Raw genomic sequence first — 57,671 nt, 5'->3', positions numbered from 1 at the left:
ATACGGCGGTACGACTCCGGCTCCTGCTTGGGGCCGGCGTTCTCGGTGTCGTAGAGACCGGAGACCAGCGGCAGGAGGTCGCCCTCCGGGCTCGACGTGAACCACGCGCGCTGCGCGGCGACCGAGCCGGACGAGTAGACGTACAGCCGCAGGCCCGACGCGTGCCAGGCGCGCAGGGCCGGTACGACGTCGTCGTAGAAGTGCGAGACGAGGTCGCCGCGGGCGAAGCCCTCGGACCAGATGATGCCCTGGAGGGTCTTGAGCGGGGTGGCCTTGCGGTCCTCGTCGAGCCAGGCATTGAGCGTCTTCTCGATCTGTACGGCGTCGGCGTCCGGGTCGCCCGTCAGCTCGCGGACCTGTGCGATCGCCCGGGCCACGGCCGGATTGCCGGCCCGCTCGGAGAGCAGCGCGGCGAAGCGCGAGCGGGAGTACGGGTAGAGGACGTCGACGACGAATCCCGTGGCGCTCGTGGTGCCCTCGATGTCGAGCACGACGGCGTCCACGGCGAACCGCGAGGTCACGCGGCGGCCTTGTCCCGCTGGTAGCCCGCGTCGATCGTGTCGTAGTCGGGGAAGCGCGAGGCGATGGTCGAGCCGGTGAAGTTGCCGACCCAGCCGTCCTCCTCGTGGAAGAAGCGGATCGCGGTGAAGGCGGGCCTGGTGCCCATGTCGAACCAGTGGGTGGTGCCGCGCGGCACGCCCAGCAGGTCGCCCTTCTCGCAGTAGACGGCGTGCACTTCGCCGTTCACGTGCAGGTAGAAGATGCCGGAGCCGGAGACGAAGAAGCGGACCTCGTCATCGTCGTCGTGCGTGTGCTCCTGGAGGAACTTCGCGCGGGCGCCGGCCGCCTTCGCCGGGTACTCGGGGTCGTCGCTGGGGTGCAGGCCGAGCACGTCGACGGTGGTGAAGCCCTCTTCGGCGTTGAGCTTGTCGATCTCCGGGCCGTACGCGGCGAACACGGTGTCGCTGTCGGCGTCGGCCGGGACGTCCTCACGGATCGGCCACTGCTCGTAGCGCACGCCGATCGGGGCGAGCGCGGCGGCGATCTCGACGGGGTCGGCGGTACGGCGCACGAGGGTCTCGGGGCCGGACTCGGACCAGGTGGTGAGCAGCGTCATGAGAACTCCGAAAACTGGGCGGGATGTCCGGATGCTGGGACGAGCGCCCGGACCGGTGAGGGAGGCGCAGGGGCACAGCGGGACCCGTCGTACCGGGTCGGGCCGGTTATGTGATGGTAACCGCCGTCGGTCGAGGGGTCGGATGTGACGTAGTCGTTGTCTCACGTGGTGAGAAACCGCTTCCATTCCTTTGACCAATGGCCGAAATCGTTCTCATGATCTCCCTATGAAGACGCTGCTGCTCGTGCGGCGGCTGTACGTGGACTTGCTCCGGTCGACCACAGCCAGCTGTCGCTGACCACCTCCGGAGCCATCGGCACGCCCCGCATCGCGGGCCGTCCGCCGCCCGTCCCACCGTCCCGCGCGGTGGCGCACCCCTCGTGCGACGGCGCGTTTTCGCCCCCGGCTCCGGGTGAGCACTCCGTCCTTCTCCCCGCTCGCTCTCATCTCGGCAGTACCCCGCACCAGGAGCCCCTCATGTCCCGTACCCGCGTCCCCCTCGCCGCGCTCTCGCTGGCCTCCGTCTCCGCCCTTCTGCTGGCGGGCTGCTCGCAGTCCACGGACGCCTCGAAGAGCGGCGACACCACCGCGGCCTCGGCCTCGGCGGCCACGGGCAAGAAGCCGGCCCCCTTCAGCAAGGGCACCGTCAAGGTGGCGCTGGTGCGGCAGAGCGGCGCGGGCGACTACTTCGAGCAGTGGGGCAACGGCGCGAAGGCACAGGCCAAGGCCCTCGGTATCGACCTGACGGTGTACGACGCGCAGGCCGACAACGCCAAGCAGGCCACCGACCTGTCCTCGGCGATCAACTCCGGCGCACAGGCGATCATCGTCGACCACGGCTTCCCCTCGACGATCCAGCCCGAGATCGACCAGGCCGTGAAGAAGGGCATCAAGGTCGTCGTCTACGACGTCGACCAGACCAACAAGTCCGTGGTCAGCACCGAGCAGGACGACGCCAGCATGGCGAAGGCCGTCCTCGACGTGATGGCCGGGACCGTCGGCAAGAACGCCAACGTCGGCTACGTCAACGTGGCCGGCTACGCGGCCCTAGACAAGCGCAACTCCGTCTGGAAGACCGCGGTCGACGCCAACGGCTGGAAGCAGCAGTTCAAGGTCGGCAAGGTCACCGACTCCACGGCCACCGACAACGTGCCGCTGGTCTCCGCCGCCCTCACCCAGCACTCCGACGTGGTGGGCGTGTTCGCCCCCTACGACGAGCTGGCCAAGGGCACCGTCCTCGCCGTGCAGAACAAGAAGTTGCAGAGCAAGGTGAAGGTCTTCGGGGCTGACGTCTCCAACGCCGACATCCAGAACATGACCGCGAAGGACAGCCCATGGGTCGCCACCGCGGGCACCGACCCCTCGGCGGTCGGCGCCGCGGTCGTCCGCACGACCGCCCTTGAGCTGGCGGGCAGCCTGAACAAGACCTCGGTCGACTTCCCGGCCGTCGCCATCACCCAGGACTTCCTGCGCAAGAACAAGATCGAGAACATGGACCAGCTGCGCGCGGCCCTGCCCGCCCTGAACCTCTCCAAGGTGAGCACCGCGGACTGGATCCCCAATGTCGCCCACTGACAAGGCGGTTGACGTCACGGCCGCCGACGCCGCGGTCTCACTCCGCGACGTCAGCATGGCCTTCGGCGGCAAGACGGTACTGGCCTCCGTCTCCCTCGACATCGCACCGGGCAGCGTGGTCGCGCTGCTCGGCGCGAACGGCGCGGGCAAGTCCACACTGATCAAGATCCTGTCGGGCGTGCACACCGGCCACGGCGGGGAGGTGCGGGTCGCCGGGGAGCCCGCAGCGCTCCAGTCGCCGCTCGCCGCCCGGCAGTTGGGCATCCAGACCGTCCACCAGCGGATCGGCGAGGGCATCGTGCCCGGCCTCACCGTCGCCGAGAACCTGGTCTTCGAGGAGCTGGCCCAGCGCCGCGGCAACCCGTTCCTCAACGGCCGCCGCATGCTGGCCCGCGCCCGCGAGATCCAGGCCGCGCTCGGACTCGGCTGGAGCGACGCCGTGTTGCGCCGGGACGTCACCGAACTGGGCATCTCCGACCGCCAGTTGCTCATCCTGGCCCGCGCGCTCGCCACCCGCCCCCGGCTGCTCATCCTCGACGAACCCACCTCGGCACTCTCCGCCGCCGAGGCCGAGCGGCTCTTCGCCCTCGTCGAGAGGATGCGCGACGAGGGCATCGCCGTCCTCTACGTCTCCCACCGCCTCGGCGAGATCGACGCGCTCGCCGACCGGCTGGTCGTCCTGCGGGACGGCGGTCTCACCGACGACCAGGTCAAGCCCTTCGACTGGGACAGCGCCCTGCGCGCGATGCTCGCCCAGGCCCACGAGGCGACCAGCGCCCGCCCGCAGCGCGGCGCCGACCATGGAGACGTCGTCCTCGGCCTGCGCGGCGTCCACCTCTTCGACGGCCGCGCGCCCCTCGACCTGGACCTGCGCGCCGGTGACGTCACGGGCGTCGTGGGCCTGTTGGGCGCGGGCAAGACCGAACTGGCCCGCGGTCTCTTCGGTGCCGAGCCCTTCACCAGCGGCACGGTCGAACTCGACGGCGAGCGGTACGCGCCCCGCCGTCCGTCCGACGCGATCCGCGCCGGTGTCCACCTCGTCCCCGAGGACCGGCACACCGACGCGCTCGTCCCCGGCTGGTCGGTGGCGCAGAACATCTCGCTGCCGTTCCTCAGGTCGCTGTCCCGGGCCGGGCTCGTGAACACCGGGCGGGAGGACGCACTCGGCCGCGAGACCATCGACGCGCTCGGGGTCGTCGCCCGCGACGAGCACAGCACGGTCGAGGAACTCTCCGGCGGCAACCAGCAGAAGGTGGTCGTCGGCCGCTGGCTCGCCGAGACCCCACGTGTCCTCATCCTGGACGAGCCGTTCCGTGGCGTGGACATCGGCGCGCGGCGCGACATCGGGCGCCGGGCGCGTGCGCTGGCCGCCGAGGGCGCCGCCGTCCTCGTGCTCTCCGCCGACGTGGACGAGGTCCTGGAGATCGCCGACCGGGTCGTCGTGCTGGCGGCCGGCGAGATCCACCTCGACGCGTACGGCGAGGACGCGGAACGCGACCGCGTGATCCAGACCATCTCGGCGTCCGTGTGATGCCCGCCCCGCACGAAGCCGCACACGAAGCCACGGCAGGAAGTACGCCATGACCACCACCCAGAGCACCGAGGTCCCCACGAAGCCGGTGACCGGCCCCGCGGACGGCCTCGGCCCGCGCGTCCAGAACGCCGTCATCAAGTACGGCTTCATCTTCGTCACGGTCGCGCTCTTCCTGTACTTCGCGCTGAGCGAGGGCTCCTTCCGGGAATCGGCGACGATGCTCGACACCCTGCGGTACGTCTCCGTCGCCGCGATCCTCGGCCTCGGCGTCACCCTCACCATGGCCGTCGGCGGCATGGACATGTCCGTCGGCGCGGTCGCCGGGCTCGGGGTCACCGTCGCCGCGAAGACGATGGTGACGTACAACCAGGTCGGCACGGTCGCGATCCTCGCCGTGATCGCCGCCGGCGCCCTGGTCGGACTGCTGAACGCGGTGCTCATCGTGGTGCTGAAGATCCCGGACATGCTCGCCACCCTGGGCATGCTGTTCGTCGTCCAGGGCACCAAACTCGTCCTCGTCGACGGCCAGTCCATCTCCGCCGGCATGACCGAGTCCGACGGCTCCACAGCCCCCGGCAAGTTCACCGACGGCTTCCTGCGCATCGACCGCGGCACGCTCCTCGGCATCCCCATCTCCGTGCTGATCTTCGGCGCGCTGACGGTGATCGCCTGGGTCTTCCTGGCCCGCACCCGCTGGGGCCGCGTCCTGTACGCCATCGGCGCCAACCCCGAGGCCTCCCGCCTCGCGGGCATCCGCGTCGGCGCGTACCGGGCCCTCGCCTACGTCCTCTCCGGCGTCCTCGCCTCCATCGGCGGCCTGATCCTGGCGTCCCGGATCGGCCAGGGCGACGTGTCCGCCGGTACGTCCCAGCTGCTGGAGGCGGTGGCCGTGGCCCTCGTCGGCACCTCGGTGCTCGGCCGGGGCCGCCCCAACGTCTGGGGCACGGCCCTCGGCGCGGTGCTGATCGGCATCATCACCACCGGCCTGACCATCAAGGGCCTGCCGTACTACACCCAGGACGTCGTCGAGGGCGCGGTCCTCATCCTCGCCCTGGTCTTCAGCTTCACCCTGTCCAAGCGCCGCACCGCATAAGGAAGTTCGAGGAGTTCGTACGATGGGCTACCGCATCCTGGAGACCGACGACATCCCCGGCTACCTGCACGAGCGCGGCCACTGGGCGGACGTGACCGACATCCACGTCCGCGAGGTGTCGGACGGCAACATGAACCGGGTCTTCCTCGCCTCCTCCGCCGACGGCACCCGCAGCCTCGCCGTCAAGCAGGCGCTGCCCTGGGTACGGGTCGCCGGACCCTCCTGGCCGATGAGCCCCGAGCGCGCCGACGCGGAGGCCCGGGCGTACGAGCAGGTCGCACGGGTCGCCCCCGACAAGATCCCGGCGATCCTCGGCTACGACAGCGACAACTACGCCCTCGTCATGGAGGACATGTCCGACCTGGAGGTCCTGCGCACGGTCCTCAACGAGGGCGCGCCCTACGGCCCGGACACCTCGGCGCGGATCGGCGAGTTCGTCGCCCAACTCGCCTTCGCGACCAGCGACTTCGGCATGCCGTCGGCCGAGCGCAAGGTGCTGATCGCGACCTCGGTGAGTCCCGAGCTGTGCAAGATCACCGAGGACGTGGTGCTGTCCGAGCCGTACATCGAGCACGAACACAACCACTGGCTCCCGGAGTTGACGGACCTGGCCGCCGCCTTCCGTGCCGACGCCCGCCTGCGCACGGAGGTCGCGGACCTCCGGTACACGTTCATGACCAGCGCGCAGGCCCTCCTCCACGGCGACCTGCACACCGGCAGCGTCATGGTCGGCGAACGCGAAGGCGCCCCGGTGGTACGGGTCTTCGACCCCGAGTTCTCCTTCGTCGGCCCGATCGGCTACGACCTCGGCCTGTACTGGGCCAACGTCCTCGTGTCGGAGCAACGGGCCCGCGAACTGGGCACGCTGTCCGACCACGCCGACCAACTCGCCCTCTCCTGGCAGGCGTTCGAGACCGAGTTCCGCCGCCTCTGGCCGACCCGCGTCGACACCTTCTTCGACGACGCCTACCTCGACCGCTTCCTCACCCACGTCTGGACCGACTCCGTCGGCTACGCCGGCACGGAGACCGTCCGCCGCATCATCGGCTTCGCCCACCTGACCGACCTGACGACGCTGCCGGACCCGGTACCGGCCTCCCGGCGCACGCTGCTCCTGGGGCGCGAACTGATCGTGCGGCGGCGGGAGTTGGCGTCGCCGAAGGACATCGGGGCGCTGGTGGCCGACGGGCTGCGTGGCTGAGCTGCGGGAGACCCACCCGCGACCGCGCATCCAACCGCCGGGGAAGAACCCCCGGCCGGATACGCCAAGGGGCGGCCCCCTCAGCGGGGAGCCGCCCCTTGCCACACCGTGGCGAGAGCCGTCGTGGCGACCGTCGTCGTAGGCGTACCGGCTACTTCTTGTCGAGCAGGTCCTGGACCTTCGCCCGGACCTCGTCCGTGGCCAGGCCGCGGATGGTCAGGGTGGTGCGGCGGCGCAGGACGTCGTCCTGGGTCTCGGCCCACTCGTGGTCGCGGGCGTAGACGACCTGGGCCCAGATCTCGGGGGCGTCGGGGTGGACGCGCCGGCCCAACTCCGGGTTCTCGTTGGCGAGTCGGGCGATGTCGAAGGCCAGGGAGCCGTAATGCGTGGCCAGGTGCTTCGCCGTGTCGGCGGCCATGCGCGGGCCCGGCGCCGGGTTGTCGACCAGGAGGCGGTGGGCGACCGCGCGCGGGTTGGCGACGCCCGGCAGCGGGAGCTTCTTCGGGAGGGAGGAGATCGGCTCGAAGTCCTCGCCGAGCGGACGGCCCGGAAGGGCTTCCAGCTTCTGCATGACCGTACGGCCGATGTGCCGGAACGTCGTCCACTTGCCGCCCGCGACGGACAGCATGCCGCCCTTGCCCTCGGTCACCACCGTCTCCCGCTTCGCCTTCGCGGTGTCGCCGGGACCGCCCGGCAGCACGCGGAGGCCGGCGAAGGAGTACGTGATCAGGTCACGGGAGAGCTGCTGGTCGCGGACCGAGAACGCGGCCTCGTCCAGGATCTGGGATATGTCCTTCTCGGTGACCGAGACGTCCGCGGGGTCGCCCTCGAACTCCTCGTCGGTCGTGCCGAGCAGCAGCATGTCCTCCCAGGGGAGGGCGAAGGTGATGCGGTACTTGTCGATGGGGGTGGCGAGAGCGGCCTTCCACGGGGAGGTGCGCTTCAGGACCAGGTGCGCGCCCTTCGACAGGCGGATGGACGGCGCCGCGTTCGGGTCCTCCATCCTGCGCAGGTGGTCGACCCACGGACCGGTCGCGTTGAGCACCAGACGGGCGCTCACGCCGAACTCGTCGCCGGAGATGGTGTCGCGCAGCTCCGCGCCGGTCACCCGGCCCTGGGTGAAGCGCAGGCCGGTGACCTCGGCGTGGTTGAGGACGGCCGCGCCCGCCTCGACGGCCGCGCGGACCGTCATCAGCGCCATGCGGGCGTCGTTCATCTGGTCGTCGCCGTAGACGGCCACGGCCTTGAGGTTCTGGGTGCGCAGCTCGGGCACGTCCTGCGCCGCCTTCGCGGGGGACAGGAGGTGACCGACGCCGTCGCCGAACGCGGAGAGCGCGGAGTAGGCGAACACGCCCGCCCCGAGCTTCGCCGCACCGTGCGGACCGCCCTTGTACACGGGCAGGTAGAACGTCAGCGGGTTCGCCAGGTGGGGAGCCACCTGGCGGGAGACCGCGCGGCGTTCGAAGTGGTTCTCCGCCACCAGCTTCACCGCGCCGGTTTGAAGATAGCGCAGACCGCCGTGGAGCAGCTTGGAGGAGGCGGAAGAGGTGGCACCGGCGAAGTCGCCGGCGTCGACCAGGGCCACCCGCAGCCCGGACTGCGCGGCGTGCCAGGCGGTGGAGATGCCCAGGATGCCGCCGCCGATGACGAGGAGGTCGTACGTCGCCTTGGAGAGCTGCTCCCGGGTCTCGGCCCGGCTCGGGTTCGAGCCGGAGGCCGGGTGCGTACCGAGGGCAGGTACGGACTGCAGGGTGGACTGACTGGTCATGTGGGGTTCTTACTCCTCGTCCTCGAGCCAGCCCATGGTCCGCTCGACGGCCTTGAGCCAGCTCTTGTACTCACGGTCGCGCTTCGCCGCGTCCATGTTGGGGGTCCACTCGGCGGCCCGGCGCCAGTTGGCGCGCAGGTCGTCGGTGTTGGTCCAGAAGCCGACGGCGAGGCCGGCGGCGTAGGCGGCACCGAGGCAGGTGGTCTCGGCGACCATCGGGCGCACCACGGGGGCGTCCAGGAAGTCGGCAAGGGTCTGCATCAGCAGGTTGTTGGAGGTCATGCCGCCGTCGACCTTCAGCGCGGTCAGCTCGACGCCGGAGTCCTTCGTCATGGCGTCCGTGATCTCACGGGTCTGCCAGGCGGTGGCCTCCAGGACGGCACGCGCGAGGTGCGCCTTGGTGACGTACCGGGTCAGACCGGCGATCACACCGCGGGCGTCGGAGCGCCAGTACGGGGCGAACAGTCCGGAGAAGGCCGGCACGAAGTAGGCGCCGCCGTTGTCCTCGACCGAGAGCGCGAGGGTCTCGATCTCGGCGGCGGTGGAGATCAGGCCCATCTGGTCGCGCATCCACTGCACCAGCGAACCGGTGACGGCGATCGAGCCCTCCAGGGCGTAGACCGGCGCTTCGTCGCCGATCCGGTAGCCGACCGTGGTCAGCAGGCCCGAGTAGGAGTTGATGATCTTCTCGCCGGTGTTCATCAGCATGAAGGTGCCGGTGCCGTACGTGGACTTGGCCTCGCCCTCGGCGAAACAGGTCTGGCCGAACAGGGCCGCCTGCTGGTCGCCGAGCGCGGAGGCGACCGGGATGCCGCCGAGCAGGTCGCCGAGGCGCCCGCCGGTGACCTCGCCGTAGACCTCGGCGGAGGAGCGGATCTCCGGGAGCATGTTCATCGGGACGCCGATGGACTCGGCGATCTTCTCGTCCCACGCCAGGGTGTGCAGGTTCATCAGCATGGTGCGGGAGGCGTTGGTGACGTCGGTGTAGTGCTTGCCGCCGTTCACACCGCCCGTCAGGTTCCAGATGACCCAGCTGTCCATGGTGCCGAAGAGGATGTCGCCCGCCTCGGCGCGCTCGCGCAGGCCGTCGACGTTGTCGAGCAGCCAGCGGGCCTTGGGTCCGGCGAAGTACGAGGCGAGGGGGAGGCCCGTCTCGCGGCGGAAGCGGTCCTGGCCGACGTTGCGCCCCAGCTCCTTGCAGAGCGCGTCGGTGCGGGTGTCCTGCCAGACGATGGCGTTGTGGACGGGCTCACCGGTGTTCTTGTCCCACAGCAGCGTGGTCTCACGCTGGTTGGTGATGCCGATGGCCTTGATGTCGTCGCGGGTGATGCCCGCCTTCTCGATGGCGGAGGCGACGACTTCCTGGACGTTGGTCCAGATCTCGGTGGCGTTGTGCTCGACCCAGCCCGGCTTCGGGAAGATCTGCTCGTGCTCCTTCTGGTCGACGGAGACGATACGGCCGTCCCGGTCGAAGACGATGCAACGGCTGGAGGTCGTGCCCTGGTCGATGGCCGCGATGAACGGTCCGGCGGTGTGCGCGTCGGTCACTGTGTGCTCCTGAGGGGTTCCGTGATCATGAGGACTGGTTCTACAGCTGCTTCAGTGCTCGGATTACCGGTTCTCGTCCGGTTCTAAGCAAAGGCGACGTGGTAGATGCCCGCAGCGATCGCGCCGCCGATCAGCGGACCGACGACCGGGATCCAGGCGTAGCTCCAGTCGGAGCCTCCCTTGTTGGGCAGGGGGAGCAGGGCGTGCACGATGCGCGGTCCGAGGTCACGGGCCGGGTTGATCGCGTAGCCGGTCGGACCACCGAGGGAGAGACCGATCGCGACCACGACGAAGGCCGTGATCAGGCCGCCGAGGACGCCGAGGCCGTTGCCCTTGTCGTTGAGGCCCTGGGTGAGGACGGCGAGGAGCAGCACGATGGTGCCGATGATCTCCGTGGCGAGGTTCTGCCAGACGTTCCGGATCTCCGGGCCCGTGGAGAAGATGCCCAGGACCGGGCCCGCGCCCTTCTCCTCTGCCTCGACGGCCTTGGCCGTCGGCTCGCCGACGATCTCCTTGTCGGTGAGGTGGGCCTGGAACTGTCCGTAGTAGGCCACCCAGACGAGCGTCGCGCCGATCATGGCGCCGAGCAGCTGCCCGGCCCAATAGATCGGGACGTTCTTCCAACCGCCGTTCTCGATCGCCAGGGCGAGGGTCACGGCCGGGTTGAGGTGGGCTCCGGAGAGCGGACCCGAGATGTAGACGGCCGTCATGACGGCGAAACCCCACCCGAAGGCGATGGCGAGCCAGCCGGCGGCACGGGCCTTGGAGGCCTTCAGCGTGACGGCGGCGCAGACGCCACCGCCCAGCAGGATGAGTATGGCGGTACCTATGGTCTCGCCGATGAAGATGTCGGAGCTGGACACCCGCGACTCCTTTGTCCTTCGTCCAGGGAAGCCGAACCCCGGGTCCCGCCGGGGGTTCGTGCGCCCTCGGGGGTGAGAGCGATGCCGGCCTTTGGCGTTGCCACACTCTAGCGCGTATTGCCGGTAGGTGTTCGACAATGCCGACCGATGGACGGGAGTCTTGCCCCGGGGTTACAGGCGCGTCAAGAGTGCTGTTATCGAAAACACGATCGTTATTGATTGCTGTGGGCTATCGATCTCACGGTCGACGCGGACGGCGATCAAGTGGACACCGTGTGTGGTGATTTGGCGTTTTGGCCGACTTTGTCTTTCAGAGTACGACTGATACCGGAACGTCCGCATGACGTCCCGGTGAGATCCCGCTGTGAATCCGCTGAGCTCAGAACCGTCCGGCGCCGAGATCCCGCGACACGGCGCGGGCGCAGTCCCGTACCGCGGCGATCAGATCGGGGCGCAGCTCGCCCTCCCGGCACAGCCGCTCGACGGCGCCGGTGATCCCGACCGCGCCGACCGGCATGCGCCGCCGGTCGTGGATGGGCGCGGCGATGGACGCGACGCCCTCCCAGGTCTCCTCGACGTCGGCCGCGTACCCACGCGCGCGGGTCACGTCGAGGATGTGCTCGAAGTCGGCCAGGGCGGACACCGTACGGTCGGTGAAGGGCTTGCGGTCGGCCTCCAGGGCCTCGCTGTGCGCGACCGGGTCGTAGGCCGACAGGACCTTGCCCAGGGCCGTGGAGTGCAGCGGCTGCATGGCGCCGATCTCCAGGACCTGCCGGCTGTCGTCGGGCCGGAAGACGTGGTGCACGATCAGGACGCCCTGCTGGTGCAGCACTCCCAGGTGCACGCTCTCGCCGCTGGAGCGGGCCAGGTCGTCCGTCCACACCAGGGCGCGGGCCCGCAGTTCGTGGACGTCGAGATAGGTGGTGCCCAGGCGCAGCAGTTCGGCGCCGAGCTGGTAGCGCCCGGAGGCGTCGTCCTGCTCGACGAAGCCCTCCTGCTGGAGGGTGCGCAGGATGCCGTGGGCCGTGCCCTTGGCGAGACCGAGCGACGAGGCGATGTCCGAGAGGCCGAGCCGTCGCTCGCCGCCCGCGAGCAGGCGCAGCATCGCGGCCGCCCGTTCGAGCGACTGGATGTTCCGTGCCATCGCCGTACTGCCTCCGTCCCGTTCGACCGTCGACGCGCGACGTCGCTGCCGCCGTTCGGCAATGTCGAACACTACCGGTCGTTGCCGACCTCCCGCTAACGGTCGGTCGATTCCTGTTACGTCACTCGACGCGAGAACCTAGACGGGGTTGATCCGCCCGTCACCCCGGTCGGCGTCCCCGCCACTCCGGTCCGTCTCATGGACGCCTCGAGCATCCTCCCGCCCGGCCCCGTTACCCTGGCGACGTGCACGCTCCCCGGGGAGTTCCGTGAGAGGTTCCCTGGGAAGCCGCAAAGCCGACAGCCGTCGCACTCCAGGGAGCCCCTTCATGGCCTCGTCGCCACCGACCCCTTCTGCCGACAGCCGGACCCGTGTGTCCGCGCTCCGAGAGGCACTCGCCACCCGCGTGGTGGTCGCCGACGGAGCCATGGGCACCATGCTCCAGGCGCAGGACCCCACGCTCGACGACTTCGAGAACCTCGAAGGCTGCAACGAGATCCTCAACGTCACCCGCCCCGACATCGTGCGCTCGGTCCACGAGGAGTACTTCGGCGCCGGCGTCGACTGCGTCGAGACGAACACCTTCGGCGCGAACCACTCCGCGATGGCCGAGTACGACATCCCCGAGCGCGTCCACGAACTCTCCGAGGCCGGCGCCCGCATCGCCCGCGAGACCGCCGACGACTTCACCGCCCGCGACGGCCGCCAGCGCTGGGTCCTCGGCTCCATCGGCCCCGGCACCAAGCTGCCCACCCTCGGCCACATCGGCTACGGCACGCTCCGCGACGGCTTCCAGGCCAACGCCGAGGGCCTGCTCGCCGGCGGCGCCGACGCCCTGATCGTGGAGACCACCCAGGACCTCCTCCAGACCAAGTCGTCGATCCTGGGCGCCCGCCGCGCCATGGAGGCGACCGGCGTCGACGTACCCCTGCTGGTCTCCATGGCCTTCGAGACCACCGGCACCATGCTGCTCGGCTCCGAGATCGGCGCCGCGCTCACCGCGCTGGAACCCCTCGGCATCGACATGATCGGCCTGAACTGCTCGACGGGCCCCGCCGAGATGAGCGAGCACCTGCGCTATCTCGCCCGCCACTCCCGCACCCCGCTGCTCTGCATGCCGAACGCGGGCCTGCCCATCCTCACCAAGGACGGCGCCCACTTCCCGCTCGACCCCGAGGGCCTGGCCGACGCGCAGGAACACTTCGTCCACGACTACGGCCTCAACCTCGTCGGCGGCTGCTGCGGCACCACCCCCGAGCACCTGCGCAAGCTCGTCGAGCGGGTCCGCGAGGCCACGCCCACCGAGCGCCACCCGCAGCCCGAGCCGGGCGCCGCCTCCCTCTACCAGACGGTCCCGTTCCGCCAGGACACCGCCTACCTGGCGATCGGCGAGCGCACGAACGCCAACGGCTCGAAGAAGTTCCGCGAGGCCATGCTCGATGGCCGCTGGGACGACTGCGTGGAGATGGCCCGCGACCAGATCCGCGAGGGCGCCCACATGCTGGACCTCTGCGTGGACTACGTCGGCCGCGACGGCGTCGCCGACATGGAGGAACTCGCCGGCCGCTTCGCCACCGCCTCCACCCTCCCGATCGTCCTGGACTCCACCGAAGTCCCGGTCATCCGGGCCGGGTTGGAGAAGCTCGGCGGTCGCGCGGTCATCAACTCCGTCAACTACGAGGACGGCGACGGCCCCGAGTCCCGCTTCGCGAAGGTCACCAGGCTGGCGCAGGAGCACGGCGCCGCCCTCATCGCGCTGACCATCGACGAGCAGGGCCAGGCCCGTACGCCCGAGCACAAGGTCGCCATCGCCGAGCGGCTGATCGAGGACCTGACGACGAACTGGGGCATCCAGGAGTCGGACATCCTCATCGACACCCTGACCTTCACCATCTGCACCGGCCAGGAGGAGTCCCGCGGCGACGGCATCGCCACCATCGAGGCGATCCGCCGCCTCAAGAGCAGCCACCCGGACGTGCAGACCACGCTGGGCCTCTCGAACATCTCCTTCGGCCTCAACCCGGCCGCCCGCGTCCTGCTCAACTCCGTCTTCCTCGACGAGTGCGTCAAGGCGGGCCTCGACTCCGCGATCGTGCACGCCTCGAAGATCCTCCCGATCGCCCGCTTCGACGAGGAGCAGGTCACCACCGCCCTCGACCTCATCTACGACCGCCGCGCCGAGGGCTACGACCCCCTCCAGAAGCTGATGGCCCTCTTCGAGGGCGCCACCACCAAGTCCCTGAAGGCGGGCAGGGCCGAGGAGCTGGCCGCCCTCCCGCTGGACGAGCGGCTCAAGCGGCGCATCATCGACGGCGAGAAGAACGGCCTGGAGGCCGACCTCGCCGAGGCGTTGCAGTCCCGCCCCGCCCTGGACATCGTCAACGAGACGCTCCTGGACGGCATGAAGGTCGTCGGCGAGCTCTTCGGCTCCGGCCAGATGCAGCTGCCGTTCGTGCTCCAGTCCGCCGAGGTCATGAAGACCGCGGTCGCCTATCTGGAGCCGCACATGGAGAAGTCGGACGCCGAGGGCAAGGGCACCATCGTCCTCGCCACGGTGCGCGGCGACGTCCACGACATCGGCAAGAACCTCGTCGACATCATCCTGTCCAACAACGGCTACAACGTCGTCAACCTCGGCATCAAGCAGCCCGTCTCCGCGATCCTGGAAGCCGCCGAGGAGCACCGCGCCGACGTCATCGGCATGTCGGGCCTCCTGGTCAAGTCCACGGTGATCATGAAGGAGAACCTCCAGGAGCTCAACCAGCGCAAGATGGCCGCCGACTACCCGGTCATCCTGGGCGGCGCCGCGCTGACCCGCGCCTATGTGGAGCAGGACCTGCACGAGATCTACGAGGGCGAGGTCCGCTACGCCCGCGACGCGTTCGAGGGCCTGCGCCTGATGGACGCCCTGATCGGCGTCAAGCGGGGCGTGCCCGGCGCGAAGCTGCCCGAGCTGAAGCAGCGCCGGGTGCGGGCGAGCGCGGCCGTGGAGGTCGAGGAGCGCCCCGAGGAGGGCCACGTCCGCTCGGACGTCGCCGTCGACAACCCGATCCCCGAGGCGCCCTTCCGCGGCACCCGGGTCATCAAGGGCATCCAGCTCAAGGAGTACGCGTCCTGGCTCGACGAGGGCGCCCTCTTCAAGGGCCAGTGGGGCCTCAAGCAGGCCCGCACCGGCGACGGCCCGACCTACGAGGACCTCGTCGAGACCGAGGGCCGCCCCCGCCTGCGCGGCCTCCTGGACAAGCTCCAGACGGACAACCTCCTCGAAGCGGCCGTCGTCTACGGCTACTTCCCCTGCGTGTCCAAGGACGACGACCTGATCATCCTGGACGACGAGGGCAACGAACGCACCCGGTTCACGTTCCCGCGCCAGCGCCGCGGCCGCCGGCTCTGCCTGGCCGACTTCTTCCGCCCGGAGGAGTCCGGCGAGACCGACGTCGTCGGCTTCCAGATCGTGACCGTGGGCAACCGCATCGGCGAGGAGACCGCCAAGCTCTTCGAATCGAACTCCTACCGCGACTACCTCGAACTGCACGGCCTCTCCGTCCAGTTGGCCGAAGCGCTCGCCGAGTACTGGCACGCGCGCGTGCGCTCCGAACTCGGCTTCGCCGGCGAGGACCCCACCGACGTCGAGGACATGTTCGCCCTCAAGTACCGCGGCGCCCGCTTCTCCCTCGGCTACGGTGCCTGCCCCGACCTGGAGGACCGCGCGAAGATCGCCGCCCTGCTGGAGCCGGAGCGCATCGGAGTCCACCTCTCGGAGGAGTTCCAGCTGCACCCGGAGCAGTCCACGGACGCGATCGTCATCCACCACCCGGAGGCGAAGTACTTCAACGCCCGCTGATCCGCACAGGCCCGCCGACCCGACCAGCGCGCCGCACCTAGGGGCGCGCTGGAACGGACGAGCACATTGATCGGATAAGTCGTACACTGGTCGGTCCACCGCAGGCCGGTCGCCTCTCTGTGAAAAAGAGGCGGCCGGCCTGATCGTCCCTCAAGGAGGTGCGCCAGGATGACCAGCACGGTCCCCGCGCTCGGAACCCGTACGGCCGAAGGCTCCGCTCTCCAGGCCGTACTCCTCGACATGGACGGCACCCTGGTGGACACCGAGGGCTTCTGGTGGGACGTCGAGGTCGAGGTCTTCGCCGCCCTCGGGCACACCCTCGACGACTCCTGGCGCCATGTCGTGGTCGGCGGCCCCATGACCCGCAGCGCCGGCTTCCTGATCGAGGCCACCGGCGCGGACATCACCCTCGCCGAGCTGTCCGTCCTGCTCAACTCCGGCTTCGAGGACCGCATCGGGCGCACCCTGCCGCTGATGCCGGGCGCCGCGAGACTCCTGGCCGAGCTGGCCGAGTACGAGATCCCCACGGCCCTCGTCTCCGCCTCGCACCGGCGCATCATCGACCGCGTGCTGACCCTCCTCGGCCCGCAGCACTTCACGCTGACGATCGCCGGCGACGAGGTCACCCGCACCAAGCCGTACCCCGACCCGTATCTCCTCGCCGCCGCCGGACTGGGCGTCGACCCGGCCCGCTGTGCCGTCGTGGAGGACACCGCGACCGGTGTCGCGGCGGCCGAGGCGGCGGGGTGCCTGGTGGTGGCCGTGCCGTCCGTGGCGCCCATCGCGCCGGCCGACCGGCGCACCGTCGTGTCCTCGCTGGAAGTCGTCGACCTGGCATTTCTGCGCGGACTGATGGCCGACTGATGACGGAAATGCGTCAACCGTTCACCGAGCGTGCAAAGTCCAATGGGATCAATGGGAATGGAATTCGGCCGTGATCGACCGGTCGAATTCCGTTGCACTCCAACCGAGTTGACGGGTGTGAGGTTCACCACGCGCAGGGGGGTCGACATCGTCGCCCCCCTGTGCTGTTCACCCCATTTCTGAGGCCGATCGCGCACCCTTGTGTCCCGATTGGTGAAACCCTGCACTAATCCTTCCCTCGGTGGGTTTTCGGTCTGTCCACAGCCGGTTCCGCAGCGTGATGGGGACTCAACTACGGTGGCCGCGAACCCCGGTGCGGGTCCGGACTAATCTCAACGCGAGAACATCGCCCTAATCCCCGTGATCGGCATCTCCACCCCATGCATGCCGGGTACACGGACTCGAACAGCTCTGGAGAAACTCGAGCATGAACCGCAAGACTTTGGTGCTGCCGGCCGTCGTCGGCCTGCTCGCGCCGGTGCTCGCCGCCTGTGGCGGCTCCGGCAGCGGGAGTTCAAGCGGCGATGCGATCATCGTCGGCACCACGGACCGGTTCGAGGCGACGAAGGACGCTCCGGCGCCGCTCGACCCCGCCTACGCCTACGACGTGGGCACCTGGAACATCCTGCGCCAGACCGTGCAGACCCTGATGATCCAGCCCAAGGGCGAGGGCGACCCGGTGCCCGAGGCCGCCGAGAAGTGCGGCTTCACCGACACCGGCAACGAGCGCTACGCCTGCACCCTGCGCGACGGTCTCAAGTTCCCCAACGGCAACAAGATCACCGCGGAGGACGTCAAGTACTCCATCGACCGTGCGATGCGCCTCAAGGCCGACAGCGGTGTGTTCGCCCTGCTGTCCACCGTCGACACCGTCGAGACCCAGGGCGACCGCGAGGTCATCTTCCATCTGAAGACGGCCGACGCCACGTTCCCGTACAAGCTGTCCACTCCCGTCGCCGGCATCGTGAACCCGGACGACTACCAGAAGGACAAGCTGCGCGACGGGTTCGCCGTCGACGGCTCGGGCCCGTACACCCTCTCGGTCGCCGAGAAGGACGGTGCGATCACCACGGCCACGTTCACCAAGAACCCCAATTACAAGGGTGCCTTGAAGGTGAACAACAACAAGGTCGAGATGCGCACCTTCGCCGACGCCGACGCCATGGGCAGCGCGATCAACAAGGGCGACATCGACGTGATGACGCGCTCCATGACGCCGGAACAGATCCAGAAGCTCAGCGACCAGACGGACGGCAACGTCGACCTCGTCGAGATGCCCGGCCTCGAGATCCGCTACCTCGGCTTCAACACCAGCGCCGAGACCGTGAAGTCGAAGGCCGTACGCGAGGCGATGGCCCAGATCATCGACCGCGGCGAACTCGTCTCCAAGGTCTACGGCACCGAGGCCGAGCCGCTCTACTCGATGGTCCCGGCGACCATCACCGGTCACTCGAACTCGTTCTTCAACAAGTACGGCGACCCGAGCGTCACCAAGGCCAAGAAGATGATGGAGCTGGCCAACATCACCACCCCGGTGAAGCTGACCATGCACTACACGACCGACCACTACGGCTCGGCCACCAAGGAAGAGTTCCAGCAGCTCCAGAAGCAGCTCAACGCCAGCGGCCTGTTCGACGTCAGCATCCAGGGCACCGCCTGGTCGACGTTCCGTCCGTCCGAGCAGAAGGGCAAGTACGACGTCTACGGGATGGGCTGGTTCCCCGACTTCCCCGACGCCGACAACTACCTCGCGCCGTTCCTGGACAAGGACAACACCCTCGGCTCGCCGTACGCCAACCCCAAGATCATGAACACCCTGATCCCGGAGTCCCGCCGCGAGGCCGACCGGCTCGCCGCGTCCAAGAGCCTCACGGCCATCCAGGACATCGTCGCCACCGACGTCCCGCTGATCCCGCTGTGGCAGGGCAAGCAGTACGTCGCCGCCCGCGACGACGTGACGGGCACCGCGTACGTCCTCAACTCCTCCTCGACGCTCCAGCTCTGGGAGCTGGGCCGGGGCGTGGGGAACTGACGGAGCCGACCGCCGGGGTCCGCACGTGACGATCCGACGGCACGCGCGCTGAACCGAACCGGCTCGACCCGACCAGTGGCCAGTCCCGCCGAACACGGCGAGGCTGGCCACCGGCCTGTCGGCAAGGGCCGTGCTCCATGCGCGGCCCGCACACACGAAGAGGGCGCCCCTGTCAGGAAGGGGCGCCCTCTTCGTACGTACCGCTGTCCACCCGGTGCCGTGTCGTGCCTACTGCGCGCCGGGGCGCACCAACCCGCTCTCGTACGCGTACACCGCCGCCTGCACCCGGTCACGCAGGCCCAGCTTGGTGAGGACGTGCCCCACATGCGTCTTCACGGTGGTCTCGCTGACGAACAGGTCGGCGGCGATCTCCGCGTTCGACAGCCCGCGCGCCACCAGCTTCAGCACCTCGACCTCACGGTCCGTCAACGTATGCAGGGTGTCCGGCACCGGCTCGTCACCGGACGGGAGATGACCGGCGTACTTGTCGAGCAGCCGCCGCGTGATGCTCGGCGCGAGCATGGCCTCGCCGGCGGCCACCACACGGATCGCCTGCACGAGTTCGTTGGCGGGCGCGTCCTTGAGCAGGAAGCCGCTGGCACCGGCCCGCAACGCCTCCACCACGTACTCGTCGAGATCGAAGGTGGTCAGCACCAGCACCTTCGCCGGTCCGTCCCGCCCGGGACCGGTGATCTGCCGGGTCGCCTCGACTCCGTCCATCCGCGGCATACGGATGTCCATCAGCACCACATCGGGCTGTAGCGCCCGCACCTGGTCGAGCGCCTGCAAACCGTCTCCGGCCTCGCCGACGACCGCGAGATCCTGCTCCGCCTCCAGAATCATCCGGAACCCGGTTCGCAGCAGCGGCTGGTCATCGACCAGTAGGACGCGGATGGCCACGTGAATCTCCTTCGCTAGCCCGGCCCCATTCTGCCCTGCCCAACGCTCCGCGACTCGACCGGGCTTGTGGGGGTTGGTGGAGTGGGGGTGCGGGGGGTTTGGGCTCGCGAGGGGCGTGCTTTGGGTGGGGATGGAGGGGGGCTGGGCGAGGGGTTCAGGTTTGTGCGGAGGGGGCTGGGCGGGGGGTTCAGGTGGGTGCGGAGGTTTGCAGGCGGGCCTTGGCCTGGGTGTGGAGGTTTGTTGGGTGGGGGCGTCGCTGGGTGCGGCGGCTTGGTTGGGCGGGCTTGGCTGGGTACGGCGGCCTGTGGGGGAGCGTGGGGCTGGCTGGGTGTGGCTGATTTCTGGGTGTGGGTTTGCTGGGCGGGACTTGGCTGGGTGTGGCGGTCTCTGGGGGCGGGTCTGTTGGGTCGGGCTTGGCTGGGTGTGGCGGTCTCTGGAGGCGGGTTTGCTGGGTCGGGCTTGGCTGGGTGTGACGGCTTGTTGGGGGTGGGGCCTGGCTGAGTGCGCGGGTTGGGGTGTCCGGGGTTCGGACGGGGTGCGGGTTGCTGGGCGGGTGTTCCGGGCTCCTGGCAGGTACGTCGTTCGCCGAGCCGGGCCCCTGGCGAGACATCGCCCGCCGAGCCCGCGCGCCCGGCAGCAACGCCCGCTGCTGACCCCGGACTCCGGACAGCAACGCCCGCTGCCGACCCCGGGCGCCGGACAGGAGCGCCGTCTGCTGAGCCCAGCCCCCCGGGCGGGAACCCTGCCCGGCCAGCCCCCCTCGGAACTCGCGGCGGGACTCCCCACGCCGCGCCCGCCGCGCCCTGGCCGGAACCAGCGCCTGTCGCCTCCGCTCACCAACGGAGGCAGCCCCCACGGCCTCGCCGGTGCCTGCCCCGGCTACTTCCGCCACCCGCCGGAGGCAGCGCCCATCACCTCGCCGGTACCTGCTCAGGCCACTTCCGCCCCCTCACCGGAGACAGTCCCATCACCTCGCGGGCACCTGCTCAGACCACTTCCGCCCCCTCCCAGGAGGCAGCCCCATCACCTCGCCGGTACCCGCTCAGGCCACCTCCGCCCCCTCACCGGAACCGGCGCCCGCCACAGCCGCCTCCCCGGAAGCACCACCCGGCACCTCCACCCGCTCACCGGAACCAGCGCTCGCCTCGTCACCGGAACCAGCACCCGATCCCGCCCCTTCCTCAGAAGCTGCCGCGGGCACCCCGCCCCCCTCATCAACCCTCCGCACCGGCAACGGATAGGGCGGGGGAGTCCCCCCGAACTCCGGGCACACCGACTGGTGGTCGCACCAGCCGCACAGCTTTGTCGGGCGGGGGCGCCAGTCGCCGGTCTCCGTGGCGAGCCGGATCGCCTCCCACAGGGCCAGCAGCTTGCGCTCGACCCGCTCCAGGTCGGCGACGACGGGGTCGTACGTCACCACGTCCCCGCTGCCCAGATACACCAGCTGAAGCCGCCGCGGCACGACCTGCTTCAGCCGCCAGACCACCAGCGCGTAGAACTTCATCTGGAACAGCGCGCCCTCGGCGTACTCGGGCCGGGGCGCCTTGCCCGTCTTGTAGTCGACGATCCGCACATCGCCGGTGGGCGCCACATCGACCCGGTCGATGATCCCGCGCAGCTTCAGCCCCGAATCCAGCTCGGTCTCGATGAACATCTCCCGCTCGGCGGGCTCCAGCCGCGTCGGGTCCTCCAGCGAGAACCACCGCTCGACCAGCCGCTCCGCCTCCCCGAGCCAGCGCGCCAGCCGCTCACCCTCGGGATCGTCGGCGAACAGCTCCACGACCTCGGGCCGCGACTCCCGCAACCGGTCCCACTGCCCGGGGATCAGCGACTTGGCCCGCGGCGCCGTACGCTCGGCGGCCGGCGCGTCGAAGAGCCGCTCGAGCACCGAGTGCACCAGCGTCCCCCTGGTCGCCGCCTCGCTCGGCTTCTCCGGCAGCCGGTCGATCACCCGGAACCGGTACAGCAACGGGCACTGCATGAAGTCGCTCGCACGCGAGGGCGACAACGACGCCGGCGCTATGGCGACGCGCTCGACCACGCCCACCCTCCCCGGCTCCACCGTCACCGCCGCGGCCCGCTCCGCCGCCGCGCCCTCGTCGCCCGCTGTCCCCGCGAGGCCCTCCGCACTGGTCTCCATGCCCACAGACCTTACGGCCCGCCACTGACAGTGACCCGATCCCGGCCGACGCGCTCGCGACAGCCGGGGAAACGCGGGGGGTGCCGGGGCGGAACGCGCCACGACCGCCGCATACCATCGACCCGAGACCTCTCCGCCCGGCTGGCGCGGAGGATGCTTCGAAAGAGGGGACACCGTGGACGAGAGCGGCGGGAGCGGGCAGCCGCGGTCCGGCATCAACGAGCCGACCGAGCACGCCACGGGTGCCACCACCCCGGCCGCCGACCCCGGCACCCCCGAAACCGAACCGGACGACACCGCGGCGGGGACGACACCTCCGCACCACGAGGACACCTCCCAGCCCGAGGCCCACGGCGACGCGAGCACATCACCGGAGCCCGCCGCGGAGGACCGTACGGAAGCGGAGGACTGTACGGAAACGGAATCCCCGTCCCGGCCGGCCACGGACGAAACCGCAGCGCCCGAGGCCACCTCGATCGACCCCGGCACCCGGGACCACACGGACCCCGGCACCTCGTCCGCCCCCGCCCCCACGCACGCCCACCTCAACGGTGAGCCGAAGCCCGACGGCACCCCCGCGAGCCACGACCACACCGACGGCCACGACCTCGCACCCCACCACGCCTACGCCCACACTGAACACCCCGGAACCGACACCACCCCCGGCCCCGGCACCCGCATCGCCAAGGGACGCCCCCCGCAGCGCCCCAAGGAGCCCGGCGGCGGCCTGCTCATGGGACGGCCCTTCGGCGTGCCCGTCTACGTGGCGCCCAGCTGGTTCCTCGTCGCCGCGCTCATCACCTGGGTGTTCGGCGGCCAGCTCGACCGCGTCCTGCCCGAACTCGGCGCCGCCCGCTACCTCGTGGCCCTCTTCTTCGCGGTCGCCTTCTACGGCTCGGTCCTGGTCCACGAACTCGCGCACACCGTCGCCGCGCTCCGCTTCAAACTCCCGGTCCGCCGCATCCAGCTCCAGTTCTTCGGCGGTGTCTCCGAGATCGAGAAGGAGGCCGAGACCCCGGGCAGGGAGTTCGTGCTGGCCTTCGTCGGCCCGCTGCTCTCGCTGATCCTCTCGGGCATCTTCTATCTGGCCATGCTGCCCGTGGAGCCCGGCACCGTCCCCGGCGTCCTGCTCGCCGGCCTGATGGTCTCCAACCTCATCGTGGCCGCCTTCAACCTCCTGCCCGGCCTGCCCCTCGACGGCGGCCGTATGCTCCGCGCGGTGGTCTGGAAGATCACCGGCAGGCCCATGAGCGGCACCATCGCCGCCGCCTGGGTCGGCCGCGCCCTCGCCGTCTCCGTCCTCATCGGCCTCCCGCTGCTCACCCAGACCGGCGTCCTCGGCACCAACACCGAGGACATCAGCGGCATGGACACGGTCACGGACGCGCTGCTCGCCGCGATCCTCGCCGCGATCATCTGGACCGGCGCCGGCAACAGCCTCCGCATGGCCCGCCTCCGCGAACACCTCCCGGAACTCCGCGCCCGCAACCTCACCCGCCGCGCGGTCCCCGTCGAGACCGACACCCCGCTCTCCGAGGCCCTGCGCCGAGCCAACGCCGCCGGCGCCCGCGCCCTGGTCGTCGTCGACGCGGACGGCCAGCCCCTCTCCCTGGTCCGCGAGGCCGCCATCGTCGGCGTCCCCGAACACCGCCGCCCCTGGGTTGCCGTCAGCGGCCTCGCCCAGGACCTCACCGACGGCATGCGGGTCTCCGCCGAACTCGCCGGAGAGGACCTCCTCGACGCCCTGCGCGCGGCCCCCGCCACCGAGTACCTCGTCATCGAGGAGACCGGCGAGATCTACGGCGTCCTGTCCGCCGCCGACGTCGAGCGCGCCTTCGTGAAGGCCATGGCCCGCCCCAGCTGAGGCACGCGCGCGTGGTCGGCGGCCCCCACAAACGCCGGTAGGCTGGTCACATGTCCGAACCGACCGGTGCCGCCCGCAGGCGCGGGCCCTTCAAGGTCGGGGACCAGGTTCAGCTGACCGACCCCAAGGGCCGCCACTACACGTTCACGCTCGAAGCCGGGAAGAATTTCCACACCCACAAGGGTTCCTTCCCGCACGACGAACTGATCGGCGCACCCGAGGGCAGCGTTGTCCGCACCACCGGAAACGTTGCCTACCTCGCGCTGCGCCCCCTGCTCCCCGACTACGTCCTGTCCATGCCCCGCGGCGCCGCCGTGGTCTACCCCAAGGACGCGGGGCAGATCCTGGCCTTCGCCGACATCTTCCCCGGCGCCCGCGTCGTGGAAGCGGGCGTGGGCTCCGGCTCGCTCAGCAGCTTCCTGCTGCGCGCCATCGGCGACCAGGGCATGCTGCACTCCTACGAGCGCCGCGAGGACTTCGCCGAGATCGCCCAGCAGAACGTGGAGCGCTACTTCGGCGGCCCGCACCCCGCCTGGCAGCTCACCGTCGGCGACCTCCAGGACAACCTGTCCGACACTGACGTCGACCGCGTCATCCTCGACATGCTCGCCCCCTGGGAGTGCCTGGAGGCCGTCTCCAAGGCCCTCGTGCCCGGCGGCATCCTCTGCTGCTACGTCGCGACCACCACCCAGCTCGCGCGCACCGTCGAGTCCATCCGGGAGATCGGCTCCTTCAACGAGCCGACCGCCTGGGAGACGATGCTCCGCAACTGGCACGTCGAGGGCCTGGCCGTCCGCCCCGACCACCGGATGATCGGCCACACCGGCTTCCTCCTCACCGCCCGCCGCCTCGCGGACGGCGTCGAGCCCCCCATGCGCCGCCGCCGCCCCGCCAAGGGCGCCTACGGCGACGACTACGACGGCCCCAACGCCGCCGGTGGCGCAGCAGGCCGCTGAGCCCCACCCCGGCGGCCCTGTGCCGCACTCAACGCACGAACGCCGTGGCCGAGTTCCCGGAAGACCTCCGGAACCCGGCCACGGCGTCTCTCTTCTGACGCATCGCCACCAGCGGCCCGCCCTGTGCGACCGTGCGAACGAACTGTCGACCCCGCCGTTCCCCCGCACTGTGACGTGTGGCACCATGCAGGCCACCCCCACCGGCACAGCCTTCGCAGGAGACACTCCTAGTGCAGCACTCCGCCGTCCCGGAACTGGAACTGGCACACACCACCACCCGGCCCATCCACTGGGTCGCCACCGCCACGGCCCTCGCCGGGGTCGTAGCCCTCTCCTCCGGCCTGCAACCCGACTCCGCGCACGCCGCCCAGGCCTCGGGCCCGCAGACCAAGTCCGCGCGCAGCACCGTCTCCGCGCCCTCGACCACAGGCGTCGCCTTCCCGATCGACTGCGGCCCCGTCAAGGCCGTCGTACAGAAGAAGGCCTCCGGGGACCTCGACGGCGACGGCAGGCCGGAAACGGTCGCCGTGGTCCACTGCGACGCCGGCATGGGCACCCCGCCCGACGGCGTCTACGTCCTCACCCAGGCCGCCGGCGCCGCCTCACCGCGCGTGGTCGCCACCCTCGTCGCCCCGAAGGCCCGCGAGACCGTCACCGACTTCGCCGTACGCGACGGCGCCGTGCTCACCACACTGCTCGGCTACTCGACGGCGGACGTGCCCAGTTGCTGCCCCGACGTGAAAGAGACCGCCAAGTGGCAGTGGCAGAACGGCACGTTCGTCCGCTCCACCCCCGGCAACGCCCAGAACGTCTGACCCCCGCGCGCCCTCAGGCCGCGTCGGGCCCGTACACCTCGACCCGGTCCGCGACCCGGCGCACATGGATGCAGTCACCCGGGCACTCCTTGGCGGAGTCCACGACATCGACCAGCAACGGCAGCGGCACGCGCGTGGTGGCCCCCTTGTCCTGGAGCAACTCGTCCTCCGGGCTCTTCACATACGCCAGGCCGTCGATGTCCAGCTCGAAGACCTCGGGGGCGTACTGGACGCAGATCCCGTCGCCGGTACAGAGGTCCTGGTCGATCCAGACCTCCAGCGCCTCGCCGTCGGCCGCGGCCTCGTCCTGCACGGTGATGTCTCCTGTTTCCGCCGGGTGTTGAACTCAGTCGACCCTACCTCCGGCCGCCCTGAGGACCTTTCTCCGCGATCCCAGGTTTCACGCCACCGCATGACGGACACTGTCCGCATGCGCACTCTCCGTCAGGGACCCGCTGGCCGGTTTCCACCGGGCGTGGAAGCCGCGTCCACGGCAACTCACGTCCACCGTGAAGGGTTTTGACCAACCCGGCGTTGGAACAGTCGGCTTCTGAATCACGTTGAGTGGGTATCCACACGGCGTGAGGGAGAGCGCAGGGTGACCGACGACACACCTTGACAGTCTTTGTGATCTAGGGGTTTCAATCGACACCCACCCAGGTAGGGTCTGGAAGCGTCCAGCTCCCCTTGGAGGAGGTGAGGACCGTGGCAGCCCACGACGACGACATGAACCGCGGCATCCGCCCGGGACGAGGGTCCGACGACCCGTCCGGGCAGATTGCCTACCTTGAGCAGGAGATCGCCGTCCTGCGACGTAAGCTCGCCGACTCTCCGCGACACACGAGGATTCTCGAAGAGCGGATCGTCGAGCTGCAGACCAATCTGGCCGGGGTGTCCGCCCAGAACGAGCGACTCGCCAACACGCTCCGTGAGGCCCGCGACCAGATCGTGGCCCTCAAGGAAGAAGTCGACCGGCTCGCACAGCCGCCGGCCGGCTTCGGTGTCTTCCTCGTGGCCAACGAGGACGGCACCGCGGACATCTTCACCGGCGGCCGCAAACTCAGGGTGAACGTCAGCCCAAGCGTGGATCTCGAAGAGCTCCGCCGCGGCCAGGAAGTAATGCTCAACGAAGCGCTCAACGTGGTCGAGGCCATGGAGTACGAGCGCGTCGGCGACATCGTCACCCTCAAGGAGATCCTCGAGGACGGCGAACGCGCCCTCGTGGTGGGGCACACCGACGAGGAGCGGGTGGTACGGCTCGCCGAGCCACTGCTGGACATCACCATCCGCCCCGGCGACGCCCTGCTGCTGGAACCCCGTTCCGGCTACGTCTACGAGATCGTCCCGAAGAGCGAGGTCGAGGAACTCGTCCTCGAAGAGGTCCCCGACATCGGCTACGAGCAGATCGGCGGTCTGGGCGGCCAGATCGAGATGATCCGCGACGCGGTCGAACTGCCGTACCTCTACCCCGACCTCTTCAAGGAGCACGAACTGCGGCCGCCCAAGGGCGTCCTGCTCTACGGGCCCCCCGGATGCGGTAAGACGCTCATCGCCAAGGCCGTCGCCAACTCGCTGGCCAAAAAGGTCGCCGAGGTCACCGGACAGGCCACCGGCAAGAGCTTCTTCCTCAACATCAAGGGTCCCGAGCTGCTGAACAAGTACGTCGGAGAGACCGAGCGGCAGATCCGCCTCGTCTTCCAGCGTGCTCGTGAGAAGGCCAGCGAGGGCACCCCTGTCATCGTCTTCTTCGACGAGATGGAGTCCCTCTTCCGCACCCGTGGTTCCGGTGTCAGCTCGGACGTGGAGAACACCATCGTCCCCCAGCTGCTCGCCGAGATCGACGGTGTGGAGGGCCTTCAGAACGTGGTCGTGATCGGCGCCTCGAACCGCGAGGACATGATCGACCCCGCCATCCTGCGCCCCGGCCGCCTGGACGTGAAGATCAAGATCGAGCGTCCCGACGCCGAGGCCGCCAAGGACATCTTCGCCAAGTACCTCACCGAACGCCTCCCGCTCCACCCCGAGGACGTCGGCGAGCACAGCGGCGACAAGACCACCACCGTCCAGAGCATGATCCAGACGGCCGTGGAACACATGTACACGGAATCCGAGGAGAACCGCTTCCTGGAGGTCACCTACGCCAACGGTGACAAGGAAGTCCTCTACTTCAAGGACTTCAACTCCGGCGCCATGATCGAGAACATCGTCGGCCGCGCCAAGAAGATGGCCATCAAGGACTTCCTCGACCACAAGCAGAAGGGCATCCGCGTCTCCCACCTCCTCCAGGCCTGCGTGGACGAGTTCAAGGAGAACGAGGACCTCCCCAACACCACCAACCCCGACGACTGGGCCCGGATCTCCGGAAAGAAGGGCGAACGGATCGTCTACATCCGTACGCTCATCACCGGAAAGCAGGGCGCCGACACCGGACGCTCCATCGACACGGTGGCGAACACCGGTCAGTACCTGTAAAAAACAGGGCGGCTGCGGGTGCCCTGAGCGGGTACCCGCAGCCGACTGTTTTTCAGGCCATGACCGAACAAGGGGCGCGCGAGCCAATGACGCAAATGATCTCCCCACCAGCGCAAAGCCGTTCTAGGCTCTTCGGTACCGCCGAGTCGCGCAGTGCGGGGACGGGCACCGCACACGCACCGGAGCGCCAGCGGTACGTGAGCGGCGCCCCCGACCGGGGGCGCTGCCGGGCAAGGAGGGCCGCATGACCGTACGGCGAGTAATGGGCATCGAGACGGAGTACGGGATCTCCGTCCCCGGCCACCCCAACGCCAATGCCATGCTCACCTCGTCCCAGATCGTCAACGCCTACGCGGCGGCGATGCACCGGGCCCGGCGGGCCCGCTGGGACTTCGAGGAGGAGAATCCGCTGCGGGACGCGCGAGGCTTCGACCTCGCCCGGGAGGTCGCCGACTCCAGCCAGCTCACCGACGAGGACATCGGCCTGGCCAATGTCATCCTCACCAACGGCGCACGGCTCTACGTCGACCACGCGCACCCGGAGTACAGCTCCCCCGAAGTCACCAACCCCATGGACGCCGTCCTGTGGGACAAGGCCGGCGAGCGCATCATGGCGGAGGCCGCCGAGCGCGCGGCCCAACTCCCCGGCGCGCAGCCGATCCACCTCTACAAGAACAACACCGACAACAAGGGCGCCTCCTACGGCACGCACGAGAACTACCTGATGAAGCGGGAGACCCCCTTCTCGGACATCGTGCGCCACCTGACGCCCTTCTTCGTCTCCCGGCAGGTCGTCACCGGAGCGGGTCGCGTCGGCATCGGCCAGGACGGGCACGAGCACGGCTTCCAGCTCAGCCAGCGCGCCGACTACTTCGAGGTCGAGGTCGGTCTGGAGACCACCCTCAAGCGCCCGATCATCAACACCCGGGACGAGCCGCACGCGGACGCCGAGAAGTACCGCCGCCTGCACGTGATCATCGGCGACGCGAACCTCTCCGAGATCTCGACCTACCTCAAGCTCGGCACGACCGCCCTCGTCCTCTCCATGATCGAGGACGGCTTCATCGCCGTCGACCTGGCCGTGGACCAGCCCGTCCGCACTCTTCACCAGGTCTCCCACGACCCGACCCTCAAGCGCCTGGTCACCCTGCGCAGCGGCCGGACCCTCACTGCGGTCCAGCTCCAGATGGAGTACTTCGAGCTGGCCCGCAAGTACGTCGAGGAGCGCTACGGCTCCGACGCGGACGACCAGACCAAGGACGTCCTGATCCGCTGGGAGGACACGCTCAACCGCCTGGAGAACGACCCGATGAGCCTCGCCGGCGAACTGGACTGGGTCGCCAAGCGGGAGCTGATGGAGGGCTACCGGCGCCGCGACGACCTCGACTGGGACGCGGCCCGGCTCCAGCTCGTCGACCTCCAGTACGCCGACGTACGGGCCGAGAAGGGCCTCTACAACCGTCTGGTGGCCCGTGGCCGCATCAAGCGCCTGCTGGACGAGGACACGGTCGAGCGGGCGCGTACGACGCCTCCGGAGGACACACGCGCGTACTTCCGAGGCCGCTGCCTTGAGCAGTACGCCGACGACGTCGCCGCCGCCTCCTGGGACTCCGTGATCTTCGACCTCCCGGGCCGGGACTCGCTCCAGCGCGTCCCAACCCTCGAACCGCTTCGCGGAACGCGTAATCACGTCAAGGAGCTCCTCGACCGCTGTCGTACGGCGGAAGACCTGGTCAGGGTCCTGTCGGGCGGCTGACGGGGCCCTCGGGTCCGGGCTGCCGGGCAGGGTGGAATGTCCGGTGGCCGGGAATCATCGAGGTGGCCGCCGTACGTTGTAGGAACTGCGGGGCCGATGTCAGTCCCTGCAAGTAGGGTCTGATCAAGAACGTCGAACCGAGCGGGGTGAGGGTTATGGCGACCAAGGACACCGGCGGCGGACAGCAGAAGGCGACGCGCTCCACGGAGGAGGTCGAACAGCAGGCGGAGGAAGCGCAGGCGACAGACGACCTCAAGGAGCGCCACGAGAAGCTGAGCGACGACGTCGACTCGGTTCTGGACGAGATCGACGATGTCTTGGAGGAGAACGCAGAGGACTTCGTTCGAAGTTTCGTTCAGAAGGGCGGCGAGTAGCCTTCGAATTGAAGGTTGCGGGGGAGATTCGTCGTGACGCTCGAAGGAGATGTGAAGCGCTGTTCGCGGTGTGATCAGTACAAGCCGCGAGCAGCGTTCGCAAACAACAGGTCGATCCGGGACGGCTTGCAGAGTTATTGCCGGGAGTGTGCGGCTGCGTACCACCAACAGCGGCAGCTGGCAAAGGGACGCAAGGTCCGACCCAGGGTGGATACGCCTGAGGGGCACAAGTACTGCCGCACCTGTGGCGAGATCAAGCCGCACAGCGAATGGCCCCGGAACGGGAGCTCCTCGGATGGATTGGGGACACTCTGCAAGGCGTGCAAAGCGTTGAAGGGGCGTGCCCACCATCTGAAGCGCAACTACGGCCTCACCGAAGCCGAACGCGACGCGATGGTCGCCTCTCAGATGGGGCTCTGCGTGATCTGTTTGAAAGCCCCGGCCATTCATGTGGATCACTGCCATGAGACGGGTAGGGTCCGTGGCGTACTGTGCTTCAACTGCAATTCGGCCATCGGCAAGTTGGGAGATGATCCCGACGCTGTTCGTCGGGCTGCCGCCTACTTGGAAGGATCCTCGTGGAAGCCAACACTCGTAGCACCGGGCGTCTACCAGCTGCCTTCCTGACGCCTGGGTCGTCGTCCTTCATGGACTTCCTCTCCGACCATCAGCCGGAGATGCTTCCGGGCAACCGGCAACTGCCGCCCACCCAGGGCGTCATCGAGGCCCCGCACGGCACGACGATCGTCGCTGTCACGTTCCCCGGCGGTGTCGTGCTCGCCGGTGACCGGCGGGCCACCATGGGCAATGTCATCGCGCAGCGGGACATCGAGAAGGTGTTCCCCGCGGACGAGTACTCGGCCGTCGGCATCGCCGGCACCGCCGGACTCGCCGTGGAGATGGTCAAGCTCTTCCAGTTGGAGCTGGAGCACTTCGAGAAGGTCGAAGGCGCCCAACTCTCCCTGGAGGGCAAGGCGAACCGACTGTCCACGATGATCCGTTCCAACCTCGGCATGGCCATGCAGGGCCTCGCCGTGGTCCCCCTCTTCGCCGGTTTCGACGTGGACCGCGGCATCGGCCGCATCTTCTCCTACGACGTCACGGGCGGCCGTTCCCAGGAGCACGGCTACGCGGCCACCGGCTCCGGCTCGGTCTTCGCGCGCGGCGCCATGAAGAAGCTCTTCCGCGACGACCTGACGGAGGCCGAGGCCACGACCCTGGTGGTCCAGGCCCTCTACGACGCGGCCGACGACGACTCGGCGACCGGTGGTCCCGATGTCGCCCGCCGGATCTACCCGATCGTCACCGTGATCACCGAGGACGGCTTCCGCCGGCTCACCGACGACGAGTCCTCCGAGATCGCCCGCTCGATCCTGGAGCGGCGACTGCAGCAGCCCGACGGCCCGCGCGCCGCGCTGCTCTGACCGAGGGCCCGTTCTCATCAAGGTGATCCACTGACTTCGACGGAACTTTAAAGAGAGGGACGGATACCGGTGTCGACGCCGTTCTATGTCTCACCCCAGCAGGCCATGGCCGACCGGGCGGAGTACGCCCGCAAGGGCATCGCCCGTGGCCGCAGCCTGGTCGTGCTGCAGTTCGCCGACGGCATTGTCTTCGTCGGTGAGAACCCGTCCCGCGCGCTGCACAAGTTCAGCGAGATCTACGACCGGATCGGGTTCGCGGCCGCCGGAAAATACAACGAGTACGAGAACCTGCGGATCGGCGGTGTGCGCTACGCCGACATGCGCGGCTACACCTACGACCGTGCGGATGTGACCGCCCGGGGTCTCGCCAACGTCTACGCCCAGACGCTCGGCACGATCTTCTCCAGCGCGGCCGAGAAGCCGTACGAGGTGGAGCTGGTCGTCGCGGAGGTCGGGGACACGCCGGACGGCGACCAGATCTACCGGTTGCCGCACGACGGTTCGATCGTGGACGAGCACGGCTCGGTCGCGGTCGGCGGCAACGCCGAGACGATCAGCAGCTATCTGGACCAGCGGCACCGCGACGGCATGACGCTCGCGGAGGCGCTCAAGCTGGCCGTACAGGCCCTGTCGCGCGACACGAACGGCAGTGAGCGGGAGATCCCCGCGGAACGCCTGGAGGTCGCGGTCCTGGACCGTACGCGTCCGCAGGCCCGCAAGTTCAAGCGGATCGTCGGCCGTCAGCTGTCCCGCCTGCTGGAGGGCGAGAACGCGGACACGTCGTCGGAGGAGACCGACGGCGACGACGAGGAGTAGGCGGCCTCGTCCAGCCTTTTCGCGCGCCCCGGCCGGTCATCGGCCGGGGCGCACGGCGTTGGTGGGCCACAGGGGCGTCAGGGGGCGCCTGGTGGTGCCGTGGAGCCCCGGACGACCAGTTCCACCGGGATGTCCCCCTCGTGCGGTGTGCGGCCGTCCAGGACGGCGAGGAGGGCGCGCATGCCGTGTTCGCCGAAGAGTTCGGCGTCGAGGCGGACGGTGGTGAGTTCGGGGTCGAGGGCGGTGGCGAGGGCCAGGTCGTCGAGACCGGTGATCGAGAGGTCGTCGGGGATGCGCAGGCCGAGGCGCCGGGCGGCCTTGTAGGCGCCGGCGGCGAGTTTGTCGTCGTCGCAGACCAGGGCGGTCGCCCGTGACCCCGGGTCGGCGAGCGCGGCCTCGGCCGCCTTCAGGGCGCCGTCGATCGAGATGGGGGCGCGGGTCGTCCGCACCGAAGTGCCCGTCACCGCGCCGACCCGTGCGGCGAGTTCACGCGCGCGTGCCTCGAAGGTCCAGGACGGGATGTCCGCGGCGAGGTGCAGGAAGTGGCGGTGGCCCAGGGTCAGCAGGTGGTCGGCGACCTGGCGGACGCCGTCGGCGATGTCCAGGTTGACGGTGGCGGCGCCGAGGCTGCCCTTGGGGTCGCTGTCGAGCATGACCAGGGGTAGCTGGTCGCCGCGGATCGCGGTGAGGGCGTCGGCTGCCATGGAGGAGGCGATGACGCCGTCGAGGGCTGCCTGGGCGGAGGCGAAGGGGTCGCGGGCGGGGCCGATGCCTTCGGGGGAGGGGTAGAGGACCACGCCGAAGCCGTGTTCGGCGGCGACGCGGGCGGCGCCGGTGTAGACGCCGGCGAAGAACTCCGTGGTCAGCGCCGGGACGACGAGAAGGACCGTGCGGGTGCTGCCGAGGCGGAGGTTGCGGGCGGCGAGGTTGGGACGGTAGCCGAGCTCGCGGGCGGCCTCGCGGACGCGTTCGGCGGTGGTGGCGGAGACCCGGCCGCGCCATTTGTCGCCGAGGACGAGGGAGACGGCGGCCTGGGAGACGCCGGCGGCCTGCGCGACGTCGCGGCTCGTGGGGCGGGTGCTGCCTGCTGCCACCGTCGGCCTGCTCCTTCGTAGGGACTCCGTATGGACGTGCGAACAGCGCACATGGTACGTATGGCAGTGGACGTTATACGTAAAACCTCATGGGTGACGGTGAGGGGGAGGGCGGTTCGAGGCCGTGGGATATCTGGAGATCCTCAGGGCGAGGCACGCCACCCGGCTGCTCGTGGGCACGCTGGTGGGCCGGTTGCCGAACGCCACCGCCGCGATCGCCATCGTGCTGTTCATCCGCGCGGAGGGCGGCACCTACAGCCTCGCGGGAGCGCTGGCGGCCGTCTACGGCATCGCCAACGCCGTCGGGCAGCCCCTCCTGGGGCGGCTGGTGGACGTCCACGGGCAGCCGCGGGTCCAGCTGCCGGCCGCGGTCCTGTCGGCGCTCGCCATGGCCGTCTTCGCCTTCCGGGGCACCGATCCACTGCCCCTCGCCTACGTCGCCGTCGCCGCCGCCGGGCTCTTCGCGCCGCCCCTGGAGGGCGGTCTGCGGGCGCTGTGGCCGGCCGTGCTGGGCCGGGAGGAGCAGGTGCACACGGCGTACGCGATGGACGCGGTCGCCCAGGAAGTCATGTTCACCGTGGGGCCGTTGCTCGTGACGGTGTTCGTGTCGCTGTGGTCGGCCCCGGTGGCGCTGCTCGTGCTGAACGTCATCGGGGTGCTGGGCGCCCTCTCCGTGGTCGTGTCGCCCCCCTCGCGCGCGTGGCGCTCGGCCCCGCGTGAGGCGCACTGGCTGGGCGCGCTGCGCTCGCCGGGGCTGCTGGCGCTGCTGGGCGCCTTCCTGTTCGTAGGGATGGCGCTCGGGTCGATCACGGTCGCCTCGGTGTCGTACGCGGACGCGCACGGCGGTGACGTGGTCTACGGGTGGCTCATGGCCGCGATCGGCCTGGGGGCGCTTCTCGGAGGCACCGTCTACGGGGCGCGGCAGTGGAGCGGGGTGCCGGAGCGGCGACTGCGGGTCCTGGTGGGGCTGCTGGCGGTGTGTTACCTGCCGTTGACGCTGATGCCGGGGGCGGTCGCCATGGTGCTGCTGACCGTGCTCGCCGGGGTGTTCCTCGCGCCCGCGCTCGCCTGTGCGTTCATCATGGTCGACCGGCATGCCCCGAAGGGCACGGTCACCGAGGCTTTCTCATGGCTTGTGACGACGTTCACCGTGGGCGCGTCGGTCGGAACGGGCGTCGCGGGACCGGTCGTGGAGGCCGGTGGCGCGCTGTGGGGGTTCGCCGTACCGGGGGCCGCGGGGGCGGTGTCGTTGCTGGTCCTGCTGGCGACCGGACGGGTCCTCGCAGCTCCCGCCGGGGGCGGGGTGATTGCGGCTTCATCGGAAAATGATCCAAACCGTGCCGTCGAACCCCGTTTCAGCACAGGGGATCGGGCGTAATGTTCAGTCATGGACCGCCGCATTTTCGGGCTGGAGAACGAGTACGGCGTCACGTGTACGTTCAGGGGACAGCGACGTCTGTCTCCCGACGAAGTGGCTCGGTACCTCTTCCGCCGTGTCGTGTCATGGGGCCGCAGCAGCAACGTCTTTCTGCGAAACGGCGCCCGGCTCTATCTCGACGTGGGCTCACATCCGGAATACGCGACCCCCGAATGTGACAACGTGACCGAACTGGTCACCCACGACAAAGCCGGCGAGCGCATTCTCGAAGGACTCCTGGTGGACGCCGAACGACGCCTGCACGAGGAGGGAATCGCGGGCGACGTCTACCTCTTCAAGAACAACACCGACTCGGCGGGCAACTCGTACGGCTGCCACGAGAACTACCTGGTGGCACGGCACGGCGAGTTCTCCCGGCTCGCGGACATCCTCATCCCGTTCCTGGTCACGCGTCAGCTGCTGTGCGGCGCGGGCAAGGTGTTGCAGACTCCGCGCGGTGCCGTGTACTGCGTCAGTCAGCGCGCGGAGCACATCTGGGAAGGCGTCTCCTCGGCGACGACGCGTTCCCGGCCCATCATCAACACCCGCGACGAACCGCACGCGGACGCCGAGCGCTACCGCCGTCTCCACGTCATCGTGGGCGACTCGAACATGTCCGAGACGACCATGCTGCTCAAGGTCGGTGCCACCGACCTGGTGCTGCGCATGATCGAGGCGGGCACGGTGATGCGCGACCTGACCCTGGAGAACCCGATCCGGGCGATCCGCGAGGTCAGTCACGACATCACGGGCCGGCGCAAGGTGCGTCTGGCCAGCGGCCGCGAGGCCTCCGCGCTGGAGGTGCAGCGCGAGTACTACGAGAAGGCCGTGGACTTCGTCGAGCGCCGCGGCATCCGTACCGGCACCGTCGAGCAGGTCCTCGAACTGTGGGGCCGGGTGCTGGACTCGATCGAGGCCGAGGACCTCGACCGGATCGGCACCGAGATCGACTGGGTCATGAAGTACCAGCTGATCGAGCGGTACCGGGCCAAGCACAACATGACCATGTCCCACCCGCGGGTCGCCCAGATCGACCTCGCCTACCACGACATCCACCGTCGCCGAGGGCTCTACTACCTCCTGGAGAGGAAGGGCCAAGCCGCCCGGATCTGCAACGACTTGAAGATCTTCGAGGGCAAGTCCGTTCCGCCGCAGACCACTCGGGCCAGGCTCCGCGGTGACTTCATCCGCAGGGCCCAGGAACAGCGGCGGGACTTCACCGTCGACTGGGTCCATCTCAAGCTCAACGACCAGGCACAGCGCACGGTGTTGTGCAAGGACCCGTTCCGTTCGGTGGACGACCGGGTGGAGAAACTGATCGCCGGGATGTAGGCAGAAACATCCGGACACCGACGTCCGGATACATATTCGGTACGCCACACGGGCCCCGTACGTTTCACGTACGGGGCCCGTCGCGCACCGTAGAGTTGCGCGCACGCCATCAACAAGATCGACCGATTACGAGGCCCCCACCGTGCGTCGACGCTCTGTTCTTCTCGCTGTTCCCGCAGGACTTGTGACGATCGCGGGGTGCGGTGACAGCGGCTCCTCCTCCAGCAAGGCCAGCGCGTCGCCGTCGCCCTCGCCGTCCTCGTCCGCCTCCGCGGTGCCGCCGCCGAAGCTGGTGGACGGTCCGCTGCCGGCGATCACCGCGGGCACGAAGTTCGACGAGAAGCCCACCGTGGCCAAGGGCAGCGGCGATCCGTCCAAGAACCTCGCGGTGAAGACGGTGATCGCGGGCAGCGGCAAGGCCGTCGCGGAGAACGACTTCGTCCAGGTCAACTACCTCGGCCAGGTGTGGTCGACGGCCAAGGTCTTCGACAACTCCTACGACCGCAAGACCCCGTTGGTGATCCAGCTCGCCCAGGGCGGCATCATCGACGGCTGGCGCTACGGCCTCGCGGGCCGCAAGGTCGGCAGCCGCGTCGAGATGGCCGTACCGCCGACCTGGGGCTACGGCACGACGGGCAACGCGCAGGCGGGCATCAAGGGCACCGACACGCTGGTCTTCGTGATCGACATCCAGGACTCCTTCAACGCCAAGAGCTCCGCCAAGGGGACGACCGTCGCGCAGTCCGACGCCGCTCTGCCCAAGGTCGGCACGAACACCGACGGCAAGGCCCCCTCGGTGACCATCCCGAAGGCCGACCCGCCGAAGAAGCTGGTGTCGAACTACGTCCTGGAGAGCGACGGAGCCGTCGTCAAGGAGACGCAGTCGATCCTGTGCCAGTTCAAGGGCGTGGTCTGGAGCACCGGCAAGGAGTTCGAATCGACGTACACCCAGGGCCGGTTGAGCCAGTTCGCGATCAAGGACATGGAGTCGGTCGTCAAGGGCCTGGCGCAGGGCATCACCGGCAAGAAGGTCGGCAGCCGCATCATGATCGTGGCGCCCGCTGACCTCGCCTACGGCAACAACCCGCCGAGCGGCGGCGCCATCAAGAAGGGCGACACCCTGGTGTTCTCCGTGGACATCCTGGCGGCCATGTGACCCCAGTGGGGTCGGGCCTGGCCGGAGCACGGATTCGGCCGGTCTGCGAGACTGTCGGAGTTGCCTTGTCGTACACAAGCAGGAGCTAGAGACGTGAGCATCGAGAAGCCCGAGATCGACTTCCCGGAGGGCGAAGCCCCGGCCGACCTGGAGATCAAGGATCTCTGGGAGGGCGACGGCGAGGTCGCGGTGGCGGGCCAGAACGTCACCGTCCACTACGTGGGAGTGTCCTTCAGCACCGGCGAGGAGTTCGACGCCAGCTGGAACCGCGGTACCCCGTTCAAGTTCCCGCTCGGTGGCGGCCGCGTCATCAAGGGCTGGGACCAGGGCGTGCAGGGCATGAAGGTCGGCGGCCGTCGCCAGCTGACCATCCCCGCGCACCTCGCCTACGGCGACCAGAGCCCGACCCCGGCGATCAAGCCGGGCGAGACCCTGATCTTCGTGGTCGACCTCATCGCCGTCTGATCACCGGTTCCGACCGGACCCGATCATCTGGGGCCCATGCCTGCTGGGGCATGGGCCCTCGGCTTTTGTCAGGCCCGCGCGGGGCGGTACGGTCATCGTTCGTACGTACATGAGGAAGGCGAAGGGCGTCGATGGCCATTGCCAAGGCCGAGCGGCTGATGAACCTCGCGCTGTGTCTGCTCGGGACACGGCGGCCGCTCAGCAAGCGTGAGCTGCGCGAGTCCATCGAGGCGTACCTCGAAGCGGGCTCCGACGACTCCTTCAACCGGATGTTCGAGCGCGACAAGGACGATCTGCGCGAACTCGGGCTCGTCATCGAGACGGTGGAGAACCTGGACGGCGAGGTCGGCTATCTCGCCCGCCGCGACAGCAACCGCCTGCCGCCCATCACCCTCGACGCCGAGGAGGCCGCCGCGCTCGGTCTCGCCGCCAAGGTGTGGCAGCAGGCCCGGCTCGCCGGTGCCGCGAGCGGCGCCCTACAGAAGCTGCGCGCCGCCGGGATGCCGGAGGACCTCGACCCGTACGAGCCGCACGGCGCCCTGGAGCCGCGGATTCCGGTGCACGAGGCGTCGTTCGAGCCGCTGATGCTGGCCTGCCGCGACCGCCGTCCGGTGGTCTTCGAGTACCGCAAGGCCACCGCCGCCCGCCCCGAACCCCGCAACGTCGAGCCGTGGGCGCTGGAGTGCTGGCGCGGCCACTGGTACCTCGCCGGCTGGGACCGCGACCGGGGCGCCGAGCGCGTCTTCCGGCTGTCCCGGATCACCGGCAAGGTCCGCTCGCGCAACGGACGGTTCACCGCGGACATCCCCGACGTCGTCACCGTACGGGAGACCGTCGCGAGCTGGGCGGGGGAGACCGCCGACCGCTCCGCGCTGATCCGGCTGCGCACGGGCTCCGGTTACCCCTTGCGGGCGAAGGCCACGGCGGTTCGGGAACTCGGCGACGGCTGGGACGAGTTGGAGATTCCGTACGGCCATGGGCTGGACGCCTGGCTGGTGGAGTTCGGCCCCGATGTGGTCGTCCTGGAGCCGGCCGAGCTGCGGGCCGACGTAGTGGACCGGCTGCGTGCCGTGGCCAAGGGCTGAGGGGGAGCGGAAGAGAACTGTGGCAGGCAAACCGGTCAGGCCCGTCAACGCCATCGACCAGACCCGGCGGATGCTCTCCCTGGTGACCTACCTGAAGGAGCGTCCCGGAGCGCGCATCGAGGACGTCGCCCGCGCCTTCGGGATCACCGAGGACGAGCTGGTGTCCGACCTCGATGTGCTGCCCATGTGCGGGACCAGCTTCCGGGGCGGCGACCTGCTCGACATCGACACCGACGGCGACCGCATCTGGTGGCACAACCCGGACGACGTCGCCGAACCGCTGCGGCTCGCCGCCGACGAGGCGACCGCGCTCCTGGTGGCCGCCCGTGCCGTGTCGACCCTCCCGGGCCTGCGCGAGAGCGACCGGCAGGCACTGCTGCGGGCCAACGCCAAGCTGGAGGCGGCGGCCGGTGAGGCGGCCGGGGCCAGCGCGCGGCTCTCGGTGACCTTCGAGTCCGAGGGCGGGGTCTTCGCGGACGTCGACCGGGCGATCTCGGAGCGCCGCCGGCTGTGGATCCGCTACTACTCGCCCGCCCGGGACGAGCTGAGCGAGCGCGAGATCGACCCCATCCGCCTGGTCAGCGTCGGGCACACGTACGTGGAGGCCTGGTGCCGCCGCTCCGAGGCGCGCCGCACCTTCCGCCTGGACCGGGTCGCCGAGATCAAGATCCTCGACGAGCCGTCCGCGCCCCCCGAGATCGAACTGCGGGACCTGTCCGAGGCGTTGGTGCAGCCCGCCGCCGAGGACCCCGAGGTCGTGGTCGAGGTCGGCCCGGGCGGGCGCTGGGTCGCGGAGTACTACCCGCACGACAGTGCCGATGAGCTTCCCGACGGCGGGCTGCGTATTACCTTGCGCACCCCCGACCCGACGTCCCTGAGACGCCTGGCCCTGCGGCTGGGTGGCGACGGCCGGATCGTCTCTCCGAGCGACCTCGCCGACAGCGCCCGCCGGGCCGCGCGCGAGGCACTGGCGGCGTACGACGGGCCGCAGGGTGTGGTCGACGCGGTGCACGGTGTCGACGAGAGGCCGCAGTGAGCCGTAACGGCTGAAGGCGCCCCGAAGGCGAACGACCAAAGGAAAGAGGAGCAGGGGCTGTGAGCGAGTCGACGACGACTGGTGTCCCGGGTGTCTCCGGTGCCGAGGGCGTTTCCGGTGGCCCGGAGATGACGGTGGCCACCGCGTTCGCCGGGATGAAGAGCGTGGTCCCCGTGATGTTCAGAGCGGGCTGCCCGGACTGCCGGGGCAGTTTCGAACTGGCGGCGAGCGCCCTGCGCCTGGCCATCGGCGCCACCAGCCGCACCACCTTCTACTCCTTCACCTGCCCCGACTGCGGTGCCGCGGTCCGCAAGCCCGCGGGCGAGCGGATCGTCGAACTGCTCACCGGCGGCGGGGTCAGGACCCTGCGGCTGACCTCCGTGGGCTGACAAGGTCTAGGCTCGCCCCATGTTCTGGGCGATGTTCGCGGTAGCTGTGGGTTTCCTGGGTCTCGCCGTGCTCGGCGTGCTCGCCGTCCGGGTCTTCCTGGAGGCGCGGCGGCTCGGAGTGCAGGTCACGGAGGCCGCGCAGCGCATCAACAGGGCGGCCGAGGACCTGGAGCGCGCGGCGGTGGCGACGGCCCGTTCCGTCGACGCACTGTGAGTCACGTGTGAGCTGGGTGTGAGTTGCGCGCCTCATGCGCTTCGCGTCACTTTGCCCTGTCACCTTGTCGGTCGGGGCGGGTACGCTGCTGGTCGCGGTCCGGATAACGAGGCCCGGAGCGCGGACCGGGAGTACGCACGGGGATTGCCTCACGTTTACCCCTGAGCGTTACGATCGCTGGTAGCACGGTGGTCGGACGCATGTCCGACCGATCGGACAGCACCCCACCCCAGCCGCCTCGGTGAGAAGGTAAAGACTTATGTTCGGAAGGCTCGGAGCTCCCGAGATCATTCTCATCCTCGTCGTCATCGTGCTCCTGTTCGGCGCGAAGAAGCTTCCGGACATGGCCCGCTCGCTCGGCAAGTCCGCGCGCATCCTCAAGAGCGAAGCCAAGGCGATGAAGGAAGAGGGCAACAGCACGCCCGCCCCCGCCGGCCCGCCGAACACCGACGAGTCCGTGCAGCGCACCATCCAGGCCGCTCCCGGTGACGTGACCAGCTCGCGCCCGGTCACCGAGCCGTCGGACACGACCAAGCGCTGACGCAGGGCCGGGACCCCCTCGGCCTGCCGCACGAGATGAGGACGTGGGTTGCCTAAGTCTGCCCGCAAGAAGGAGAAGGACCCCGAGGGGCGGATGCCCCTCGCGGACCATCTGCGCGAGCTGCGCAACCGGCTCGCGAAGGCGATGCTCGCCATCATCGTGGTGACCTGCGTGGCCGCCTTCTTCTACAACGACATCGTCAACATCATCACCAAGCCGGTGCTGGACTCGGTCGGCTGCGCCTCGACGTTCGAGGAGCTGCAGAAGGCCGGCGACAAGACGCACACGTGCGCGCAGATCACGATCAACGGTCTGCTGACGCCGTTCACGCTGGCGTTGAAGGTGTCCCTGATGGCCGGTGTCGTACTGGCCTCGCCGGTCTGGCTGTATCAGCTCTGGGGCTTCATCGCCCCGGGCCTGCACAAGAACGAGAAGAAGTACGCGCTCTCCTTCGTCGGCACCGGCGTCCCGCTGTTCCTCGGCGGCGCCTACTTCGCCTACAAGGTGCTGCCCACCACGGCGAAGGTCCTGATCGGCTTCACGCCGAAGGACGTCAACAACCTGCTGCCGCTGGACGACCTGCTCGACCTGGTCACGCGCATGGTGCTGGTCTTCGGCCTCTCCTTCGAGCTGCCGCTGCTGCTGATCATGCTCAACCTCACGGGTGCGCTGACCGGCACGCGGATGCTCGGCTGGTGGCGCGCGATGATCCTCGGCATCACGGTCTTCGCGGCCGTGGCCACTCCCAGCACCGACCCGCTGACCATGCTGGCCCTGGCCGGCCCGATCTGGGTGCTGTACTTCGGCGCGGTCGTCTTCTCCCTGCTCAACGACCGGCGCAAGCGCCGTCGCGAGGCGGAGGGACCGGCCGACGACGAGGCCTCGGACCTGGACCTCACCCCCGAGGACATCGGCGAGATCGAGCCCGTCTCGGCCGGCCGGGCAGCCCTGCCCGAGCAGACGAGCGGCACCGGTTCCGACCGGGTCAACGGCTACGACGACGTGACCTGAGCACCGCAGGAGAACTGCCTCCGCACCCCCCGCCACCGGCCCGAGCCGGTCGCGGGGGGTGCGTCGTATCCCGGGTACGGGACCGGTTGTGACGCCCTGAACTGCGGGGATTCCATGATTCACAGGGGTCGATCCGGATAATGATCGTCCTGTTGTCAGTGGCGCCCGGTACGCTCGAAAGCACGATGACAGAGGACCTCTCCCCGGCCGAGCGGTACGCGGCAGCCCGCCTGCGGGCAGCCGAGCAGGCCACCGCGCTCGCGGACTTCCGCGAGATGTACGACTTCGGTCTCGACCCCTTCCAGATCGAGGCCTGCCAGGCGCTCGAAGCGGGGAAGGGCGTGCTGGTCGCGGCGCCCACCGGCTCCGGCAAGACGATCGTCGGCGAGTTCGCCGTCCACCTCGCCCTCCAGCAGGGCAAGAAGTGCTTCTACACGACCCCCATCAAGGCCCTGTCGAACCAGAAGTACGCCGATTTGTGCCGCCGTTACGGCGCGGACAAGGTCGGCCTGCTCACCGGCGACAACAGCGTCAACTCCGAAGCCCCGGTGGTCGTCATGACCACCGAGGTGCTGCGCAACATGCTGTACGCCGGTTCGCAGACCCTCCTCGGCCTCGGCTATGTGGTCATGGACGAGGTGCACTACCTCTCCGACCGCTTCCGGGGTGCCGTCTGGGAAGAGGTGATCATCCACCTCCCCGAGTCGGTGACCCTGGTCTCCCTCTCGGCGACGGTGTCGAACGCGGAAGAGTTCGGCGACTGGCTCGACACCGTCCGCGGCGACACCGAGGTGATCGTCTCCGAGCACCGGCCCGTGCCGCTGTTCCAGCACGTGCTCGCCGGACGCCGGATGTACGACCTCTTCGAGGAGGGCGAGGGCAACAAGAAGGCGGTCAACCCCGATCTCACCCGCCTCGCCCGCATGGAGGCCCAGCGCCCCTCGTACCAGGACCGCAGACGCGGCCGTGCCATGCGCGAGGCCGACCGCGAGCGCGAGCGGCGGCAGCGCTCCCGGGTGTGGACCCCCGGACGCCCCGAGGTCATCGAGCGGCTGGACAACGAAGGCCTGCTGCCCGCCATCACCTTCATCTTCAGCCGCGCCGCCTGCGAGGCCGCCGTACAGCAGTGTCTGTACGCCGGGCTGCGGCTCAACGACGACGAGGCGCGGGAGAAGGTGCGCGCCCTCGTCGAGGAGCGCACCGCGTCCATCCCGTCCGAGGACCTCCATGTCCTCGGGTACTACGAGTGGCTGGAAGGCCTGGAGCGCGGTATCGCGGCCCACCACGCGGGCATGCTGCCGACGTTCAAGGAGGTCGTGGAGGAGCTGTTCCTGCGCGGGCTCGTGAAGGCCGTCTTCGCCACCGAGACCCTGGCGCTCGGCATCAACATGCCCGCGCGGTCGGTGGTGTTGGAGAAGCTCGTCAAGTGGAACGGCGAGCAGCACGCCGACATCACCCCCGGCGAGTACACCCAGCTGACCGGCCGGGCAGGCCGTCGCGGCATCGACATCGAGGGCCACGCCGTCGTGCTGTGGCAGCGCGGGATCAGCCCCGAGCACCTCGCGGGACTGGCCGGCACGCGCACGTACCCGCTCCGCTCCAGCTTCAAGCCGTCGTACAACATGGCGGTCAACCTCGTCGAGCAGTTCGGGCGGCACCGGTCGCGGGAGCTGCTGGAGACGTCCTTCGCGCAGTTCCAGGCGGACCGGTCGGTCGTCGGGATCTCCCGGCAGGTGCAGCGCAACGAGGAGGGCCTGGAGGGCTACAAGGACTCCATGACCTGCCACCTGGGCGACTTCGACGACTACATGCGGCTGCGCCGCGAGCTCAAGGACCGCGAGACCGAGCTGGCCCGGCAGGGCGTGGCACTGCGGCGCGCCGAAGCCGCGGTGGCGCTGGAGAAGCTCAAGCCGGGAGACGTCATCCATGTCCCGACCGGCAAGTACGCGGGTCTGGCACTGGTGCTGGACCCGGGACTGCCCGCCGGGCGGTCCAACGGCCATCGCGGCTTCGAGCAGCACGACGGGCCGCGCCCGCTGGTCCTGACCGCCGAGCGGCAGGTCAAGCGGCTCGCGTCGATCGACTTCCCCGTCCCGGTCGAGGCGTTGGACCGGATGCGCATCCCGAAGTCCTTCAACCCCCGTTCCCCGCAGTCCCGTCGGGACCTCGCGTCCGCGCTGCGCACCAAGGCCGGGCACATCCCGCCGGAGCGGGCCCGCAAGCAGCGCTCGCAGGCCGCGGACGACCGGGAGATCGCGCAGTTGCGTACGGCGATCCGGGCGCATCCGTGTCACGGGTGCAGCGACCGTGAGGACCACGCGCGATGGGCCGAGCGGTACCACCGGCTCCAGCGGGACACCACGCAGCTGGAGCGGCGCATCGAGGGGCGGACCAACACGATCGCCCGCACCTTCGACCGGATCGTCGCGCTGCTCACCGAGCTGGACTATCTGCGCGGCGACGAGGTCACCGAGCACGGCAAGCGGCTGGCCCGGCTGTACGGCGAGCTCGATCTGCTCGCCAGTGAGTGTCTGCGCGAGGGTGTCTGGGAGGGGCTCGCCCCCGCGGAACTGGCCGCCTGTGTCTCGGCGTTGGTGTTCGAGGCGCGGGTCAGCGACGATGCGGCGACCCCCAAGGTGCCGTCGGGCAAGGCCAAGGCCGCACTCGGGGAGATGGTGCGGATCTGGGGGCGGCTCGATGCCCTTGAGGAGGACTTCCGGATCACCCAGACCGAGGGGGTCGGGCAGCGGGAGCCTGATCTCGGATTCGCCTGGGCCGCGTACATGTGGGCCAGCGGGAAGGGGTTGGACGAGGTCCTTCGGGAGGTCGAGATGCCGGCCGGGGACTTTGTGCGGTGGTGCAAGCAGGTGATCGATGTGCTGGGGCAGATTTCGGCCGCGGCGCCGGTTACCGGGGGCGAGGCGTCGTCCACCGTGGCCAAGAACGCGCGCAAGGCTGTGGAGTTGTTGCTGCGCGGGGTTGTGGCCTACTCGTCGGTGGGGTGAGGGTTCGTCGGTGGGGGCGGGGCCGCTGTGGCTGGTCGCGCAGTTCCCCGCGCCCCTAGGGGGTGCTCCCCAGGTCACTCACGAGCGCACGTAGTTTCGCCAGCCGCCGTACCCGGTGATGTCCCCCGCGTCCGCCAGCGCCGCCGGCTCGCAGAGGAAGCCCGGGACGCTGGTGCCGTCCGAGAGGTGCAAGCTGCCCAGGGTCATGGGGCGGGGGAGCGCGGCCAGCAGTCTGCCCAGGCCCTCGGCCGGCAGGCGCCAGATCTCCGCCTCGATCTCCGCCCCTCCCTCGCCGACATGAACCAAACCCGGCTTGGGCGGAGTTGTTGTCAGGGCGTGCAAGCGGTAGACCGGGGCCGTCGTGGTCGTGCGGTCCAGACGGGCGCCCAGGGACAGGAGCTGGGGGTTCAGCGGCTGGCCCGTCAAGTGGGCTCCTACGACTGCGAGTTGCACCGTGGGGTCCAGGTCGCGGGCTATGCGCGCCAGGCGGTCGTCCGTGAACGCCGGGCCGATCAGCATCACGCCGAAGGGCAGCCCGTTAACCTCGCCCGACGGGACGGCCACCGCCGCCAGGTCGAAGAGGTTCGTCGAGTTGGTGAAGCGGCCCAGGCGGGCGTTGGCGCCCAGCGGGTCGGCGGCCACCTCGGCCAGGGTGGGGTGGCCCGGGGTGGTCGGGAGCAACAGGGCGTCCGCGTCCGCCAGTTCGGAGAGGGCGCGGGTGCGGAGCGCGGCCAGGCGTTCCTCGTCCGCGTACAGCTGGTGGGCCGGGATGTCCCGGGCTCCGGTGATGATGCCGGCGACCGTGGGGTCCAGGCCCTCGGTGCCCGAGGCGATCGCCTTGTCGATGAATGCCCCCACCGCTGTGTACCGCTCGGCGACGAACGCTCCCTGGTAGAGCATCGCCGCCGCTTCGGTGAACGGGGTGAGGTCCAGGGTGCGGATCTCCGCCCCTGCCCGGGACAGGCGGGTGACCGCCTCCTCGTAGGCGTCCGCCCAGCCCTCGTCCAGTTCGCCGAGCTGGTCGCGCGGGGGGACCGCTATGCGCCAGGGGCCCGGGGTGCGCTGGGGGAGGGACGGGAGGGCACGGGTCGGCGGGGAGGTCATGAAGGTGAGGGCCTGTTCGGCCTCGGGGAGGGTGTGAGCGAAGACCGTCACGCAGTCGATCGAGGCGCAGGCCGGGACCACACCCGCCGTGGGGACCAGGCCCCGGGTGGGCTTCAGGCCGACGATGCCGTTGAAGGCGGCGGGGACCCGGCCGGAGCCCGCCGTGTCGGTGCCGAGGGCGAAGTCGACGATGCCCAGGGCCACGGCCACCGCCGAACCCGCGCTGGAGCCGCCGCTGATCCGTTCCGGGTCGTGGGCGTTGCGGACCGCGCCGTACGGGGAGCGGGTGCCGACCAGGCCCGTGGCGAACTGGTCGAGGTTCGTGGTGCCGAGCACGATCGCGCCGGCCGCGCGGAGCCGGGCCACCACCGGGGCGTCCGCCTCCGGGGTGTAGGCGTAGGCCGGGCAGCCCGCCGTGGTCGGGAGGCCGTGGACGTCTATGTTGCCCTTGGCCGCGAACAGGCGCCCTGCGAGGGGGAGTTGTTCGCCTGCCGCCAGTCGGTCGTCCAGCGTCCGAGCCTCCTGCTCGACCTCCGCCTGCGGGCGCAGGCCGATCCAGATCTCCGGGCGGTTCACCGCCTCGATGCGGGCGTAGGCGGCACGGACTCGGGACACGGTGGTCGACATCTCTGGTGCTCCTTGCGGTTGGGGTGGCGGCGGGGGCGGTGACCGGGGTGGCTTCCGGGCTCGGTGGCCGGGTTCAGCCGGCGAGGTGGAGGCGAGGGCGAGCAGTGCCGTGGGATTCCGTACGCGGGCTCGGTGGCCCGGCTCAAGACCCGGGGGGTCAGCTCGCCGGTGCCAGGACCAGCAGTGCCGTGCCCGCCTCCACCTGGTCTCCGGGCCTGGCCAGGATCTCCGTCACCACGCCCGCCATCGGGGCATGCACCCTGGACTCCATCTTCATCGCCTCCAGGGCCAGCAGGGGTTGGCCCGCCGTGACCTCGTCGCCGGGCTCCACGTTCAACTGCCAGACGGACGCGGCGAACTCGGCCTCCACCAGTCGGCCCCCGGCGGGTACCGTCACCTGGGCCTGCGGGGGAGCCGGGGCTGCCGCCGCCTCCGCTCGGGTGAACTCGCCCGCCGCTTCCCAGGCGTCACGTTCCGCGCCGAACGCGGTCTGCTGGCGGGACCTGAACTCCGCTATGGAGTCGGCGTGTTCGGTGAGAAAGGCCTCGTATTCGGCGAGCGAGAACGTGCCCTCCTCGATGCGGGGGACGAAGCGGCCTGAGGTGATGTCGGCGCGGAGTTCGAGGAGTTCGTCCGGTTCCACCGGATACCACTTGATGCGGTCGAAGAAGCGCAGCAGCCAGGGCGAGCCGGGTTCGAACCCTCCGCGCTGCTGCCAGCCCGACCAGACCTGGGTCGTCCGGCCCACGAACTGGTAGCCGCCGGGGCCCTCCATGCCGTAGATGCACAGGTACGCGCCGCCGATGCCGACCGAGTTCTCGGCGGTCCATGTGCGGGCCGGGTTGTATTTGGTGGTGACCAGACGGTGGCGGGGGTCCAGCGGGGTTGCCACCGGCGCGCCCAAGTAGACGTCTCCCAGGCCCAGTACGAGGTACTCCGCGTCGAAGACCGTGGCGTAGACGTCCTGGACCGAGTCGAGGCCGTTGACGCGGCGGATGAACTCGATGTTCCAGGGGCACCAGGGGGCGTCGTCGCGGACGCCGGCCATGTAGCGGGCGATGGCCTCGCGGGTGGCGGGGTCGTCCCAGGAGAGGGGGAGGTGGACCGTGCGGGAAGGGACGATCAGTTGATCCGTGGGCGGGAGCGCTGCCGCTATTTTCCGGACGGCGGCGAGGAGTTGGGGCTGCGGGAGGCGGGTCGGGTCCGTCTGGATCTGGAGGGAGCGGATGCCTGGGGTCAGGTCCGTGACGCCCTCGAAGCCGGCCTCCGCCACCGCCTCCATCAACGCGTGGACCCGCATGCGCTGGGCGAGGTCCAGTTGCATGGGGCCGAATTCGACGAGGAGGTTGTCGTCGCCGCTGCGGCGGAAGGTGACGTCTCCGTCCCTCGCCAGGATGCCGCCGTCCACGATGTCGGGGCGGGGCGAGCCGTCGACGTTCACCGGGACGAAGCGCACCGTGTCGCCGGGCCTGAACTGGCCCAGTTTCCAGCGCTCCTGGCTGATGACCGTCGCCGGGCAGACGAAGCCGCCGAGAGACGGGCCGTCGGGGCCGAGGAGGACCGGCATGTCGCCCGTGTAGTCGACGGCGCCGACCGAGTAGGGGGTGTCGTGGATGTTGGACGGGTGCAGGCCCGCCTCGCCGCCGTCGGTGCGGGCCCAGCGGGGCTTCGGGCCGACCAGGCGGACGCCTGTGCGCGCCGAGTTGAAGTGCACCTTCCAGTCGGCCGCGTAGAAGTCGCGGATGTCGTCCTCGGTGAAGAACTCCGGTGCCGCGTGCGGGCCTTCGGCCGCCGCCACGTCCCACACCGCGCCGAACACCGGGCGGTCGGCGGGCGGCACCGGCGTGCCCTCGGCGACCGTGCCGCCGTGCAGGACGTCACCGGTGCGCAGCGCCCGGCCGCCGTGCCCGCCGAACCGGCCCAGCGTGAAGGTGCTCGCGCTGCCGAGGAAGGCGGGCACGTCCAGGCCGCCCGCGACCAGCACGTAGGTGCGCAGGCCGTGTTCGGCGGGGGCGCCGATCTCCAGGACCGATCCGGCGGGCACCGTCACCGGCTCCCACTGAGCAAGGGGCGTGCCGTCCACCGTCACCCGTGCCGGGGCGCCCGTCACGCACACCGTGGTGGCGTGGGTGAACCTCAACGTCGGTCCCTGGAGCGTGCATTCGAGACCGGGAGTGCCTTCCTCGTTGCCGAGCGCGCGGTTGCCGAGGCGGAAGGAGAGGTCGTCCATCGGGCCGCACGGGGGTACGCCGACCTGCCAGTAGCCGGTGCGGCCGGGCCAGTCCTGGACCGTGGTGAGGGTGCCGCCGGAGACGATCTCGATGCGGGGCGTGGGGTCCGTGACGGTGGCCAGGGTCGCCGTGGAGTGGGTGGCCTCCCTGAAGTCCGGTTCCGCCAGGGCCGCTTGGACCAGGCCGAGGTTTGTCTCGATGCCGTCCACGCGGGTGCGGGCCAGTGCCTCGTCGAGCCGTCGGAGCGCTTCGGCGCGGTCCGAGCCGTACGCGATGACCTTCGCGAGCATCGGGTCGTACGACGTCGTCACCTCGGTACCGGTCTCCACCCAGCCGTCGACCCGCACGCCGTCCGGGAACGCGACCCGGGTCAACAGGCCCGCGCTGGGCCGGTGTTCACGGGACGGGTCCTCGGCGTAGACGCGGGCCTCGACGGCGTGGCCGCGCGGGGTGCCGGGGTTGCGGACGACGTCGGACTCGCCCCGGGCCAGCCGCAGCATCCAGGCGACCAGGTCGACGCCGTAGATCTCCTCGGTGACCGGATGTTCCACCTGGAGGCGGGTGTTGACCTCCAGGAAGTACGCCTCCTGGCGGGTGGCGTCGTAGACGAACTCGACGGTTCCGGCCGAGCGGTAGCCGACGGATGCGCACAACTCGCGCGCCGATGTGGCGAGTTGGATGCGGATGCGGTCGGGGAGGTCCGGTGCGGGGGCCTCCTCGAGGACCTTCTGGTTGCGGCGCTGGAGGGAGCAGTCGCGGTCGCCGAAGGTGACGACCCTGCCCTCGCCGTCGCCGAAGACCTGTATCTCGACATGGCGGGCGTGTTCGACGAGACGTTCCAGGAAGACGCCGGCCGAGGAGAAGGAGGCGGCGGCGACGCGCTGCACCCGGTCCCAGGCCTCGGTGAGTTCGGCGGGGGAGTGGCAGGCCGACATGCCGATGCCGCCGCCTCCGCCGGTCGCCTTGAGCATGACGGGGTAGCCGATGAGGGCCGCTTGAGCGAGTGCTTCGTCCAGGTCCGCCAACAAGCCCGTGCCGGGAGCCAGTCGGACACCCGCCGCTTCGGCCGCCGCGCGTGCCGTGTGCTTCGCGCCGAACAGGTCCAGCTGTGCGGGAGTCGGGCCCACGAAGACGATTCCGGCGTCCTCGCAGCGCCGGGCGAAGGCCGCGTCCTCGGAGAGGAAGCCGTAGCCGGGGTGGATCGCGCCCGCGCCGGTGTCCTTGGCCGCCTTGAGGACCAGATCGGCGTCCAGGTACGACTCCTTGGCGGGGGCCGGGCCGAGCCGTACCGCTTCGTCGGCGAGGCGTACATGGGGTGCGGCGCGGTCGGCGTCGGAGTACACGGCGACCGTGCGCAGGCCGAGTTCGCGGGCCGTGCGGATGATGCGGACGGCGATCTCGCCGCGGTTGGCGATCAGCAGCGTGTCGAAGGTCATCCGGCATCCCCCTGGGAGGCGGTCCCGACGATCGTCATGGCGACCGCCGTCGGCTCGAAGCCGTTGCACGGGTTGTTGATCTGGGGGCAGTTGGAGACCAGGACGAGGACGTCGCGTTCGGCGCGCAGGGTCAACTTGAGGCCCGGGGCGGAGAGGCCGTCGACGATGCCGAGGGTGCCGTCCTTCTCGACCGGCACGTTCATGTACCAGTTGATGTTGGAGACCACGTCCCTCTTTCCGAGGCCGTACTTGGCGCCCTCGGCGAGGAAGTTGTCCACGCACGCGTGCTGCGACCACGTGTGATGGCCGTAGCGCAGGGTGTTGGACTCCTTGGAGCAGGCGCCGCCGACGGTGTCGTGCCGGCCGACCTCGTCGGCGGTGACCGTCATCAGCGGGGTGTGCTCGTTGGACATCAGCACGCTGCCGGTGGTCAGGAAGAGGTTGCCCTGCGCCTGGATGGTGTCGGGGGCGCTGTAGCGAACCGATGTGTCGTGGGCGTCGTAGACGAGGAAGTCGACGGCCTGGTTGCCGTGCAGGTCGGTGATCGTGAGGGTCTCGCCGGCGCGGACGACGGCGGACCAGGCGGCCCGGGCGGGAACGACGGTCGTGCTCATGCGAGCCCCCTCGCGGCGAGGAATTCGGCGGTGTTGAGGAAGGCGCGGCGGCCTTCGGGGGTGGCGTCCCACAGCGGGTCGCCCGGCTTGGTCGCCTCGGCGCGCCAAGCCAGCACCTCCAGCGGGGAGTTGACGTAGTCGTCGCGCGGGTCGGCCGGGTGCGGGACGTTCGCGAGCAGCACCGTCACGTCCTGTTCGGCGCGCAGGGTCACACTGCCGCCGGGGCCGGTCGAGCCGGTGAAGTCGAGGGAGCCGTCGTCGCGGATCTCGACGCCCTGGAAGAAGGAGAGCGAGGGCGGCAGGTCCCGTGGTTCCAGGCCGTTCTTGGCGGCGGCGAGCTTGAACAGCTCCCGTCCGGCGGGGGAGTCGGACTGCGGGGTGCCGTCGCCGTAGCGCTCGGTGTTGCGGGCCAGGGTGGAGGTGCCGCACAGCGCGTCGTGGCGGCCGGAGGTGTCGGCGATCAGGGAGGCGAGGACGCGGCCCTGGTCGGAGAGGAGGAGCCGGCCCTCGCCGAGGTAGGCGTTCCACTGGACCTTGACCGTGTCGGCGACGTTGAGGCGCTCCCACGGGCGGTCGGCCGCGTACAGGAGCAGGTGGGCGCAGGCGTCGCCGCGCAGGTCGGTCAGGCGGAGTTCGGTGCCCCGGGCGAGGACGCGGTGGGTGTAGTTGCCGCCCGCGACGGTCTCGGCCCAGACCAGGTGGCCCGCCGCGCAGGGCGGGTCCGGCCAGTCGCCGGCCGGGACGACGGGCATCGCCTCGGCCCGGCTGCCCTGCTGGGCGCGGGCGTGGTCGCGGGCTCCGTAAGTGGTCGCTGTCGCCATCGCGGGGGACCTCCGGCTGGGGGGACGTCTCGGTCGTACGGCATTTCTGTCGCCCGACAGAAATTAGGAGGCGGGCGGGTCGCCGGGGTTGCCCGGGTGTTGCCGCTCGGTTACCGAGCCCTCACGAAGATCACCGGCGGTTCGGCGGGCGTTCGCCGTGCGGGGCCGTGTGCGAGGATCGAACGCATGGGGACACCGGATGCGCAGGGCGGCCGTAGGGTAGGCAGGCCGCGGGCCGACCAGCGGCCGGACAGCGGGCTGACGCCGCGCGCCGAACTCCTCGCCGCCGCGGCCGAGTTGTTCACCACGCGCGGCTACGCGGCCACCACCACCCGGGCCGTCGCCGAGCGTGCGGGCATGCGGCAGGCCTCCATGTACCACTACGTCTCCGGCAAGGAGGAGCTGCTCGCGGACCTCCTGGAGTCCACGGTCACACCCTCGCTGGCCTGCGCGCGCGAACTCCTCGCGGACGACGCCACCCCGGCCGAGGGCAGGCTGTGGGAGCTGTGCCGCACCGACGTCGAGCTGCTGTGCGGTGGTCCGCACAACCTCGGCGGGCTGTATCTGCTGCCCGAAGTGCGCGCCGAGCGGTTCGCCGGCTTTCATGCCGTGCGCGCGGAACTCAAGGACGCCTACCGGCAGTTGCTCGCCGCGACCGCTGCGGGCGGGGTGCTCGCCAAGAGCGAGTTGGAGCTTCGTACGGATCTGGTGTTCGGGCTGATCGAGGGTGTCATCCTCGTCCACCGCTCCGACCCCGAGCGGCCGGTCTCCGCCTTCGCCGAGGCCACGGCCGACGCCGCGCTGCGCATCGCCGGAGTCTGAGCCGGAACGGCGGCTTCACTCGTTACGGTGAGTGATTTTCGTGCCCCTGTTCGCCATCACTCGCTGTGTGCGAATGAAGCCACAGCGTGTAAATGGGGTGAGGGTACTCCCCTTCCGTGTCCCTTTTCAGGTGCTTGCTGAATATGACACAGCGATGATCCGGTCGGACTAAGCTCGCCCGCAGCGCACCGAGTTGGGATGTATTCGTGCGCTTGTTCCCAAACATGCAAAAGATACGGAAGCTCCCCCCAGAGTTCCCCCGATCCCCCAGCCGACCTGTCTTAGAGGGCATACATGGTGAGTGTTCAATCGCCTCCCGGTGGCCGTGAACTTCCCTACGCGCGCGTGCTGTTGCCGCCTGCCATAGTGATGGCCGCGGCGACCGGGGCCGCCGTCGCCCTGGTGGCGGGGCCGGCCCGGATCGCCGTCGGCTGGGTCGGCGCCGTCGCCACCCTCCTGGTGATCGTGACGGCGGCCGAAGCGGTACGACGCGGGCGCAACCTGCGGGACCTGCGTGCCGAACACGCCCGTCACACCGCGTATCTGGAACGGCGGCTCGCCGACCAGACGCACGAGATGGTGCGCCTCGGCAAGGAGATCCTCCCCGCCACGCTCCACCGGCTCAGCAGCGGTGAATCCCCCGGAGAGGTGATTCGCCAAGTCGTCGACACCGATCCCGACTGGCGGCAACTTCCCCAGCCGCAGCGCGACTTGCTGATGACCGTGCTCAAGATCGTGGAGCGCGAGGAGAACATGCGTGACTCCGCGCAGCGCTCCTTCGTCAGCATCGCCCGCCGCGTCCAGGCCATCGTCCACCAACAGGCCAAGGAACTCCGGGAGATGGAGGAGGACCACGGCCGCAACCCCGAGGTCTTCGACGACCTCCTGCGCATCGACCACGGCACCGCGCTGATCGGTCGGCTCGCCGACTCCATCTCGGTGCTCGGCGGTGGCCGCCCCGGCCGCCAGTGGCCCGAACCGGTGCCGCTGTACAGCGTGTTGCGCGGCGCCATGTCCCGCATCCTGGAGTACCGGCGCATCGAGCTGCACTCCATCGCCAAGGTCAACATCCGCGGCATCTCCGTCGAGCCGGTCATCCACGCGGCGGCCGAACTCCTCGACAACGCCACGCGCTACTCGCCCCCGCAGACCAAGGTGCACGTCACCGCCGTGGAGGTGCAGACCGGTGTCGCCATCGAGATCGAGGACGGCGGCGTCAGCCTCAGCGAGGAGTCACGGGCCCGCGCCGAAGGCATGCTGGAGCGCGCCAAGGCCGGCACCGACCTCCAGGACCTGGGCGAGAGCCCGCGCCTGGGCCTCCAGGTCGTCGGCCGGCTCTGCGCGACGTACAACATGCAGATCTCGCTGCGCGCCTCGGCCTACGGCGGCGTCCGCGCCGTCCTCATCGTGCCCAGCGAGATGCTCACACCCGGCACCGCACCCGGACTCGCCCACGGCATCGGCGCCACCGCCATGCCCAAGGCCGAACTCGGCGCGGTCGACGGCCCCAAGCGCACGGTCAAGCGGCGCCGTCCCACCAGCCCGCGCATCCCGGCCTCGGTGAGCATGGAGGACGAGGTTCCCGAGGTCACCGAGTGGACGGCGGGCGGTCTGCCGCAGCGCCGCAGCCGGGTCAAGGTCCCGCTCGCCCAGCGGTACGCCGAACAGGCCGCCGCCGAGCGCGCCGAGGCCGCCGCACGGGAGGCCCGCTCCGCCTGGGGCGTGCCCGAGCCCGAGCCGGAGAAGAAGGACGAACCCGAACCGGGCCTGTGGGTCGAGGCGTTCATGGAAGGCCTCAAGGGTGACCCGGACCCGACCGCTTTCACCCAGAAGACCGAGCCGGCCCGAGTCGAGGCCGACGACGAGGGGGACCTCAAGTGATCCAGCAGCGAGCCAACTTCGACTGGATGCTGAAGGATCTCGCCGACGGCGTGCCCGGCATCCAGCAGATCGTGGTCCTCTCCGCCGACGGGCTGCGCATCGCCCGCTACGGCGGCGACCCGGACGCCGCCGACCGCGTCGCCGCGGCCTGCGCCGGACTACAGAGCCTGGCGGGTGCCGTCGCCTCCGAGATCCCCGGCAGCGACGGCCGGATGAAGATGGTCATCATCGAGATCAACGGCGGCTACTTCTACCTGATGGCCGCGGGCGCCAACGCCTATCTCGCGGTGCTGTCCGACGTGGTCGCCGAACCCGGCCTGATGAGCAACCGCATGCGTGACCTCGTCGTCAGAATCGGCGCCCACCTCACCAGCCCGCCGAGGCGCAACGGGCAGACCGTATGACTCCACCGCAACGCCGGCGGCGACATCCGAAGGAAGGACCGCCGCCCGAGCCCGCCAAGAAGCAGGGCGAAGGAAAGATCCCGGAACGCCTCTACGTGCTCACCGGCGCGGCCGAGGACGGCGACCGGGCCGAACTCGACCTGGTCACGCTGATCGTGGCGCGTTCCGACGCGCCGCAGTCGGCCACCCCGGAACAGGCGGCCCTGCTCCGGCTCTGCATCGCCCCCCTGTCCGTGGCCGAGCTGTCGGCCTACCTCAACCTGCCGTACAGCGTGGTGACCGTCCTGCTCACCGAGCTGCTGACGGCCGAACTGGTGCAGGCGCGCGCCCCGATCGTCCGCCAGGCGCTCCCCGACCGTTCCCTCCTCGAAGCGGTGATGCATGGACTTCAAAAGCTCTGACACCATCACGGGTCCACGGTCCGAGGACCATCTCCCGCAGACGGCCCAGGCCGCGGTGAAGATCGTGATCGTCGGCGGCTTCGGGGTCGGCAAGACGACCATGGTCGGTTCGGTCAGCGAGATCAGACCGCTGACGACCGAGGAGACCATGACGCAGGCCGGAGTCGGCGTCGACGACAACTACGGCTCGGACACCAAGACGGCCACCACCGTCGCGATGGACTTCGGCCGCATCAGCATCACCGAGCAACTGGTGCTGTACCTCTTCGGCACCCCCGGCCAGGAACGCTTCTGGTTCCTGTGGAACGGGCTGTTCGAGGGCGCGCTCGGCGCGGTGGTGCTGATCGACACCCGGCGCCTCGAAGTCAGCTTCGACGTCATAGGACGGCTCGAGGAACGCGGGGTGCCGTTCGTGATCGCCGTCAACTCCTTCCCGGACGGCCCCCGTTACCCCCTGGAGGACCTGCGTACGGCGCTCGACCTGTCGCCGGACATCCCCATCGTGGAGTGCGACGCGCGCCGCCGCGCCTCCAGCCGGGACGTCCTGATGACCCTGATGCGCTTCCTGCACTCCCTGGCGATGACGGGCCGTTGACCTGACCCGCCGCCCAACTCCCCCGACACCGGACCCACTTCAGCTCCCGGAGCGATGACCGTGACGCCTGACCACCACGCACTGACCGATACGGACGACCCCCGGCTCGGCCCGCCCCCCGGCTGCCCCGCACACGGCCAGGGGCCCGGCGGACTGCACCGGCTGTACGGCGCCGAGGCGGCGGACCTGGGCGGCCTCTACGAGAAACTGCGCCTCGAACACGGGCCCGTGGCACCGGTGCTGCTCCACGACGACGTGCCGATCTGGGTCGTCCTCGGCCACACCGAGAACCTGCACATGGTGCGGACGCCCTCGCAGTTCAGCCGGGACAGCCGGATCTGGACGCCGCTGCGCGAGGGCATGGTCAAGCCCGACCACCCGCTGATGCCGCACATCGCCTGGCAGCCCATCGCCTCGCACGCCGAGGGCGACGAACACCTGCGGCTGCGCGGCGCGGTCACCGGCGCCATGTCGACGATCGACCCGCGCGGCATCCGCCGGCACATCAACCGCTACACGCAGATCCTCGCCAACTCCTTCTGCGAGGAGGGGCGCGCCGAACTCGTCGGCCAGTTCTGCGAGCACCTGCCGATGGCCGTGCTGTGCGAGATCCTCGGCATGCCCGACGAGTACAACGAGCAGATGGTGGAGGCGGCCCGCGACGCCCTCAAGGGCACCGAGACCGCCATCGCCAGCCACCAGTACGTCATGGACGCCCTGACCCGGCTCACCGCGCTGCGCCGGGCCGAACCCCGGGACGACTTCACCAGCCACCTGGTCACCCACCCGGCCGGGCTCACCGACGACGAGGTCAGGGAGCACCTGCGGCTCGTCCTCTTCGCCGCCTACGAGGCCACCACCAACCTGCTCGCCAACGCGCTGCGCATGGTCATCACCGACCCGCGCTTCCGCGCCCAGCTCAACGGCGGGCAGATGACGGTGCCGGAGGCGGTCGAGCAGTCCCTGTGGGACGAGCCGCCGTTCAGCACGGTCTTCGCCTACTTCGCCAAGCAGGACACGGAGTTGGGCGGCCAGCGCATCCGCAAGGGCGACGGACTGCTCTTCGCTCCGGCGCCGGGCAACGTCGACCCCCGGGTGCGTCCCGACCTCAAGGCCAACATGATGGGCAACCGCTCCCACCTGGCCTTCGGCGGCGGCCCGCACGAGTGCCCCGGCCAGGACATCGGCCGTGCCATCGCCGACACCGGGGTGGACGCGCTGCTGATGCGGCTGCCGGACATCGAACTCGACTGCGACGAGGACGAGTTGAGCTGGACGGCGTCCATCGCCTCCCGTCATCTGGTGGAGCTGCCGGTGCAGTTCGCCCCGAAGCCCCGGCAGGATGTCTCGGAGAAGCCGGGCCACGCGGCGGTCCCGCAGCAGCGCCACGCCTGGCACGTCGGCATGTCGCCCGACCCGCAGCCGGCCTCGGCGGCGGTCCCGCGGCCCGTCGAGGTGCCGTCTCCGCCGGAGGCGCCCGCGATGCCGGAGCCGCTGGTCCGCCTGGGCGCGTGGCAGCGGTTCCTGAGGTGGTGGCGGGGCTACTGAGCGGGTCCTGGGACCGGTGGGTCCGGCGCGGTCGACGTGGACCGGCAGCCGGCCCATTCCCGGTACGAGGACCACGCCTCCAGCACCCGCCCGCTCCGGAACCGGTGCTCCGCCCCCGTGACCGGATCGGTGAACTCCAGTGCCCGCGCCACCAGTTGGAGCGGGCGCCGGAAGTCACCGTCCGGCACGGGGTCGTTGACCACGGGGTAGAGCGGATCGCCGAGGATGGGCACGCCCAACCCGCTCATGTGGACCCGCAGTTGATGCGTCTGCCCGGTACGCGGCACCAGCCGGTACCGGGCCAGCCCGTCCGCCCGCTCCTCCGCCAGCTCGATCCGGCTG

Annotated in this window: 48 protein-coding genes (2 of these 48 cut by a window edge); 33 read left to right on the top strand and 15 right to left on the bottom strand. The window is 69.9% G+C overall.

Going from position 1 to position 57,671, the window contains the following annotated elements; all coding sequences use genetic code 11:
- Window positions 1-521, bottom strand: partial view of an acireductone synthase gene (mtnC, locus tag ACIRB1_RS19630; protein WP_403466365.1) — the 5' portion only. It extends 205 nt beyond the left edge of the window; only the first 521 of its 726 coding nucleotides appear in the window; the start codon lies at window positions 519-521; the stop codon falls past the left edge of the window.
- A complete protein-coding gene (locus tag ACIRB1_RS19625) occupies window positions 518-1,117 on the bottom strand; it encodes a 1,2-dihydroxy-3-keto-5-methylthiopentene dioxygenase (protein WP_403466364.1) in 600 nt (199 codons plus the stop codon). The genes mtnC and ACIRB1_RS19625 overlap by 4 nt, the downstream gene beginning before the upstream one ends.
- A 477-nt stretch (window positions 1,118-1,594) precedes the next feature.
- On the opposite strand from ACIRB1_RS19625, the gene ACIRB1_RS19620 reads away from it, so the two are divergent.
- From ACIRB1_RS19620 to mtnK, 4 genes are read left to right on the top strand one after another with little or no spacing between them, the layout of a single operon-like run.
- Window positions 1,595-2,692, top strand: a complete 1,098-nt coding sequence (locus tag ACIRB1_RS19620) for a substrate-binding domain-containing protein (RefSeq protein WP_352180275.1) — start codon at window positions 1,595-1,597, stop codon at window positions 2,690-2,692.
- Window positions 2,679-4,223, top strand: a complete 1,545-nt coding sequence (locus ACIRB1_RS19615; protein WP_403466363.1) for a sugar ABC transporter ATP-binding protein — start codon at window positions 2,679-2,681, stop codon at window positions 4,221-4,223. The genes ACIRB1_RS19620 and ACIRB1_RS19615 overlap by 14 nt, the downstream gene beginning before the upstream one ends.
- Window positions 4,224-4,272: 49 nt before the next feature.
- Window positions 4,273-5,319 (top strand): ABC transporter permease, encoded by a 1,047-nt coding sequence (locus tag ACIRB1_RS19610; RefSeq protein ID WP_352180277.1) that lies wholly within the window; start codon window positions 4,273-4,275, stop codon window positions 5,317-5,319.
- A gap of 22 nt (window positions 5,320-5,341) precedes the next feature.
- The gene (mtnK, locus tag ACIRB1_RS19605) at window positions 5,342-6,520 is read left to right on the top strand and encodes an S-methyl-5-thioribose kinase (RefSeq protein ID WP_352180278.1); all 1,179 of its coding nucleotides are present in this window, start codon (window positions 5,342-5,344) and stop codon (window positions 6,518-6,520) included.
- Window positions 6,521-6,671: 151 nt separating this feature from the next.
- On the opposite strand, the gene ACIRB1_RS19600 is transcribed toward mtnK, so the two are convergent.
- The 4 genes from ACIRB1_RS19600 to ACIRB1_RS19585 all read right to left on the bottom strand — a co-directional run bounded on the left by ACIRB1_RS19600 (window position 6,672) and on the right by ACIRB1_RS19585 (window position 11,843).
- On the bottom strand, window positions 6,672-8,288 hold the full coding sequence (locus ACIRB1_RS19600; RefSeq protein ID WP_352180279.1) for a glycerol-3-phosphate dehydrogenase/oxidase: 1,617 nt from the start codon (window positions 8,286-8,288) through the stop codon (window positions 6,672-6,674).
- A 9-nt stretch (window positions 8,289-8,297) separates the two neighbouring features.
- Window positions 8,298-9,836, bottom strand: coding sequence for a glycerol kinase GlpK (gene glpK, locus ACIRB1_RS19595; RefSeq protein WP_403466362.1), 1,539 nt, complete (start codon window positions 9,834-9,836; stop codon window positions 8,298-8,300).
- An 83-nt stretch (window positions 9,837-9,919) separates the two neighbouring features.
- Window positions 9,920-10,699, bottom strand: coding sequence for an MIP/aquaporin family protein (locus tag ACIRB1_RS19590; RefSeq protein ID WP_352180281.1), 780 nt, complete (start codon window positions 10,697-10,699; stop codon window positions 9,920-9,922).
- A 379-nt stretch (window positions 10,700-11,078) separates the two neighbouring features.
- Window positions 11,079-11,843, bottom strand: coding sequence for an IclR family transcriptional regulator (locus tag ACIRB1_RS19585; RefSeq protein ID WP_352180282.1), 765 nt, complete (start codon window positions 11,841-11,843; stop codon window positions 11,079-11,081).
- Window positions 11,844-12,171: 328 nt separating this feature from the next.
- Between ACIRB1_RS19585 and metH the strand changes: the two genes are divergently transcribed.
- The 3 genes from metH (at window position 12,172) to ACIRB1_RS19570 (ending at window position 18,583) form a co-directional block, all read left to right on the top strand.
- A complete protein-coding gene (metH, locus tag ACIRB1_RS19580; RefSeq protein ID WP_403466361.1) occupies window positions 12,172-15,687 on the top strand; it encodes a methionine synthase in 3,516 nt (1,171 codons plus the stop codon).
- Between the two features lie 168 nt (window positions 15,688-15,855).
- Entirely contained in the window at window positions 15,856-16,551 is a 696-nt protein-coding gene (locus ACIRB1_RS19575) for an HAD family phosphatase (RefSeq protein ID WP_328832459.1), read from the top strand.
- Between the two features lie 427 nt (window positions 16,552-16,978).
- Window positions 16,979-18,583: an ABC transporter substrate-binding protein gene (locus ACIRB1_RS19570; RefSeq protein ID WP_403466360.1), complete on the top strand. Its 1,605-nt coding sequence runs from the start codon at window positions 16,979-16,981 to the stop codon at window positions 18,581-18,583.
- 228 nt (window positions 18,584-18,811) lie between these two features.
- On the opposite strand, the gene ACIRB1_RS19565 is transcribed toward ACIRB1_RS19570, so the two are convergent.
- Together ACIRB1_RS19565 and ACIRB1_RS19560 are read right to left on the bottom strand one after the other, a co-directional pair.
- On the bottom strand, window positions 18,812-19,483 hold the full coding sequence (locus tag ACIRB1_RS19565; protein WP_261702934.1) for a response regulator transcription factor: 672 nt from the start codon (window positions 19,481-19,483) through the stop codon (window positions 18,812-18,814).
- Window positions 19,484-20,525: 1,042 nt separating this feature from the next.
- Window positions 20,526-21,623: a RecB family exonuclease gene (locus ACIRB1_RS19560; protein ID WP_403466359.1), complete on the bottom strand. Its 1,098-nt coding sequence runs from the start codon at window positions 21,621-21,623 to the stop codon at window positions 20,526-20,528.
- Between the two features lie 175 nt (window positions 21,624-21,798).
- Here ACIRB1_RS19560 and ACIRB1_RS19555 point away from each other — a divergent pair, with 175 nt between their 5' ends.
- From ACIRB1_RS19555 to ACIRB1_RS19545, 3 genes are all read left to right on the top strand, one after another.
- Window positions 21,799-23,487, top strand: a complete 1,689-nt coding sequence (locus tag ACIRB1_RS19555) for a site-2 protease family protein (protein ID WP_403466358.1) — start codon at window positions 21,799-21,801, stop codon at window positions 23,485-23,487.
- Window positions 23,488-23,537: 50 nt separating this feature from the next.
- Window positions 23,538-24,443, top strand: a complete 906-nt coding sequence (locus ACIRB1_RS19550; RefSeq protein ID WP_266767102.1) for a tRNA (adenine-N1)-methyltransferase — start codon at window positions 23,538-23,540, stop codon at window positions 24,441-24,443.
- Between the two features lie 230 nt (window positions 24,444-24,673).
- Window positions 24,674-25,258, top strand: a complete 585-nt coding sequence (locus tag ACIRB1_RS19545; protein ID WP_403466357.1) for a hypothetical protein — start codon at window positions 24,674-24,676, stop codon at window positions 25,256-25,258.
- A 13-nt stretch (window positions 25,259-25,271) separates the two neighbouring features.
- Here ACIRB1_RS19545 and ACIRB1_RS19540 read toward each other — a convergent pair whose 3' ends face one another.
- Window positions 25,272-25,577, bottom strand: coding sequence for a ferredoxin (locus tag ACIRB1_RS19540; protein ID WP_403466502.1), 306 nt, complete (start codon window positions 25,575-25,577; stop codon window positions 25,272-25,274).
- Between the two features lie 386 nt (window positions 25,578-25,963).
- Here ACIRB1_RS19540 and arc point away from each other — a divergent pair, with 386 nt between their 5' ends.
- The 6 genes from arc to prcA all read left to right on the top strand — a co-directional run bounded on the left by arc (window position 25,964) and on the right by prcA (window position 32,100).
- Complete coding sequence (gene arc / locus ACIRB1_RS19535; protein WP_328832465.1) at window positions 25,964-27,730, top strand: proteasome ATPase; 1,767 nt, start codon at window positions 25,964-25,966, stop codon at window positions 27,728-27,730.
- Window positions 27,731-27,974: 244 nt separating this feature from the next.
- Complete coding sequence (gene dop, locus ACIRB1_RS19530; RefSeq protein ID WP_352112369.1) at window positions 27,975-29,486, top strand: depupylase/deamidase Dop; 1,512 nt, start codon at window positions 27,975-27,977, stop codon at window positions 29,484-29,486.
- A gap of 155 nt (window positions 29,487-29,641) precedes the next feature.
- Complete coding sequence (locus ACIRB1_RS19525; RefSeq protein ID WP_401196475.1) at window positions 29,642-29,860, top strand: ubiquitin-like protein Pup; 219 nt, start codon at window positions 29,642-29,644, stop codon at window positions 29,858-29,860.
- Between the two features lie 51 nt (window positions 29,861-29,911).
- Window positions 29,912-30,487 (top strand): endonuclease VII domain-containing protein, encoded by a 576-nt coding sequence (locus ACIRB1_RS19520; protein ID WP_403466501.1) that lies wholly within the window; start codon window positions 29,912-29,914, stop codon window positions 30,485-30,487.
- Window positions 30,439-31,284 carry a proteasome subunit beta gene (gene prcB, locus ACIRB1_RS19515; protein WP_352180287.1) on the top strand — a complete coding sequence of 282 codons (846 nt, stop codon included), beginning with the start codon at window positions 30,439-30,441 and terminating at the stop codon, window positions 31,282-31,284. The genes ACIRB1_RS19520 and prcB overlap by 49 nt, the downstream gene beginning before the upstream one ends.
- Window positions 31,285-31,353: 69 nt before the next feature.
- Window positions 31,354-32,100, top strand: a complete 747-nt coding sequence (gene prcA / locus ACIRB1_RS19510) for a proteasome subunit alpha (RefSeq protein ID WP_266767097.1) — start codon at window positions 31,354-31,356, stop codon at window positions 32,098-32,100.
- Between the two features lie 77 nt (window positions 32,101-32,177).
- Here the strand turns inward: prcA and ACIRB1_RS19505 are convergent, their stop codons facing one another.
- On the bottom strand, window positions 32,178-33,194 hold the full coding sequence (locus ACIRB1_RS19505; RefSeq protein ID WP_403466356.1) for a LacI family DNA-binding transcriptional regulator: 1,017 nt from the start codon (window positions 33,192-33,194) through the stop codon (window positions 32,178-32,180).
- A gap of 124 nt (window positions 33,195-33,318) precedes the next feature.
- Between ACIRB1_RS19505 and ACIRB1_RS19500 the strand changes: the two genes are divergently transcribed.
- From ACIRB1_RS19500 to ACIRB1_RS19450, 11 genes are all read left to right on the top strand, one after another.
- Complete coding sequence (locus ACIRB1_RS19500) at window positions 33,319-34,572, top strand: MFS transporter (RefSeq protein ID WP_403466355.1); 1,254 nt, start codon at window positions 33,319-33,321, stop codon at window positions 34,570-34,572.
- A gap of 9 nt (window positions 34,573-34,581) precedes the next feature.
- A complete protein-coding gene (gene pafA / locus ACIRB1_RS19495; RefSeq protein WP_171143128.1) occupies window positions 34,582-35,943 on the top strand; it encodes a Pup--protein ligase in 1,362 nt (453 codons plus the stop codon).
- A gap of 142 nt (window positions 35,944-36,085) precedes the next feature.
- Window positions 36,086-37,099, top strand: coding sequence for an FKBP-type peptidyl-prolyl cis-trans isomerase (locus ACIRB1_RS19490; protein WP_352180290.1), 1,014 nt, complete (start codon window positions 36,086-36,088; stop codon window positions 37,097-37,099).
- 93 nt (window positions 37,100-37,192) lie between these two features.
- On the top strand, window positions 37,193-37,564 hold the full coding sequence (locus ACIRB1_RS19485) for an FKBP-type peptidyl-prolyl cis-trans isomerase (RefSeq protein WP_352180291.1): 372 nt from the start codon (window positions 37,193-37,195) through the stop codon (window positions 37,562-37,564).
- 131 nt (window positions 37,565-37,695) lie between these two features.
- On the top strand, window positions 37,696-38,649 hold the full coding sequence (locus ACIRB1_RS19480; RefSeq protein WP_352180292.1) for a WYL domain-containing protein: 954 nt from the start codon (window positions 37,696-37,698) through the stop codon (window positions 38,647-38,649).
- 19 nt (window positions 38,650-38,668) lie between these two features.
- Window positions 38,669-39,685, top strand: a complete 1,017-nt coding sequence (locus ACIRB1_RS19475) for a WYL domain-containing protein (protein WP_352180293.1) — start codon at window positions 38,669-38,671, stop codon at window positions 39,683-39,685.
- A gap of 128 nt (window positions 39,686-39,813) precedes the next feature.
- Window positions 39,814-40,074, top strand: a complete 261-nt coding sequence (locus ACIRB1_RS19470; RefSeq protein WP_352180530.1) for a hypothetical protein — start codon at window positions 39,814-39,816, stop codon at window positions 40,072-40,074.
- A 19-nt stretch (window positions 40,075-40,093) separates the two neighbouring features.
- Window positions 40,094-40,288, top strand: coding sequence for a hypothetical protein (locus ACIRB1_RS19465; protein ID WP_352180294.1), 195 nt, complete (start codon window positions 40,094-40,096; stop codon window positions 40,286-40,288).
- A gap of 259 nt (window positions 40,289-40,547) precedes the next feature.
- Window positions 40,548-40,829 (top strand): Sec-independent protein translocase subunit TatA, encoded by a 282-nt coding sequence (gene tatA / locus ACIRB1_RS19460; RefSeq protein ID WP_355906538.1) that lies wholly within the window; start codon window positions 40,548-40,550, stop codon window positions 40,827-40,829.
- Between the two features lie 48 nt (window positions 40,830-40,877).
- On the top strand, window positions 40,878-41,840 hold the full coding sequence (tatC, locus tag ACIRB1_RS19455) for a twin-arginine translocase subunit TatC (protein WP_352180296.1): 963 nt from the start codon (window positions 40,878-40,880) through the stop codon (window positions 41,838-41,840).
- Between the two features lie 140 nt (window positions 41,841-41,980).
- Window positions 41,981-44,845: a DEAD/DEAH box helicase gene (locus ACIRB1_RS19450; protein ID WP_352180297.1), complete on the top strand. Its 2,865-nt coding sequence runs from the start codon at window positions 41,981-41,983 to the stop codon at window positions 44,843-44,845.
- Window positions 44,846-44,923: 78 nt separating this feature from the next.
- Here the strand turns inward: ACIRB1_RS19450 and atzF are convergent, their stop codons facing one another.
- The 4 genes from atzF to ACIRB1_RS19430 form a co-directional block, all read right to left on the bottom strand.
- Window positions 44,924-46,576 carry an allophanate hydrolase gene (gene atzF, locus ACIRB1_RS19445; RefSeq protein ID WP_403466354.1) on the bottom strand — a complete coding sequence of 551 codons (1,653 nt, stop codon included), beginning with the start codon at window positions 46,574-46,576 and terminating at the stop codon, window positions 44,924-44,926.
- Between the two features lie 157 nt (window positions 46,577-46,733).
- Window positions 46,734-50,243, bottom strand: coding sequence for a 5-oxoprolinase/urea amidolyase family protein (locus ACIRB1_RS19440; protein ID WP_403466353.1), 3,510 nt, complete (start codon window positions 50,241-50,243; stop codon window positions 46,734-46,736).
- Window positions 50,240-50,857: an urea amidolyase associated protein UAAP2 gene (locus tag ACIRB1_RS19435; protein WP_352180300.1), complete on the bottom strand. Its 618-nt coding sequence runs from the start codon at window positions 50,855-50,857 to the stop codon at window positions 50,240-50,242. Before ACIRB1_RS19435 ends, ACIRB1_RS19440 begins: the two co-directional genes overlap by 4 nt.
- A complete protein-coding gene (locus ACIRB1_RS19430; protein ID WP_352180301.1) occupies window positions 50,854-51,678 on the bottom strand; it encodes an urea amidolyase associated protein UAAP1 in 825 nt (274 codons plus the stop codon). The genes ACIRB1_RS19435 and ACIRB1_RS19430 overlap by 4 nt, the downstream gene beginning before the upstream one ends.
- Before the next feature lie 186 nt (window positions 51,679-51,864).
- On the opposite strand from ACIRB1_RS19430, the gene ACIRB1_RS19425 reads away from it, so the two are divergent.
- The 6 genes from ACIRB1_RS19425 to ACIRB1_RS19400 all read left to right on the top strand — a co-directional run bounded on the left by ACIRB1_RS19425 (window position 51,865) and on the right by ACIRB1_RS19400 (window position 57,329).
- Window positions 51,865-52,500 carry a TetR/AcrR family transcriptional regulator gene (locus tag ACIRB1_RS19425; protein ID WP_352180302.1) on the top strand — a complete coding sequence of 212 codons (636 nt, stop codon included), beginning with the start codon at window positions 51,865-51,867 and terminating at the stop codon, window positions 52,498-52,500.
- 294 nt (window positions 52,501-52,794) lie between these two features.
- Window positions 52,795-54,381, top strand: coding sequence for a sensor histidine kinase (locus ACIRB1_RS19420; protein WP_403466352.1), 1,587 nt, complete (start codon window positions 52,795-52,797; stop codon window positions 54,379-54,381).
- On the top strand, window positions 54,378-54,785 hold the full coding sequence (locus tag ACIRB1_RS19415; RefSeq protein WP_019066134.1) for a roadblock/LC7 domain-containing protein: 408 nt from the start codon (window positions 54,378-54,380) through the stop codon (window positions 54,783-54,785). The genes ACIRB1_RS19420 and ACIRB1_RS19415 overlap by 4 nt, the downstream gene beginning before the upstream one ends.
- A complete protein-coding gene (locus ACIRB1_RS19410) occupies window positions 54,782-55,186 on the top strand; it encodes a DUF742 domain-containing protein (protein ID WP_352180304.1) in 405 nt (134 codons plus the stop codon). The genes ACIRB1_RS19415 and ACIRB1_RS19410 overlap by 4 nt, the downstream gene beginning before the upstream one ends.
- Window positions 55,167-55,781: a GTP-binding protein gene (locus ACIRB1_RS19405; protein WP_403466351.1), complete on the top strand. Its 615-nt coding sequence runs from the start codon at window positions 55,167-55,169 to the stop codon at window positions 55,779-55,781. Before ACIRB1_RS19410 ends, ACIRB1_RS19405 begins: the two co-directional genes overlap by 20 nt.
- 60 nt (window positions 55,782-55,841) lie before the next feature.
- Window positions 55,842-57,329 carry a cytochrome P450 gene (locus ACIRB1_RS19400; RefSeq protein ID WP_403466500.1) on the top strand — a complete coding sequence of 496 codons (1,488 nt, stop codon included), beginning with the start codon at window positions 55,842-55,844 and terminating at the stop codon, window positions 57,327-57,329.
- Here ACIRB1_RS19400 and ACIRB1_RS19395 read toward each other — a convergent pair.
- A protein-coding gene (locus tag ACIRB1_RS19395; RefSeq protein ID WP_403466350.1) for a pseudouridine synthase crosses the window boundary here: on the bottom strand, window positions 57,323-57,671 show its 3' portion. The gene runs 647 nt beyond the window's last position; 349 of the gene's 996 nt are visible here — the last part of the coding sequence; the start codon falls outside the window, past its right edge — the gene reads right to left on this strand; its stop codon occupies window positions 57,323-57,325. The two genes, ACIRB1_RS19400 and ACIRB1_RS19395, sit on opposite strands and share 7 nt — an antisense overlap.

Origin of the sequence: Streptomyces sp. NPDC096013 (assembly GCF_044763565.1) — a bacterium.
GTDB lineage: Bacteria > Actinomycetota > Actinomycetes > Streptomycetales > Streptomycetaceae > Streptomyces.
The sequence above is the reverse complement of the archived record's forward strand: the minus strand, read 5'-3'. Positions and strand labels throughout refer to the sequence as shown.

What these genes read in the sequence shown, in the direction of transcription:
- ACIRB1_RS19625 (WP_403466364.1), bottom strand. Translation starts at nt 1,117, where the DNA reads ATGACGCTGCTCACCACCTGGTCCGAGTCCGGCCCCGAGACCCTCGTG.
- ACIRB1_RS19620 (WP_352180275.1), top strand. Translation starts at nt 1,595, where the DNA reads ATGTCCCGTACCCGCGTCCCCCTCGCCGCGCTCTCGCTGGCCTCCGTC.
- ACIRB1_RS19615 (WP_403466363.1), top strand. Translation starts at nt 2,679, where the DNA reads ATGTCGCCCACTGACAAGGCGGTTGACGTCACGGCCGCCGACGCCGCG.
- ACIRB1_RS19610 (WP_352180277.1), top strand. Translation starts at nt 4,273, where the DNA reads ATGACCACCACCCAGAGCACCGAGGTCCCCACGAAGCCGGTGACCGGC.
- mtnK (WP_352180278.1), top strand. Translation starts at nt 5,342, where the DNA reads ATGGGCTACCGCATCCTGGAGACCGACGACATCCCCGGCTACCTGCAC.
- ACIRB1_RS19600 (WP_352180279.1), bottom strand. Translation starts at nt 8,288, where the DNA reads ATGACCAGTCAGTCCACCCTGCAGTCCGTACCTGCCCTCGGTACGCAC.
- ACIRB1_RS19585 (WP_352180282.1), bottom strand. Translation starts at nt 11,843, where the DNA reads ATGGCACGGAACATCCAGTCGCTCGAACGGGCGGCCGCGATGCTGCGC.
- metH (WP_403466361.1), top strand. Translation starts at nt 12,172, where the DNA reads ATGGCCTCGTCGCCACCGACCCCTTCTGCCGACAGCCGGACCCGTGTG.
- ACIRB1_RS19575 (WP_328832459.1), top strand. Translation starts at nt 15,856, where the DNA reads ATGACCAGCACGGTCCCCGCGCTCGGAACCCGTACGGCCGAAGGCTCC.
- ACIRB1_RS19570 (WP_403466360.1), top strand. Translation starts at nt 16,979, where the DNA reads ATGAACCGCAAGACTTTGGTGCTGCCGGCCGTCGTCGGCCTGCTCGCG.
- ACIRB1_RS19560 (WP_403466359.1), bottom strand. Translation starts at nt 21,623, where the DNA reads ATGGAGACCAGTGCGGAGGGCCTCGCGGGGACAGCGGGCGACGAGGGC.
- ACIRB1_RS19550 (WP_266767102.1), top strand. Translation starts at nt 23,538, where the DNA reads ATGTCCGAACCGACCGGTGCCGCCCGCAGGCGCGGGCCCTTCAAGGTC.
- dop (WP_352112369.1), top strand. Translation starts at nt 27,975, where the DNA reads ATGACCGTACGGCGAGTAATGGGCATCGAGACGGAGTACGGGATCTCC.
- ACIRB1_RS19525 (WP_401196475.1), top strand. Translation starts at nt 29,642, where the DNA reads ATGGCGACCAAGGACACCGGCGGCGGACAGCAGAAGGCGACGCGCTCC.
- pafA (WP_171143128.1), top strand. Translation starts at nt 34,582, where the DNA reads ATGGACCGCCGCATTTTCGGGCTGGAGAACGAGTACGGCGTCACGTGT.
- ACIRB1_RS19480 (WP_352180292.1), top strand. Translation starts at nt 37,696, where the DNA reads ATGGCCATTGCCAAGGCCGAGCGGCTGATGAACCTCGCGCTGTGTCTG.
- ACIRB1_RS19470 (WP_352180530.1), top strand. Translation starts at nt 39,814, where the DNA reads ATGACGGTGGCCACCGCGTTCGCCGGGATGAAGAGCGTGGTCCCCGTG.
- ACIRB1_RS19465 (WP_352180294.1), top strand. Translation starts at nt 40,094, where the DNA reads ATGTTCTGGGCGATGTTCGCGGTAGCTGTGGGTTTCCTGGGTCTCGCC.
- tatA (WP_355906538.1), top strand. Translation starts at nt 40,548, where the DNA reads ATGTTCGGAAGGCTCGGAGCTCCCGAGATCATTCTCATCCTCGTCGTC.
- ACIRB1_RS19450 (WP_352180297.1), top strand. Translation starts at nt 41,981, where the DNA reads ATGATCGTCCTGTTGTCAGTGGCGCCCGGTACGCTCGAAAGCACGATG.
- atzF (WP_403466354.1), bottom strand. Translation starts at nt 46,576, where the DNA reads ATGTCGACCACCGTGTCCCGAGTCCGTGCCGCCTACGCCCGCATCGAG.
- ACIRB1_RS19440 (WP_403466353.1), bottom strand. Translation starts at nt 50,243, where the DNA reads ATGACCTTCGACACGCTGCTGATCGCCAACCGCGGCGAGATCGCCGTC.
- ACIRB1_RS19435 (WP_352180300.1), bottom strand. Translation starts at nt 50,857, where the DNA reads ATGAGCACGACCGTCGTTCCCGCCCGGGCCGCCTGGTCCGCCGTCGTC.
- ACIRB1_RS19430 (WP_352180301.1), bottom strand. Translation starts at nt 51,678, where the DNA reads ATGGCGACAGCGACCACTTACGGAGCCCGCGACCACGCCCGCGCCCAG.
- ACIRB1_RS19425 (WP_352180302.1), top strand. Translation starts at nt 51,865, where the DNA reads ATGGGGACACCGGATGCGCAGGGCGGCCGTAGGGTAGGCAGGCCGCGG.
- ACIRB1_RS19420 (WP_403466352.1), top strand. Translation starts at nt 52,795, where the DNA reads ATGGTGAGTGTTCAATCGCCTCCCGGTGGCCGTGAACTTCCCTACGCG.
- ACIRB1_RS19410 (WP_352180304.1), top strand. Translation starts at nt 54,782, where the DNA reads ATGACTCCACCGCAACGCCGGCGGCGACATCCGAAGGAAGGACCGCCG.
- ACIRB1_RS19405 (WP_403466351.1), top strand. Translation starts at nt 55,167, where the DNA reads ATGGACTTCAAAAGCTCTGACACCATCACGGGTCCACGGTCCGAGGAC.